This is a genomic window from Methanobacterium petrolearium (genome assembly GCF_017873625.1).
In the GTDB taxonomy this organism is placed as follows: domain Archaea; phylum Methanobacteriota; class Methanobacteria; order Methanobacteriales; family Methanobacteriaceae; genus Methanobacterium; species Methanobacterium petrolearium.
On the sequence record NZ_JAGGKL010000003.1, the window covers coordinates 173,015 to 230,685 of the forward strand.

General features: G+C 39.8%; 65 protein-coding genes, 2 tRNA genes and 1 pseudogene (2 of these 68 running past the window's edge). 9 read left to right on the plus strand and 59 right to left on the minus strand.

Going from position 1 to position 57,671, the window contains the following annotated elements; genetic code table 11:
• From J2743_RS03990 to J2743_RS04010, 5 genes and pseudogenes are all read right to left on the minus strand, one after another.
• A protein-coding gene (locus J2743_RS03990; protein WP_209625275.1) for a hypothetical protein crosses the window boundary here: on the minus strand, positions 1-258 show its beginning. The gene continues 789 nt to the left of window position 1, outside the view; the window shows 258 of its 1,047 coding nt (coding positions 1-258); its start codon is at positions 256-258; its stop codon lies beyond the left edge, outside the window.
• Between the two features lie 2 nt (positions 259-260).
• On the minus strand, positions 261-1,271 hold the full coding sequence (pssD, locus tag J2743_RS03995) for a PssD/Cps14F family polysaccharide biosynthesis glycosyltransferase (protein ID WP_209625276.1): 1,011 nt from the start codon (positions 1,269-1,271) through the stop codon (positions 261-263).
• Positions 1,268-2,404: a glycosyltransferase gene (locus J2743_RS04000; RefSeq protein ID WP_209625277.1), complete on the minus strand. Its 1,137-nt coding sequence runs from the start codon at positions 2,402-2,404 to the stop codon at positions 1,268-1,270. Before J2743_RS04000 ends, pssD begins: the two co-directional genes overlap by 4 nt.
• A 32-nt stretch (positions 2,405-2,436) precedes the next feature.
• Positions 2,437-3,143 (minus strand): annotated as a pseudogene (locus tag J2743_RS04005) (glycosyltransferase family 2 protein).
• A 109-nt stretch (positions 3,144-3,252) separates the two neighbouring features.
• Positions 3,253-4,410: a nucleotidyltransferase domain-containing protein gene (locus tag J2743_RS04010; protein ID WP_209625278.1), complete on the minus strand. Its 1,158-nt coding sequence runs from the start codon at positions 4,408-4,410 to the stop codon at positions 3,253-3,255.
• A gap of 101 nt (positions 4,411-4,511) precedes the next feature.
• On the opposite strand from J2743_RS04010, the gene J2743_RS04015 reads away from it, so the two are divergent.
• On the plus strand, positions 4,512-4,934 hold the full coding sequence (locus J2743_RS04015; protein WP_209625279.1) for a hypothetical protein: 423 nt from the start codon (positions 4,512-4,514) through the stop codon (positions 4,932-4,934).
• Between the two features lie 9 nt (positions 4,935-4,943).
• Here J2743_RS04015 and J2743_RS04020 read toward each other — a convergent pair whose 3' ends face one another.
• Together J2743_RS04020 and J2743_RS04025 are read right to left on the minus strand one after the other, a co-directional pair.
• Positions 4,944-6,737, minus strand: a complete 1,794-nt coding sequence (locus tag J2743_RS04020; RefSeq protein ID WP_209625280.1) for an ABC transporter ATP-binding protein — start codon at positions 6,735-6,737, stop codon at positions 4,944-4,946.
• On the minus strand, positions 6,734-7,159 hold the full coding sequence (locus J2743_RS04025; protein ID WP_209625281.1) for a lasso peptide biosynthesis B2 protein: 426 nt from the start codon (positions 7,157-7,159) through the stop codon (positions 6,734-6,736). The genes J2743_RS04020 and J2743_RS04025 overlap by 4 nt, the downstream gene beginning before the upstream one ends.
• 503 nt (positions 7,160-7,662) lie before the next feature.
• On the opposite strand from J2743_RS04025, the gene J2743_RS04030 reads away from it, so the two are divergent.
• The 3 genes from J2743_RS04030 to J2743_RS04035 all read left to right on the plus strand — a co-directional run bounded on the left by J2743_RS04030 (position 7,663) and on the right by J2743_RS04035 (position 12,897).
• Positions 7,663-11,655: an Ig-like domain-containing protein gene (locus J2743_RS04030; protein WP_209625282.1), complete on the plus strand. Its 3,993-nt coding sequence runs from the start codon at positions 7,663-7,665 to the stop codon at positions 11,653-11,655.
• A gap of 107 nt (positions 11,656-11,762) precedes the next feature.
• Entirely contained in the window at positions 11,763-11,888 is a 126-nt protein-coding gene (locus J2743_RS12140; RefSeq protein ID WP_280904296.1) for a hypothetical protein, read from the plus strand.
• An 82-nt stretch (positions 11,889-11,970) separates the two neighbouring features.
• On the plus strand, positions 11,971-12,897 hold the full coding sequence (locus tag J2743_RS04035) for a phosphoenolpyruvate carboxykinase (ATP) (protein WP_209625283.1): 927 nt from the start codon (positions 11,971-11,973) through the stop codon (positions 12,895-12,897).
• Between the two features lie 49 nt (positions 12,898-12,946).
• Here the strand turns inward: J2743_RS04035 and asnB are convergent, their stop codons facing one another.
• The 4 genes from asnB to J2743_RS04055 form a co-directional block, all read right to left on the minus strand.
• The gene (gene asnB, locus J2743_RS04040; RefSeq protein WP_209625284.1) at positions 12,947-14,824 is read right to left on the minus strand and encodes an asparagine synthase (glutamine-hydrolyzing); all 1,878 of its coding nucleotides are present in this window, start codon (positions 14,822-14,824) and stop codon (positions 12,947-12,949) included.
• Between the two features lie 95 nt (positions 14,825-14,919).
• Positions 14,920-15,207: a PqqD family peptide modification chaperone gene (locus tag J2743_RS04045; protein ID WP_209625285.1), complete on the minus strand. Its 288-nt coding sequence runs from the start codon at positions 15,205-15,207 to the stop codon at positions 14,920-14,922.
• Positions 15,208-15,521: 314 nt separating this feature from the next.
• The gene (locus J2743_RS04050; RefSeq protein ID WP_209625286.1) at positions 15,522-16,286 is read right to left on the minus strand and encodes a right-handed parallel beta-helix repeat-containing protein; all 765 of its coding nucleotides are present in this window, start codon (positions 16,284-16,286) and stop codon (positions 15,522-15,524) included.
• 370 nt (positions 16,287-16,656) lie between these two features.
• Positions 16,657-17,553 (minus strand): phosphoenolpyruvate carboxykinase (ATP), encoded by an 897-nt coding sequence (locus tag J2743_RS04055; protein ID WP_209625287.1) that lies wholly within the window; start codon positions 17,551-17,553, stop codon positions 16,657-16,659.
• 150 nt (positions 17,554-17,703) lie between these two features.
• Between J2743_RS04055 and J2743_RS04060 the strand changes: the two genes are divergently transcribed.
• The 4 genes from J2743_RS04060 (at position 17,704) to J2743_RS04075 (ending at position 21,957) form a co-directional block, all read left to right on the plus strand.
• Entirely contained in the window at positions 17,704-20,013 is a 2,310-nt protein-coding gene (locus J2743_RS04060; protein WP_209625288.1) for a DUF1616 domain-containing protein, read from the plus strand.
• Positions 20,014-20,274: 261 nt separating this feature from the next.
• On the plus strand, positions 20,275-20,568 hold the full coding sequence (locus J2743_RS04065; RefSeq protein ID WP_209625289.1) for a hypothetical protein: 294 nt from the start codon (positions 20,275-20,277) through the stop codon (positions 20,566-20,568).
• A gap of 11 nt (positions 20,569-20,579) precedes the next feature.
• A complete protein-coding gene (locus J2743_RS04070; RefSeq protein ID WP_209625290.1) occupies positions 20,580-21,251 on the plus strand; it encodes a hypothetical protein in 672 nt (223 codons plus the stop codon).
• Positions 21,252-21,342: 91 nt separating this feature from the next.
• A complete protein-coding gene (locus J2743_RS04075; protein ID WP_209625291.1) occupies positions 21,343-21,957 on the plus strand; it encodes a hypothetical protein in 615 nt (204 codons plus the stop codon).
• Between the two features lie 185 nt (positions 21,958-22,142).
• Here the strand turns inward: J2743_RS04075 and J2743_RS12225 are convergent, their stop codons facing one another.
• Positions 22,143-22,964: a CPBP family intramembrane glutamic endopeptidase gene (locus J2743_RS12225; protein ID WP_209625292.1), complete on the minus strand. Its 822-nt coding sequence runs from the start codon at positions 22,962-22,964 to the stop codon at positions 22,143-22,145.
• Positions 22,965-23,184: 220 nt separating this feature from the next.
• On the opposite strand from J2743_RS12225, the gene J2743_RS04085 reads away from it, so the two are divergent.
• Positions 23,185-24,060: a glycosyltransferase family 2 protein gene (locus J2743_RS04085; protein ID WP_209625293.1), complete on the plus strand. Its 876-nt coding sequence runs from the start codon at positions 23,185-23,187 to the stop codon at positions 24,058-24,060.
• Positions 24,061-24,211: 151 nt separating this feature from the next.
• Here J2743_RS04085 and cobM read toward each other — a convergent pair whose 3' ends face one another.
• The 47 genes from cobM to J2743_RS04320 all read right to left on the minus strand — a co-directional run.
• A complete protein-coding gene (cobM, locus tag J2743_RS04090) occupies positions 24,212-24,979 on the minus strand; it encodes a precorrin-4 C(11)-methyltransferase (protein ID WP_209625294.1) in 768 nt (255 codons plus the stop codon).
• A gap of 51 nt (positions 24,980-25,030) precedes the next feature.
• A complete protein-coding gene (locus tag J2743_RS04095; protein WP_209625295.1) occupies positions 25,031-25,921 on the minus strand; it encodes a DUF166 domain-containing protein in 891 nt (296 codons plus the stop codon).
• 264 nt (positions 25,922-26,185) lie between these two features.
• A complete protein-coding gene (locus J2743_RS04100; RefSeq protein WP_209625296.1) occupies positions 26,186-26,365 on the minus strand; it encodes a MarR family transcriptional regulator in 180 nt (59 codons plus the stop codon).
• 137 nt (positions 26,366-26,502) lie between these two features.
• A complete protein-coding gene (locus tag J2743_RS04105) occupies positions 26,503-26,679 on the minus strand; it encodes a hypothetical protein (protein WP_209625297.1) in 177 nt (58 codons plus the stop codon).
• The gene (locus J2743_RS04110; RefSeq protein ID WP_209625298.1) at positions 26,676-26,855 is read right to left on the minus strand and encodes a hypothetical protein; all 180 of its coding nucleotides are present in this window, start codon (positions 26,853-26,855) and stop codon (positions 26,676-26,678) included. The genes J2743_RS04105 and J2743_RS04110 overlap by 4 nt, the downstream gene beginning before the upstream one ends.
• Positions 26,856-27,204: 349 nt before the next feature.
• A complete protein-coding gene (locus tag J2743_RS04115; protein ID WP_209625299.1) occupies positions 27,205-28,095 on the minus strand; it encodes a DUF166 domain-containing protein in 891 nt (296 codons plus the stop codon).
• A 236-nt stretch (positions 28,096-28,331) separates the two neighbouring features.
• Positions 28,332-28,628: a TIGR04076 family protein gene (locus tag J2743_RS04120; protein WP_209625300.1), complete on the minus strand. Its 297-nt coding sequence runs from the start codon at positions 28,626-28,628 to the stop codon at positions 28,332-28,334.
• A gap of 57 nt (positions 28,629-28,685) precedes the next feature.
• Entirely contained in the window at positions 28,686-29,708 is a 1,023-nt protein-coding gene (locus J2743_RS04125) for an adenylosuccinate synthetase (RefSeq protein WP_209625301.1), read from the minus strand.
• A 303-nt stretch (positions 29,709-30,011) separates the two neighbouring features.
• The gene (locus tag J2743_RS04130) at positions 30,012-31,352 is read right to left on the minus strand and encodes an ATP-binding protein (RefSeq protein WP_209625302.1); all 1,341 of its coding nucleotides are present in this window, start codon (positions 31,350-31,352) and stop codon (positions 30,012-30,014) included.
• Positions 31,353-31,735: 383 nt separating this feature from the next.
• Positions 31,736-33,415, minus strand: a complete 1,680-nt coding sequence (locus J2743_RS04135; RefSeq protein ID WP_209625303.1) for a glutamate--tRNA ligase — start codon at positions 33,413-33,415, stop codon at positions 31,736-31,738.
• Between the two features lie 139 nt (positions 33,416-33,554).
• Complete coding sequence (gene idsA, locus J2743_RS04140) at positions 33,555-34,553, minus strand: short chain isoprenyl diphosphate synthase IdsA (RefSeq protein ID WP_209625304.1); 999 nt, start codon at positions 34,551-34,553, stop codon at positions 33,555-33,557.
• Positions 34,553-35,902, minus strand: coding sequence for an RNase J family beta-CASP ribonuclease (locus tag J2743_RS04145; protein ID WP_209625305.1), 1,350 nt, complete (start codon positions 35,900-35,902; stop codon positions 34,553-34,555). The genes idsA and J2743_RS04145 overlap by 1 nt, the downstream gene beginning before the upstream one ends.
• A complete protein-coding gene (fni, locus tag J2743_RS04150; RefSeq protein ID WP_209625306.1) occupies positions 35,899-36,954 on the minus strand; it encodes a type 2 isopentenyl-diphosphate Delta-isomerase in 1,056 nt (351 codons plus the stop codon). Before fni ends, J2743_RS04145 begins: the two co-directional genes overlap by 4 nt.
• A 370-nt stretch (positions 36,955-37,324) precedes the next feature.
• Positions 37,325-38,122 carry an isopentenyl phosphate kinase gene (locus J2743_RS04155; protein WP_209625352.1) on the minus strand — a complete coding sequence of 266 codons (798 nt, stop codon included), beginning with the start codon at positions 38,120-38,122 and terminating at the stop codon, positions 37,325-37,327.
• 28 nt (positions 38,123-38,150) lie between these two features.
• Positions 38,151-39,242, minus strand: a complete 1,092-nt coding sequence (mvk, locus tag J2743_RS04160; RefSeq protein WP_209625307.1) for a mevalonate kinase — start codon at positions 39,240-39,242, stop codon at positions 38,151-38,153.
• 396 nt (positions 39,243-39,638) lie between these two features.
• Complete coding sequence (gene amrB, locus J2743_RS04165; protein ID WP_209625308.1) at positions 39,639-40,478, minus strand: AmmeMemoRadiSam system protein B; 840 nt, start codon at positions 40,476-40,478, stop codon at positions 39,639-39,641.
• Between the two features lie 291 nt (positions 40,479-40,769).
• Positions 40,770-41,366, minus strand: coding sequence for a 30S ribosomal protein S2 (rpsB, locus tag J2743_RS04170; protein WP_209625309.1), 597 nt, complete (start codon positions 41,364-41,366; stop codon positions 40,770-40,772).
• Positions 41,367-41,502: 136 nt separating this feature from the next.
• The gene (locus J2743_RS04175) at positions 41,503-41,694 is read right to left on the minus strand and encodes a 4Fe-4S dicluster domain-containing protein (RefSeq protein WP_209625310.1); all 192 of its coding nucleotides are present in this window, start codon (positions 41,692-41,694) and stop codon (positions 41,503-41,505) included.
• 132 nt (positions 41,695-41,826) lie between these two features.
• On the minus strand, positions 41,827-43,077 hold the full coding sequence (gene eno / locus J2743_RS04180) for a phosphopyruvate hydratase (protein WP_209625311.1): 1,251 nt from the start codon (positions 43,075-43,077) through the stop codon (positions 41,827-41,829).
• A gap of 184 nt (positions 43,078-43,261) precedes the next feature.
• Positions 43,262-43,459 carry a DNA-directed RNA polymerase subunit K gene (locus J2743_RS04185; protein ID WP_209625312.1) on the minus strand — a complete coding sequence of 66 codons (198 nt, stop codon included), beginning with the start codon at positions 43,457-43,459 and terminating at the stop codon, positions 43,262-43,264.
• Positions 43,460-43,549: 90 nt separating this feature from the next.
• Positions 43,550-43,721, minus strand: a tRNA-Gln gene (locus J2743_RS04190).
• Positions 43,721-43,888, minus strand: a complete 168-nt coding sequence (locus J2743_RS04195) for a DNA-directed RNA polymerase subunit N (RefSeq protein ID WP_209625313.1) — start codon at positions 43,886-43,888, stop codon at positions 43,721-43,723. The genes J2743_RS04190 and J2743_RS04195 overlap by 1 nt, the downstream gene beginning before the upstream one ends.
• A 65-nt stretch (positions 43,889-43,953) precedes the next feature.
• On the minus strand, positions 43,954-44,355 hold the full coding sequence (locus J2743_RS04200) for a 30S ribosomal protein S9 (RefSeq protein WP_209625314.1): 402 nt from the start codon (positions 44,353-44,355) through the stop codon (positions 43,954-43,956).
• A gap of 13 nt (positions 44,356-44,368) precedes the next feature.
• The gene (locus tag J2743_RS04205) at positions 44,369-44,794 is read right to left on the minus strand and encodes a 50S ribosomal protein L13 (RefSeq protein ID WP_209625315.1); all 426 of its coding nucleotides are present in this window, start codon (positions 44,792-44,794) and stop codon (positions 44,369-44,371) included.
• Positions 44,795-44,805: 11 nt separating this feature from the next.
• On the minus strand, positions 44,806-45,156 hold the full coding sequence (locus J2743_RS04210; protein WP_209625316.1) for a 50S ribosomal protein L18e: 351 nt from the start codon (positions 45,154-45,156) through the stop codon (positions 44,806-44,808).
• 2 nt (positions 45,157-45,158) lie between these two features.
• Positions 45,159-45,956, minus strand: coding sequence for a DNA-directed RNA polymerase subunit D (locus J2743_RS04215; protein ID WP_209625317.1), 798 nt, complete (start codon positions 45,954-45,956; stop codon positions 45,159-45,161).
• Positions 45,957-45,974: 18 nt separating this feature from the next.
• Positions 45,975-46,373: a 30S ribosomal protein S11 gene (locus J2743_RS04220; RefSeq protein WP_008514835.1), complete on the minus strand. Its 399-nt coding sequence runs from the start codon at positions 46,371-46,373 to the stop codon at positions 45,975-45,977.
• Between the two features lie 9 nt (positions 46,374-46,382).
• Complete coding sequence (locus tag J2743_RS04225; RefSeq protein WP_209625318.1) at positions 46,383-46,964, minus strand: 30S ribosomal protein S4; 582 nt, start codon at positions 46,962-46,964, stop codon at positions 46,383-46,385.
• A gap of 18 nt (positions 46,965-46,982) precedes the next feature.
• Positions 46,983-47,435, minus strand: a complete 453-nt coding sequence (locus J2743_RS04230) for a 30S ribosomal protein S13 (protein WP_209625319.1) — start codon at positions 47,433-47,435, stop codon at positions 46,983-46,985.
• 272 nt (positions 47,436-47,707) lie between these two features.
• Positions 47,708-47,792: transfer RNA gene (locus J2743_RS04235), tRNA-Ser, on the minus strand.
• Positions 47,793-47,994: 202 nt separating this feature from the next.
• Positions 47,995-48,957 (minus strand): RNA-guided pseudouridylation complex pseudouridine synthase subunit Cbf5, encoded by a 963-nt coding sequence (locus J2743_RS04240; protein ID WP_209625320.1) that lies wholly within the window; start codon positions 48,955-48,957, stop codon positions 47,995-47,997.
• Between the two features lie 66 nt (positions 48,958-49,023).
• The gene (locus J2743_RS04245) at positions 49,024-49,254 is read right to left on the minus strand and encodes a 50S ribosomal protein L14e (RefSeq protein ID WP_209625321.1); all 231 of its coding nucleotides are present in this window, start codon (positions 49,252-49,254) and stop codon (positions 49,024-49,026) included.
• Positions 49,242-49,772 carry a (d)CMP kinase gene (gene cmk / locus J2743_RS04250; protein ID WP_209625322.1) on the minus strand — a complete coding sequence of 177 codons (531 nt, stop codon included), beginning with the start codon at positions 49,770-49,772 and terminating at the stop codon, positions 49,242-49,244. Before cmk ends, J2743_RS04245 begins: the two co-directional genes overlap by 13 nt.
• On the minus strand, positions 49,773-50,051 hold the full coding sequence (locus J2743_RS04255) for a 50S ribosomal protein L34e (protein WP_209625323.1): 279 nt from the start codon (positions 50,049-50,051) through the stop codon (positions 49,773-49,775).
• 136 nt (positions 50,052-50,187) lie between these two features.
• Positions 50,188-50,757, minus strand: coding sequence for an EMC3/TMCO1 family protein (locus J2743_RS04260; RefSeq protein ID WP_209625324.1), 570 nt, complete (start codon positions 50,755-50,757; stop codon positions 50,188-50,190).
• Between the two features lie 83 nt (positions 50,758-50,840).
• Positions 50,841-51,398 (minus strand): adenylate kinase, encoded by a 558-nt coding sequence (locus J2743_RS04265; protein WP_209625325.1) that lies wholly within the window; start codon positions 51,396-51,398, stop codon positions 50,841-50,843.
• Position 51,399: 1 nt separating this feature from the next.
• Positions 51,400-52,746, minus strand: a complete 1,347-nt coding sequence (secY, locus tag J2743_RS04270) for a preprotein translocase subunit SecY (protein WP_209625326.1) — start codon at positions 52,744-52,746, stop codon at positions 51,400-51,402.
• 41 nt (positions 52,747-52,787) lie between these two features.
• Complete coding sequence (locus J2743_RS04275) at positions 52,788-53,228, minus strand: uL15 family ribosomal protein (RefSeq protein WP_209625327.1); 441 nt, start codon at positions 53,226-53,228, stop codon at positions 52,788-52,790.
• 95 nt (positions 53,229-53,323) lie between these two features.
• Complete coding sequence (gene rpmD, locus J2743_RS04280; RefSeq protein ID WP_209625328.1) at positions 53,324-53,782, minus strand: 50S ribosomal protein L30; 459 nt, start codon at positions 53,780-53,782, stop codon at positions 53,324-53,326.
• A gap of 10 nt (positions 53,783-53,792) precedes the next feature.
• Positions 53,793-54,440: a 30S ribosomal protein S5 gene (gene rpsE / locus J2743_RS04285; RefSeq protein ID WP_209625329.1), complete on the minus strand. Its 648-nt coding sequence runs from the start codon at positions 54,438-54,440 to the stop codon at positions 53,793-53,795.
• Positions 54,440-55,021, minus strand: a complete 582-nt coding sequence (locus J2743_RS04290; RefSeq protein ID WP_209625330.1) for a 50S ribosomal protein L18 — start codon at positions 55,019-55,021, stop codon at positions 54,440-54,442. The genes rpsE and J2743_RS04290 overlap by 1 nt, the downstream gene beginning before the upstream one ends.
• A gap of 13 nt (positions 55,022-55,034) precedes the next feature.
• Positions 55,035-55,481 (minus strand): 50S ribosomal protein L19e, encoded by a 447-nt coding sequence (locus J2743_RS04295; protein WP_209625331.1) that lies wholly within the window; start codon positions 55,479-55,481, stop codon positions 55,035-55,037.
• 279 nt (positions 55,482-55,760) lie between these two features.
• Positions 55,761-56,090 carry a 50S ribosomal protein L32e gene (locus J2743_RS04300; RefSeq protein WP_209625332.1) on the minus strand — a complete coding sequence of 110 codons (330 nt, stop codon included), beginning with the start codon at positions 56,088-56,090 and terminating at the stop codon, positions 55,761-55,763.
• A gap of 6 nt (positions 56,091-56,096) precedes the next feature.
• Positions 56,097-56,630, minus strand: coding sequence for a 50S ribosomal protein L6 (locus J2743_RS04305; RefSeq protein WP_209625333.1), 534 nt, complete (start codon positions 56,628-56,630; stop codon positions 56,097-56,099).
• Positions 56,631-56,641: 11 nt separating this feature from the next.
• Complete coding sequence (locus tag J2743_RS04310) at positions 56,642-57,034, minus strand: 30S ribosomal protein S8 (RefSeq protein WP_209625334.1); 393 nt, start codon at positions 57,032-57,034, stop codon at positions 56,642-56,644.
• A gap of 10 nt (positions 57,035-57,044) precedes the next feature.
• Positions 57,045-57,188: a 30S ribosomal protein S14 gene (locus J2743_RS04315; protein ID WP_081580328.1), complete on the minus strand. Its 144-nt coding sequence runs from the start codon at positions 57,186-57,188 to the stop codon at positions 57,045-57,047.
• An 8-nt stretch (positions 57,189-57,196) separates the two neighbouring features.
• Positions 57,197-57,671 carry the 3' portion of a 50S ribosomal protein L5 gene (locus J2743_RS04320; protein WP_209625335.1) on the minus strand. The gene runs 50 nt beyond the window's last position, so the window shows 475 of its 525 coding nt (coding positions 51-525); its start codon lies off the right edge, out of view — the gene reads right to left on this strand; its stop codon occupies positions 57,197-57,199.

A 57,671-nucleotide genomic window follows, 5' to 3' on the forward strand; every position in this document is an offset into this window, starting at 1 on the left:
TGCACCCTTATACGACTCTTTTTTTACATGAAAATAATCAGACCCAATATAATATTTACTATAACCTACAACATACTTGTCTTCAGTTTTAGGGGTGAAATTACCTAATTTTATGACAAGATCAACTTTTTCAGGCATTTCAACTACTTCAAAATTTTGATAATGTTTATAGAAAGTATCAAATAACTTTAAATTAGTATTATCTATAACTATAAAATTCAAAACGCCTTGTGCTGAAAAATATCTCTGGTTTCCCAAAATTACACCTGCAAATTTGATTTCAATGCTTCCTTAAGATAATTTAAAAAATTTGATTGATTACTATCTTTAAAAGTTGTTCTTTGACTAAGTTTGTCAATATTTATTATAAAATTATATATATCCTTTTCACTACAAGCTACATGTGCGATAGATGATTTGTTCAGAACTTTTGCAAATTCGAGTTGATGATCATCAATAAGTTCATTGTATTTTTCAAGTCTTGGAAAAACAATTAAATTATCATTATTTTCCAAAATGTTTATAACGTTTCCTACTCCTGCATGAGAAACAACAATCTTTGCTTGCTGATTCATCATATTAAATTCATCTAAATCCGAGGTGAAATCCAAATAATCGGCATTTTTTGGCGTGTAATCTGTTCTCCCCAATTGTATTATAACTTTTTCAGGAATAACCTTTGCCAAATCATCCATAATCTTAACTAAGCGCGGAAAAGATGCAGTTCCCACCGTTACGAATATGAAGTTGTTCTTAGATTTATTTTCATCAATTTCTATCGTTTCAAGGATGTTTCCCTTAAATATTGCGTCTTTATATTTTTTAGCCAAAAATTCCCATTGTACTATGAACAAGTTGGCAATATGAAGTAATATTTTCCCAGTTCCAGACAGTTCGGTTACCCTTGTTAAAGTTTCAACAAAGATAGTTCTTATCCTTAATATTTTAGCGATTAAAAAAGCAGGAATCGCTATTTCAGATCCTGTAGATAAAATAAGGTCTGGTCTTTCCTTTATAAGTATTATGAACTCATTGAATGATAAATAAATCATTGCATAAATTATAAACAGAAATTTGAGTGGTTTGCTTTGATCTACCCTTTTTATTAGAAAGTTCTTAACATAATATATTTTTTTAATCCTAGGGATATCTAAAGTGAAAGCTTCATCGTGAGTTATTAAAATTATGTCATCATGAACTTCAGATGCAGAAATTAGCTTCAAACCCTCAATTAAATGTCCACCTGGTGAACATACTAAACATATTTTCATAACAATCGTTCTAAAATATTTTCTAGTCTTTTTGTTTGCATTTCCCAATTGTAATTCAATTTAACGATCCTTCTTCCATTTTTTCCCAATTTTCTTGCTAAATTATGATTTTCATAGAGTAATTTAATCATATTTGCATAATCATTTTCATCAGAAACATATAAAATATCTTCTAAGAATTGGTTTGTCAATGAATCAAGTTTTGTGGATATCACAGGTTTTTCACATGCCATATACTCAAATAACTTAATAGGTAGTGCGTTATGAGCAATACCATCTAAATGAAAAGGTATAATTCCTACATCCATTGCCGATATATATTTAGGAACTTGTGAATAAGGAATCATCCCAGCAAATATCACCCGATCAGACACCCCACATTTAACGGCTAGTTCCTTTGTTTCTTTAAACCTACCTTCTCTTCCCACAATTAATAATTTGATTTCTGGATCCAAAAATTTAATCGCTTTAAAAACAGGTTTAAAATCTACCCATTCTCTTAACACCCCAACATATCCTATTATAAACCCATCTAACCCTAATTCTTTTTTAAAATTTTTGTAATATGAAAATTCTTGGGTGTCAACCCCATTTGGTATTATATTAACCTTTTGTTTTTGTATGTGATTGTTATTCCTGAGCTCTGGTGTTGTCAAAGTCACAGCTTCAGAAATTCTAATGCATTTTTTTAGGTAATAATCACCCATAAGTCCACCAATTGGCCTTAAAAATCTAGGTATCTGTGGTGATTTTCGTATCATCCCCGGTAAATCATCAGCAAGATCAAATACTGTTTTGAAATATTTTGACATTCTATATCCTGTAATTAAACTATTATAATTGAAGTGAACATCAAAATCTTCTTTTGAAAGTTCTTTTATCTTCTTTGTAAACAAGAGTTCTTGTAAGAAAGGCATGACCTTTCTATCAGTCAAATAGTGATAATCAATTTTATAAAATATATCATCAAAACCAGATGAATAAAGTTCCAGATCACCTTGTTCTCCCTTCCACCAATCATTTACACTAAGAACAGAGACATCGTGATTTTTGGATAAATACTTCACAAATTGATGGGGCCTGTTATGTTGAGATTTCTTCAAATCAACTACTGATGTTATAATAATTTTCATTACCGTAACCTTACTGATTTCTGATTGTTATTTTATTGGGATATGGTACTGTTTAATAAATACCCTTTTTCCACGTAATATCTTTTTACGGGGAGCATTTCAAATTCATAATCATGATAAACAACTGATTCTGGGACATACAATATCTTCAGACCTTTAGCATTAATCCTCCAGGAAAGTTCAGAATCCTCCATGTAGAGGAAAATGTTTTCATCAAAACATCCCAATTCCAGGAAATTCTTCCGCGAAATAGCAAAACATGCCCCTGATAATCCATTAACAAACATTGAATCGTTCCAAGCATCTGGTTTTTCTCCCACACCCCTAGTGAAAGCCATTCCAGTGAAGTGCTGTTTATTGCCACAGGTATTAATCTTTTCTCCATTATAAACCAGGATCTTGGGAATTGTTATAATATTTGGATTTTCAGCAAGAGGTTTAAGGAGATTATCAATAGAATCATGTTTTAACTTAGTGTCTGGATTTAATATAACCAAAAAATCATGGGTGGAATATTCAACCCCTAAATTAATCGCAGATCCATATCCTGTATTCTCAGGATTTTTTATTAATTTGACATCCGAAAATGCTCTTCTATGAACCCTGGAGTGCTATCTGTTGATACATTATCAACCACAATTATTTCTAGGGATTTGTCATTGTAGATCGTTTTTAGGCATTCTTCTATGTGATGCCTGTGATTATGGTTTACTATGATCACTGATACTGAGGTGCTCATTAAAAATATCCTTCCTTGAAATCAATCTTGCCTTACTATCAAATTGGTATTAGTTCTTAATTATATATCTTTTGTGGAGTTATTTAAGAATAATTTTTTCAATAACCTATTAAAATAATTTATATCTTTTCAGAAGGTTTAATGGGCGATAAATGTAATATATGAAAAAAAGGGATGGTGGTAGGTCTAGATTGTTCAATTCATAGAAAGATGGATTAAAAATCCCACTAAAAACATCTTTTATCCCATCAATTTTTTTCTCCCTTAACCTATAACTTATTTGCATATCCTCTATTAAACTATTTTCCAATTTATCCGAAAATAATCTGTTAACGAACCTATCTGATACCTTTATCACTTCAGTATCATAAAACTTTGATATGATAGGTCCCAGTTTTAAATTAAGAAGTAACTGACATAGATATAGATTGATAAATAAAATTTTTTGAATAGAGAGTTGTTGGGATATTTTTAAAACTTGCGACCAATCGATCTTCTGGTTATTTATTAGAGTTGAAATATCCGCCAGCCATGCTAATCGACTCCACTGATGGCTCGCATTGTGTATTGAAAGTATCAAAATAAGATTTTCCGGAGAGATTTTTGGAATCGGGACCCCTCCAATATCCAATGAAGCAAGATTGTCTAAAAAGATTTCCTCAGCATTTGAAGGTAAATTTAGAAAAACTCCGGAAAATTTCCAGTGTACTTCAAGGGAAATTCCTTTACTTTCATGGAGGAACTTTAATTCACGTTGAGAATTCAGATAATTTCGTTCCTGAGCTGCATCCAGATCAAATTCAGGCCTATAACCCTTAGAAATCAATATTTCCTTAACATGAGGAACATCATCTTTTTTCACCAAAAGATCAAGATCACCGAACTGGCGCATTGAAATGTTATCATAAGCTTGTAGGGCTAAGATAGGGCCTTTATATGGGACTGATTCAATATTGTGATTATTTAAAGTTTTTATAACTTCAATGAGTTCTTGCATGAAAAATAAATTCTTTTTAGCGTTGTTGTTTAAAAATCCTTTTAAAATACCCATAAATTCAGATGGAATTTCATCTGGACAGATACGATTGAGTTGCCAGTAGAGTAATGACTGTAAACCATGCATCAAAGCAATATTAAGAAGATAATCCCAATTTAAACTACATTGAACTAAGTTTTTTATTCTCTGTTCAGTAACATCGTCAATAACTGTGTGAGCACAACAAAGCAGTAATTCTTCTTCTGCCTTGAATTTAATAGTTGAATCCATTGAATCGCCAAATGTGATCAGTTTTCCTTAAAACATTTTTCATATATCTATTAATATAATAAATTACAAGTTAATGATTGTAATGGTTCAGGGAGAATAACATGCAAAAATCGTCAATTGTTCTAACTATTCTTTTATTAGGATTTTTCGTTGGAATAGTAAGTTCCTCGGGTTGTATTGATACTAATAAGACAGGTAATGTATGGGGTGAGAAAAAAATCTCAATAGATGCTATTAAAATATCAAATAACACCACAGGCAACTACAGTGAACAAAACGAGTCAAGATATTATGTCTATGGATATTTGGAAAATGACAATCCATATGAAGCTTTGAATGTTAAAATAAGAGTCACAGTATTTGGTTACAACGGAACTGAAATTGCTGTTAATGAGACCCCATATATAGATCCCAAAAGTATACCTGCTCAGGGAGAATCCTTCTTCTATGCCCGTTTTTCAGATCCTGACAAGAAGATTACCAAATATGAAGTTAAAATTATAAGTGCAAAGGCAGAATACTGAAACTCCCTATTAATTAACACCTTGAGCCCCACAAATATCCGAAAACCATCCTTTTTCCTTTTTCAATTCATCCCATGTTCCTGACTCCAAGATCGTCCCATTATCAACCAGATAAATGTAATCCGCGTTTTTAATGGTGGAAAGTCTGTGGGCGATCATCAAGATAGTTATATCACCATGAAGGTCGTCAATGGCCTTTATAATCTTTTTCTCATTATCTGAATCCAGATTACTGGTTGCTTCATCCATTATCAAAAGAGAAGGGTTCCTTAAAAGAGCCCGTGCCAGTGCCAGGCGTTGCCTCTCCCCACCAGATAAACGAACACCCCTATCACCAATAATAGTATCCAGACCTTCAGGTAGTCTGTAAACAAAGTCATATGCTGCGGCCAGTTTCAAAGCATGATTCAACTCCTCCTCATCAGCATCAGGACATGCCAGAAATAAATTAAAACGAATACTCTCATTGAAAAGAAAAGTTTCCTGGGCAACATAACCAATTTTACTCCTCCAGGAAGCAATGGATTTTTTTAAAACCGGTACTCCATCAAGAGATACTTCCCCTTCCTCTGGTCTGATAAGTCCCATAACCAGATCAGCCACTGTACTTTTACCTGCCCCCGATGGTCCGGCAATGGCTGTGGTTTTCCCTGCAGGTATCCTTAGATCCATATCTTTTATGGTGAAGTGGTCTTCACCCCTATATGAAAACTTAACCTTTTGAAAGCGGATTTCCTGTTTCAATTCTATTTTTTCATCTCCAGATCCTGCATCCTCACTATTTTCCAGACACTCATTCTCCAAATTCATCACATTCTCAAATGCAGGTAACATGTTGGTGAAGTACTGGTAGGCCCGTTGTATGGTGGAAAACTGGGGAATCATCCTTACAAATAGGTAAATCAGTAAAAAAAGACTGGCTGTGGGTAATTTCACCACTTCAATAAGGATAAACACCATAACTGCAAGAACCATCACGGTCCCCACATCAAATAACAGTTTCACATCCACATAACTCTTAATCGCATCCAAATAATTAAAGGCAACTTGGTCTGCCTGTACTCCGAATAATTTAATGTTTTCATTCTGCATTCCAAAACTTTTAATGGTTTTCATACCATCCAGGTGCTGCATAATAGAGTAGTAGAGATCCCGGGTGGTGGTGGTTATTTGCTCACCAACAAAACGTGATCTACTTGCTTTTCTCCTCAAAATAAGAAGAATTACAACTCCCACTGCAAATATCACCCCTGTGATGACACCTGCCAATTCAAGGGCAAAAACAATGTAAACCATTAAAATCATTATCCCTGATATGAAAGTTAAAAACTGACCAGTGCCTGTACTTATTCTGTCTATTTCATTGGTAAGAGCATGGGCAAAGTTAGATGATTTCATTCTAGAGAAAAATAACCAGTTAGAACTGGTGATGGCATTGTAAAGACGTTTTCTAAGGTGGGCTGCAAATTGATACTGTATTTCTGAGGTTTTAATGGACTGATATCTGGTTAAAACTGCGCCTATGCTTATCAACATCACATAAATTACCAGTACCATTACCAAGGTTGGTTGCAATCCAAAATATGTAAAAAAAGCAGATACTAATCCTGCGATCTGGCCCAGTGATCCCTGTCCCACATCCAGACCCACCAGTCCTAAAAGAGGCACTAACATTAAAAGACCCAGTGCTTCTGTGAAACTTAAAAAAACCATTAAAATTAAGGCTATTGTAACCTTTCTGGGCATTAACTGTGTTAAGTTTCGAGAGTACTGGCCAAGTAGGCTGTTTTTTAGATATTTCATGATCCACCATCAATATCCAGTATAGTTTTATAATCTTTCTCAGATTCCCCTAAAACCACATTTTCACCATATTCCAGCCAGGCATGGGCTTCAAAGACTCCGTCTTCATTTGAAACTCCTATTTTTATGAGAGTATGGTAACCATATTTGGAGAATAATATATATCCTGCCAGTGCCTGCACCAGGCAGGTTGCCCGGGGAACATACCTGGAAGCCATATGTATCATAAACCTGATTCTATTCATTGGAACTTTCATATCACTTCGAGAAAAGTAACTGGCAATTTTCTGGACTCTTTTTTGAACAAAAGAAAAAGGGAAAAGCCAGAGCATGAAACGAACTTCCATAACCCAGAATAGAGATTCAATAGCCACCATTTTATCCTGGGAAGATAATTTTATGAAACTTGAAATTATGGACATGTTTATCCTTCTAAAATAATGATCCTTAATTTTGTTATTGTAACTTATAATATATCAGAAGGCGATCCTAGAAGTAGATCATAGTCATCACCAGTACCTCTTTCTGTGCCGATATTCACAAACTTCTTTTGATAGCTACCTCCACCTTAGATAATACACATATTTGTCCAGTCTTTTGTGACTTTTTTCACATAGTTATATATTAAAAAGCAAATTTTATAAGTAATAATCACAAATTTTTAATAGTCAGAATATTTACCTTCAAAACTTATATTGATAGACGACTTTTTCCGTGTTTTTGTGAATATTGTCACGAGCTATAATGAAGTTTGTGACGTTATTCACACATTTATAGGTGGTTATAGGAATCTTTATATACATATATTCACATAAGAAAAAACAACGAATATTATGATCACGAGATTATATTGCTCACGACCACCAACGGGTGCAATATATGCTAAAAATATTATTTGAATTTGATGGGGGAATAAGAAATTAGGATGAAAAAACAATCATTAATGTTTATCATGGCTATCTTATTAGTCCTTACTCTTTGTGGTACTGTAGCCGCCGCAAATGACAAAGAGAAAAAAAAGGACGTGACTGAAGAAAACATCACAGAAAACGTAACCACAACTGGTGGTTGCGATCCTATAATCAATGGTACAGTAACCATTGAAGAATATGGTCGTACAAGAGCACTACCCAACGCCACAGTCACTGTAAGTTCAACCAGTGACCGGATTCTGGGCATGGCCACTACCGATGAAAACGGATATTATTCTATCAGCTTTTTCAGCGCTGATACTATTTTTAAAGTAACAGCCAGCTATATTGGGTGCGATTCTGTCACCAACAGTAGTGTATTTGTGACCTTAAACCTGACGGACAATACCGCATATGGCACTGCTGATTTCCTACTAACCCCTATCGAAGCAGAATATATTGGTTTGGGACGTTATAGTTCAGTTTATATGAAATATTATAATGATTATGGAGCTGCAGGAGTTATGAGAGTAAGAATTCCTGCAGATGGTGGTACAACCTATAATGCGTTTTGTATTGATATATACACCCCTATTTCCTCCGGTAACACTCTCTTAGTTAACGGTCCTCTGCCTGGAACTGCAGGAGATCTACCTGAAGGGGTGGATTGGGGTAAAGTAAACTACATACTCACCCACTATGTAAATAACTACCTTTCCAATAATGAAGCTGCAGCCATCCAGTGTGCCATCTGGTACTACACCTCAGCACCATACGGAGTTTACCCCGGAAACAACTCAGAACACCCTGGATATTACCAGTTCATGACTTACAGCCCCAGATACATCTCTGGTTTAAGAGCCCCCTATGATGGAGTTATGGAAGGCTGGTGGAATTATGATTATACTGTTTATAACAGGGCATGGCAGATCATAGATGATGCTGAATCCATCAACTATCCCTCTCAAATATCAATAGATCCTGAAACAGTCAGAGTACCCAACGGTGGAAGCACCACCCTAACCACCACTGTAACCGATCAGGAGGGTAACCCTATGAGTGGGGTTACTGTGAACTTCTCCACTACCAGTGGTTCATTCTCATCCAGTTCAAGTGTTACCACCACCACAGCCACAACCAACAGCAATGGACAGGCAACTGTAACCATATACGGCAGGTACAGTTACAACACCAGTGCCACCGTACTTACCTGGGTACAGCTACAGAAATACGGAACTTTACTATATGACGATTACTTAAACCCTAAACAGAACTTAGTTGTAGCTGACATGGTTCCCTACACCCTGCAGGCTATCAGTATTGTGAACTTTGATGTGACAGCCAATGTGGCCCTATCACAGAATTCCACCACACCGGTGAATGTGGGTGATACAGTAACCTATGTGGTAACTGCCACCAACAACGGACCCAACACTGCCACAGGAATACTCATAAGTGACATTGTTCCTGCAGAATTAAGCAATATTACCATCACCCCCTCCAATGGTGCTCAATACTATAACTCCAACACTGGAGTTTGGACCATAGCCTCACTGGCCAATGGAGCCAGCGCCACCTTAACCATAACCGGAACTGCCACCGCAGCCATGGCCGGATTAAACACCACCAACACTGCCACCAGAATTGCTCAAGACCAGTACAACAGTTTATCTAACACTACCAGTGCAGTGGTTTACACTAAACTATCAGATCCCATCATTACCCAGACTGTAAACAGTCAGGACACTGGGTCAGTAACTGTGAATGTGGGCGATAACGTTACTATCATTGTTAACGCTTACTGCAGCGGACCGGATGATGCAACTAACATCCAAATTGAAGATATAATCCCTGTAGGGCTTGAAAATGTTACTGTAATCCCCTCTGTGGGAATTTACGATTATAACACTGGTATCTGGACCATTGACTTCCTGGAAAAATTCACCAATGCCACTTTAACCATAGCTGGTCAGGCAGGAGCAGCCATGGCTGGAATCAACATAACCAACCATGCTGAAGAAATTTATCAGACTGAATACAACCCTACCCCTGGTAACAGTACCAGTATTCCAGTTTACACTAAACTGGCTGATGTTACACTCACCCAAACTGGAAGTTACCTGAGTGACGTGGTGACTTTCATAGTTACTGCAACAAACAACGGCCCAGACACAGCCACCAACATCAATATTGAGGATATTATTTCTGCAGGATTGACCGGAGTTACAGTTACACCTTCCGCTGGAACCAGTTATGCTGATGGTGTGTGGACTATTCCAAGTTTAGCTTATCTTGCAAGTGCAACACTGAATATAACTGGAACTGCTACACCACAAACTACTGTAACGAACACCGCAAACAAGACTACTCAGAGTGAATATGATCCTAATACGCCTGATATTTCAACTGTTAATGTGTACGTACCTTGTGTTAACATGTATGTGTTGCAGTATCCATGGTATTATGATACAAAAGCAGGGACTTACCAGACAAAATCTGCCTACCATAACACCATAGTTTACACCGTTGATGTGAGAAACATAGGACCCGATGATGCATCCGGAATAATAATCAAAGAAATTATAGGAACCGGATACGAGTTCCTCAGCTTCACCACTCAAGGTGTAGGAACCGCCACATACGATGAATTAACCAGAACAATAACCTGGATCATAGACTACATGCCCAAAAACGGAATGGCATGGCTACAAATATCCCTACTGGTAAATGGAACCGGCAACAACACACCCAACCTAGCTGTCAATGCAAGCCTATACCACGTCGACCAATACGACACACCAAACAACTACAAAAACAAAAATTACTCTATATACGTAGCACCCAACGCCGACATCCAAATAAACCAAACCCAACAAACATCCACCGAAGGAAACGACCAATATGTCACATACACCATAACCGCAACCAACAACGGACCAGACACCGCAACTGGAGTCCAAATAACCGACACACTACCAACCGGTTTAATATTTGACAGTTACACCACCACCCAAGGAAGCTACAGCAACGGAATATGGACCATCGGAACAATCACCAACGGAACCACAGCCACACTCACCATAAAAGCAAAAATTAACACAACCACAGGAACCATCAAAAACACCGCCACCAAAACAGGCGAAACAGAAAATGACTGGAACTACGACAACAACGCACAAACAACCATTCTTGATCTGTCAGGAAATTACACTCCAACCGTTAATATGTATGTGTTGCAGTATCCATGGTATTATGATACAAAAGCAGGGACTTACCAGACAAAATCTGCCTACCATAACACCATAGTTTACACCGTTGATGTGAGAAACATAGGACCCGATGATGCATCCGGAATAATAATCAAAGAAATTATAGGAACCGGATACGAGTTCCTCAGCTTCACCACTCAAGGTGTAGGAACCGCCACATACGATGAATTAACCAGAACAATAACCTGGATCATAGACTACATGCCCAAAAACGGAATGGCATGGCTACAAATATCCCTACTGGTAAATGGAACCGGCAACAACACACCCAACCTAGCTGTCAATGCAAGCCTATACCACGTCGACCAATACGACACACCAAACAACTACAAAAACAAAAATTACTCTATATACGTAGCACCCAACGCCGACATCCAAATAAACCAAACCCAACAAACATCCACCGAAGGAAACGACCAATATGTCACATACACCATAACCGCAACCAACAACGGACCAGACACCGCAACTGGAGTCCAAATAACCGACACACTACCAACCGGTTTAATATTTGACAGTTACACCACCACCCAAGGAAGCTACAGCAACGGAATATGGACCATCGGAACAATCACCAACGGAACCACAGCCACACTCACCATAAAAGCAAAAATTAACACAACCACAGGAACCATCAAAAACACCGCCACCAAAACAGGCGAAACAGAAAATGACTGGAACTACGACAACAACGCACAAACAACCATCTTAACGCTGAGAAATAGAAATGATATTTAAAGAGATATCCTTAATTTTTTATAAACTTTTTTATATACTCAAGTTAAATTAGAAGAATAAAGAAAATTTGTTCCAATAACTATTAAGATAAATAATGTTGTGATACAATGGGAAAAAAATCAACTTATCAAAAACCCAAACTCAAATTACATGGAACCATAGAAACACTTACTAAAGGGACCGGACCTGGCCAAGGAGAAGGAGATAATTTCGCCCCATCAATCCCACCATAAATATATTTATAAACTGTTTTACGGGATCTTGGAGATGTAGATTGAAAATTATAGCTTTCTCCTCATTTAAATTTTTATTCTGATGAAAATGGCGAAATTTTATTATCATATACATGGATTAAATGTTAAATCTTCATTATATTTCCCTGAATTAATATCTGGAAATCCAAATTCAGATGTTAATATCTACTTGGGTAGATCTGATTTTTTCAATAATTTACTACCAGATGAAAACAAAACAGGTTTTAGTAAAATAATTTTTTCATCAAAGGATATAGTATATCTATGGGATAACCAACCTATTTTTAGAGTTAAATCAGGAAAAAAAATTATCATCAATCCAGAAATAAGTACAAAAACTATGTTTAATAGGTACCTTATCTTAGGTCAGGGTATGGGAACATTGCTCATGCAAAGGGGAATGTTAGTACTACATGCTAGTGCCGTGAATATTGATGGGGGTGCTGTTGCTTTTATTGGATGTTGTGGGGATGGCAAATCAACTATCGCAACTACAATGAACAAGATAGGTTATTCATTTGTCACTGATGATATTTTGACTGTTAAATTTGATGAAATAAATAAACCATCTGTTTTCCCAAGTTTTCCAAAAGCTAAATTGGATGAGAATACAATAATATACATGAAGGATAAACCTGATTCATTTCAAAAAATACATCCTGAAACAAAAAAATACTCATACAACATAATAGACAATTTTTCGCTAAATTCTTTACCACTTAAAAATATTTATATACTTGAAAATAGCAATAAAAACGACATTATAAGCCTAAAAGCTGAAGACGCCTTAATAGAATTAATAAAGAATTCGTACGCTAATAATTTATTTAGTGATACTGAAAGGGAAAAAAACCTTTTTCAATGTGCAAATCTAGTTAAAAAAGTTCCTGTAAAACGTTTAAAAATACTCAAGTCATTGAATAAACTAGAAAATCTAATAAAAATTGTTGAAAAAGATGTTAACTCTAAAAATAAATACAAACCTTAACACAGACTATTTATTAGTATCTACAATTTTAAAATTTTAAACAAAATCATTATTTTATTATATCGTTTCCATTAAACCACCAAAAGAATAACGAAACTCCCCATATACGACGTATCGACTCATAACTTGCAATTCCCTTACTATATTCTTGATAAATACTGTTAAGGCTGTCAAGATCTATGTACTCTTTGAGTTCTTTGTTATTTAAGATTTTTTCCTCTAAAAAACTTTTTTCGAATAACATTAGATTTTTTTCTAAAACTGGACTTAAAATTGCTTTATCCGCACGCCATTGAATTTCTTTAGGTAATATACCACTCATTGCAATTCGTAATATGTACCTACTCCAACCAAATTTAAATTTCATTTCAGTGGGTATGGCATAACAAAATTCAATGAGTCTTTTATCTAAAAAAGGATATCGGGGCTCAATAGAAAAAGCTGAGATAGTTTTATCTAACATCCTTAAAGGAGAAAGATTCTCCGTGGTAAGGAGGTAATAATGATATTTTTTAGCAGTATCTGCTTCAGAAATAGGGTCTAAATAAAAATCTTCCCAAAGTTTTTTAGCATTTAACTGCCTTGCCATGTCTTTATTAAGAATAAATGTTTTTGATTTTTTTTCAGATAGAAATAGCATATTTTTGAGATTTTTTGGAATCAATGGAAAGATAACATTCCATAAGAATAGTTTATTAAACCCCAAATCAACCCGATTGGAATAACCATTAATCTCATTAATAAGTTTTTTCCACTTAAATGATGCAGCAAGATCCCGAAGATAATTAGTTCCATATGAAATTACTGCATCTCCACCAGAACCACTTAATACAATACGAATATCTTTTCGTTGCATTTTTTTATACAACTTCCATAAAATTGTCATGAATGGTGTAATGAATGGCTGTTCTTGGTACCATAAAATTGTTCTCATTTGTTCAAATGGACTAATATTATCACCAACTATAAAGTGTGGTTCAATTCCATCCATATCGGTAACCTTTTTAATATAATAACGTTCATCACATTGAGTAAACTCATCAAAAACATATGAAAATGTGTTGATGGAATCAAAACTTGTATTTTTTTTCTTGTTCATAATTTCTTTTGCCATGCATACAATTGAAGATGAGTCTAATCCACCACTCAATTGGAATCCAATAGGATATGCGCTTCTTAAACGACAGTTTATTGATGTTGAAAAAATACTACGAAAAGTTTTAATGTAATCTTCTTCTGAATCCATTACTAACTGAGCGTTCGGATTTAGTTCCCAATATTTGATTATTTCATTATGATTGTAGTCAATGGAAAAAGAATTAGCTGGACTAAAACTATAAATATCTTCATAAAATGTTAATTCATTATCATAAACATCCATCAAGTAAAACAATAATGCTTTTTGATTCAATTTGTGTGGAATTTCAGATAGGTCAAAGAATGGTTTTATTTCTGTAGAAAAGAAAAAATAAGTTTTAGATAAAAAATAATACAACGGTTTCACACCAACATGATCTAGGGCACCAAATAATTTCTCACTATTTTTATCCCATATCACAAAAGCAAAATCCCCTAAAAGCTCTTCTGGGCACTTATCACCCCACTTCTCATAGGCTTTTAGAATAAAGTAACTATCTGAAACATGCTCCTTGTCTTCTATTCCTAACGTAGGTGCAAGTTCTTTCCGGTTATCGATCCTTGCATCTGCGGTTATAACCAATCCGGATTCCTTATCTTCAAAGGGAAGTTCTTCATGGAGGGATTCTGGTGTTGTGTGGAGCATCTGGTGGCCGAAAGCCACTGGTCCCTCACACCAGGTTCGGGATCCATCCGGTCCCCTATGAGCTATCTTTTCATTCATCTTCTTGATGTCTTCGGGGTCAACATCCCGCCCATCCCGTCTGAAAATACCTGTTATTCCACTCATAAAAGCCCAACAAAATCTTTAATTAATTAAAGAAAGAATTATTTTATCTCCAACACATTTTAAACCTTAAAATTATTATTTAATTCATTTAAAAATTAACCATCATCTTCAACATCGATCAACCCTTTCTCAGCAAGTTCATGCAACAATTCAAACAAATCCTGTTCACATTCCTCTTTTTCCACATCATATTCTGCTAAAATAGCATCTCTTACTTGGTTAATGGTTTTAGGTTCCTTTATCTCTTCCCAGATAAAAGCACCCACAGGGTTCAAACCATAATAAATCCCATCTTCCATTCCCAAGAGAACCATTTCATCATCCACTTTACAGTAAACATAATCTTTATTCACAGTTACCCTGGTAGAACCTAATAATTCCATTTTATATCTCCCACATTTAACTCCATAAAAATATTATATAAACCCCCGAAAATATCTAAGCAAATATTAAATAGTTCCATGGGTAATTCCATCACATTCTAACCACCAAGTATCCTCCCCATCCTAAATATAGTTTATGGGAGGTTTTATAGATGCTGATTTTTTATCAAATAATTCCTTTTTCATCAGATGATTCTCAAAAAAGTTTTAAAAAAGTAGTCTAAAAGAGGTAAAGCTATTGTAAATAGAAAAAACGTTTAAAAAAAACATAAAATATTAAAAATAAAAAAATGATGGGAGGTAAAAAACCAATTTTATTCCCTTTTAGATATCACTGTTCCACCCATTAACATCAGCATTCCTGAGGCAAGAGAGGCTAATGGTACACTTGGGTCCTCTGTTGTGTCTGTGTTTCCGGTTGGAGTGTTAGTTTCAGTGCCTGATGTTTCAGTGGTTTCAGTTGTGGTTTCAGTTGTTCCTGCACTACCAGTTTCCGTCACTGTATCTCCTTCTAGAGTGGATGTTGATTCTGTTAAAAATTCTTCTTCTGGACTTCCACTGGCCATGGCTTCAGGTGAACTATCAAAGGTTTCCACAGTTCCAGAAACATCATATTCATAGTAAACCCCATTTAACATACAGTTAATCAGGGTTAACTGACCATTGTTGTTAATGGTGAATGCATTTTCATCCCGGGTCCAGATAGCCATGTTCTCCAGAACCACACTCACACCAGAAGGAACAATGATAACTCCGTCGATGGTGTCATAGCCAATATTGGTGTCTGTGGGGTAACTGGTCACACCAGAAATAGTTAAATCTTTAGTTACATAAATCTGTTCAAGGTAGTTCACGGGTTGAAGCTGAATATGGTGACCACTTAAAGTGTCCTCATCATCAATGGCATCCTGTATTGCTGTGGTACTATTAAATGTCTCACCAGTTTCTACCACTAATGGAGTTGTGTTTACATCATCCACCACTGCCCTGGCAGAAACTGCTCCGCTGAAGGCAAACACAAGTAGGAAAGCGAACATGCAAAAGGCAAGTTTCAACTGCACGTTTTTACTCATTTTCATTCTTTCCACCTTCTATAAATTACACATATTCTCTATTACTTACCCTGTCTTCACAAGTGGTTATAATTTAATGACAATTTAGTGACAATAGTCACAAAACTGTGTGAGAATCCGCACAAAAAAATGAATTTTCGCACCATAAAAAGCTAAATCATTTACTATCCTTTTAAAAAAATTTAGAAAATAAAATAAAGGCAAATTAGGAAATATACAAAAAATTTAAACTTTTTAATCAGGATTTACCATGGATTTTTCCTGAAAAATGTTCACATTGTGGAACAAAAAATGTTGTAAGAAAGCCATATTGTTATTAAAAAAAAGGGTTTTTTTGAAGGAAAATTATTAATAATTTATCGGTTGCTAAAAATCCCTAATCCCCACGTTCCAAATCATCTTCAATCATCTTCACCAGTTCCTGTATTTTCCCAAAGGAATGGGTTATTTCCAGCTGTTTCACAGTTACATTGTTCACCAGCTGGGCACAATGGATTAAATTCTCCTTTTGAGTGGTGTGCTGGAAAATCCTGTTGGCCACTGAATGCCTGATAAGATCCATCAAATTCTCCTGTGACTTTAAAGTAGATATCCCCATTGTATCACCCTTTTCAATAACATATATTCTCTCACATATCAATGGCTCCGGGGAAAAACCATGGGATGCATCACAGAATATCTTCCCTACGATGGTCCTTATGGGGGTTAAAATATCCGTGTTATCCTTAACCAGGTTATAAGAATCTTCATTTAAACGTACATGAGGGTAACCCGGATAGACCACTGGCTTACCTTCTTTATTGAATTTTATGGCCAGTATATCATCAGTCACCAGTGGGTAACCATCCTTATACAGATTAATAGCTGTGGTGGATTTGCCATTACCCCGGTAACCTAAAAAGGCAACTGCAACACCATTGACATTGACTGAACTACCATGCAAGACCAGGAATCCACGCTGATGCAGTAAGAGTGCCATCACAGGGCCCAGGAGAAAAGGTATTATGTTAACTTCATCTGAACCATCCAGATCAGCAATTGGTTCCACACATACCAGTTCACCTTTACTGATCTTAACTTTTCCAATATCCTCCCACCAGAGGTAAACCTCTCCATCAGTTACCCTGTAGTTGGGGCCTTCCACTTCTCCAGTTAATGGAAGGTTTACTGTTCCTAGAATGATCTTTACATCAGGATTACCTAAACCCGCCATCATGCCGGGAAGTTCTATTTCTGATAGAATTTCAAGTCCAAATGCTTTATAATAATACATCAAATTTACTCCGTAAGATTACTATATATGGATATTTAGTTGTTTTTTCATAAGTATTTTCCATTATCTGGTCTTAAACCTTATTCATCCCTGAAGATAATCTATTAAATCATTATTAAGTATTTATACATCCTCATCCCAATACAGTCTATGAAACTTTCATATCAGAAAGACCTTTTACTGGTTATTATTATCAGTCTAACAGTACTTACCATGAGCTGGCTTAGATTAATAACTAGTGATCTTTTAACTTTCATACAGTACGTTTCAATCTTATTGTTACCAGGTTATGCCCTCATGACTGCCATCTGGCCCACTGATGAGAAAATTGGCTGGTCAATGCGTGCAGGAGTGGGTTTTGTCCTGGGACTGTTTTTCGTTTTATTTTTACCATTGATCTTCAACTCTTTTAACATTGGATACCTCAGTGGAAACCTCACCAACATATTCCTATGTATGAGTGTGCTCCTATCTTTAATAGCTATGGCCCGCCGAACAGAACCATTTGAGGATGAACCTCCTGCAGAGGGAGTCCAACTCACTTTGGAAGAATCTATTCAAAGAGCAGCAGATATGAGGCATAGAGTTGTAGAAGAACATGAAGACGAGTATGATGAGGAATATTCTGAAGAAGAATATCCTGGAGAGTCTGAATACTACGACGAAGATTATGAAGATGAAGATTATGAAGATGAAGATTATGAAGATGAAGATTATGAAGATGAAGAAGTCTCTGACGAGCCAATAGAAAGATATGACGAAACCCCTTATGATGAAGAATCGTCTGAAGATGAAGAAGAAATTGAAGAATCTGAAGAAGAATATGAAGATTTAAAGGGAGAAAAACCCCTCCAATATAAACGGATGCAGGAAAGGGGTTACCTTGACGAAGACCCCCATGAGGATGAAAGACATGAAAGTGTGCCTTTCCGGGTGGAGGAACCCATTAAAACAGAGCTATCCCCAACAGAATATGAAGAAGAAATAGACAGACCATTTTGGATGGAAGAAAACGTCCAAAAAAAGCCTGGTTTTAAAAATTGGGACCAACTCATTATCATCTTTTCATGTGGCATATCTTTATTCTTCCTCTATTTCAATCCCCTCAATAACACCATCAGTACCACTATTTTCTTCATTATTCTCCTATTCACACTTGGTTATGAAGGGTTAACCATCATCTTCCCTGATAAATCCAGGGTCACTTCAAATAAAATCATTCCAGCCAGTGTAATTACTGCCATCATTCTTTTTACCATCTCATTCCTGGCATGGAGCAGTGGTTTCCTTCCAGATGTACCTAAATACTTGACACAAATATTGTTTGTTGCAACCATCATCATACTAGCCGGGGCATTTATACGTAAATTACGCAAGAGGGATGCAATTGAAGAATATGAAGAAGAAATTTCAGCTGAACCCATTCCATCTGAAGAAATCCAAACAGAAGAACCAGGAAAAGAAGAAGTTCATGATGCTGCTGAAAGGCCTCCTTTAAAATCTGATGAAAAAACTGATGAAAAATCAGCAGAAAAATCAGCCCCTGCAAAAAAAACTGTGGAAATTGTTGATGATAAAAAAGTGCATAAAGAACCCCCTACTTATAAACCCCGTAACTATTACACAGATATTATCCTAATAGTGGCTTTAACCCTGTTTACTGCTGCTTTTGTACTCATACCCCCACTTAACAAGACCTTCATCAGGACTATCCTTGGAATTTTACTGGTACTGTTCATCCCTGGTTATTCACTTATTGCTGCCCTCTTCCCTAAATGGGGAGACCTGGATGGTATTGAAAGAACAGCACTAAGTTTTGGTTTAAGCATTGCAGTAACCCCTCTAATTGGTTTAGGACTTAACTACACACCCTGGGGCATCCGACTGGATCCCATACTCATCAGCCTCACTATATTCACCATTGCCATGTGCATAATCGCCTATCTGCGAAGGAGCAGATTACATGAACAGGAGCGTTTCTTTGTACCAATTGCAGGATTTATCCGCAAAGCCAAAGGATCCTTCAAGAGTGAATCAAAAACTGAGAAAATACTTTCAGTTATTCTCATCCTCAGCATAGTTCTGGCTATTTCCACCACAGCATACATTATTGTTAAACCCAAAGAGGGTGAAAAATTCACTGAATTCTACATCCTGGGACCCAATGGTACAGCCAGTGATTACCCCACTAACCTCACCGCTGGACAGAATGGTAGTGTGATTATTGGGGTGGTGAACCATGAATACGCCACCAAGGATTATCAAGTAGTGGTTACAGTTAATAACAGGACGCTAAAAAATGAAACAATAACCCTGAATAACAGTCAGAAGGTGGAAATACCCTTTAATTTCACTACTGGAACAGCAGGCGAAAAGAAAATGGAGTTCTCACTCTATAAATTACCTGATCAGGACACTGTGTATAGATCCTTGCACTTGTGGCTGAATATAACCGGATGATTTAGCATAATTCAACGAATAGTTTAAATTAACCACAATCTTAATGAACAAAGATATAATTTAGATGATTTAACTAAAAACGCCATTATTTACTCAAGATCATTATTTCAGAAAAGTTTATTTATTAGTAAAAAAATAAATTTTATATTAATGTTAGTATTTGTTCTCATGTTGAAAGATAGACAGAATAATTGTTAGACAGAACAAATATTGCTAAAAAAAGGAAAATATTATATATTATGAAAAAAAGAAGGTATATCCATGATATCAACTGTAACCACGACCACAACTACAACCACTACCACTGCAGCCACATCCGCAACTTCGGCTACAGCTGCTGCCACTACAGCAGTAACTTCGGCGGATATTTTAGGCTACAGTTTAATTGCTGTGGTTGCTCTCATAGCTTTTCTGGCATTGAAGGAAATCTTAAGTTCTGAAGCCAGCAAAAATAGTAAAATTAACACCTTTATCAACAGCTCTAATGTAGCTATATTACCATTACTGTTTGTTTTTGGCGCAGTAGTTGCCTATAAAGTTGTTACTGTGATCTAGGGGTGGTTTAAATGAGAAAAGATTTAGGATTATTGGCTGTCCTGGCAGTAGTCATAGTGGTTGTGGCTGTATCAGGATGCTCTGACAATGGTACAAACGATTCTAACACTAATGTTAATGCTATAAACGAAAAAAGCACTAAAGTTGCCATCTATAACAATGGTACCACCTGGGCCCATGCAGAACTGGTGGCCAATGCCACTCATAAAAATGGAACTAACATGACTATCTGGGCAGATACCTTTATAGAGCCCAATGGAAACCTGACTATTGATTTATCAGAAATACTGGGATACGGTAACGAACCTTTACCTGCAGGAACCACCATACGTGTGCAATCCTGGAAAGGTCTTTTCAACGAGACTAATGGTGTTGGTGATGAAGGAACCCTTAACATAAGCTTCCAGGGTTGGTCCAATAACCGATACCCCAATGCTACTGACCAGTTTACCCCAGTAACTTTCAACCCATTAACCATCAACACACTACCCGCTAATGTCACTGAAAGCATCGCATATATAGCAACAACACCAGAAGAACTAGCTAACATACACTCAATTGACACATCCGATGAGGAACCCCTCTATGAGGAAGAATTAATTGTTGTAAATGCTGATGGAAGCGTTACCATCACCATTACTCAAGTTCCTGAACTGTGTCAGGCAATTTCAAGTATTGTATAAAAACAATACAAAACCCTCTTTTTTTATTTTATTTTGAACTATTTTTGAACCTCTAAAAAGATTTATCTATCCTTGAAATAATCTGATTAACATGAATAAGAAAATCCTGATCCTAGTGATAGTTTTAGTTGCAATTGCAGGTTTAGCCGTACTGGAAGTCACCACCGGCTTTTTTAGTGCAATGGCCTTTGATCAGATCACCTACAACTACTCATCTAAAGTATGGATACCACCCACAAATCCTGAAGATCCCAATTCTGCATCAATGGGGGGATACTATAAGATCAATGGAAAAGGACGAGACTTTAACCTCTTCTTAAAACTCAGTGGTGCTGAAAAATCTGAAAGTCCTCTGGATTACACCGAAGATGGACTCAGAGGTACTGGAAGAATTGATGAGATTAAAGTAACCCCCGGAACCATCTATGCCCTCCTCACCAAAGATATTAAGGGGGCTATGTTCAACACAACTTTCAAGGGAAATATGAACCTATCCTGCGCTGCATGGACTGGTAAAACCAACTTCCAGAATGATGGGAAGACTTTTGGAGGCAATTTCACCATTGACGGAGTTATGACTGATTGGGAAGGTACTTACACATTAAAACATGAGGGTTTCCGTATTTTAGGAACAAGTGATTTCATATATTACCCGAACAACCAGACATCCCAATCAAAAAGAGTTCATAAAACATATTATCTTTAATAACTTACTTTTTTTTTAAATCCAATATGATTTAAATTCTCAGATATTCAACCATGATAAAAAATAAATTTTACATTAAATCAATTCAATTTTCATAAATAAAGGTTAAAATTCATTTTTAGAATGAAAAAATAAATTATTGAATACCATTAATCAAATACTTTATAATTTATATTGATACTACTTTAATGAAGGCCGAAATAGGCCAGATTAATAAATGGCATCACTAAAAACAGCATACTGTTTGATAATCCGTGGGCCAGGGTGATTCCCATAATGGATTTGGTTTTAATTAAGCAGTACCCATAGAACATTGCCACACAGAATACAAATACCAGGTCAGCAAAGTATATCCAACCAATGTGCATGGTGGTAAACACTAAAGAAGTGTATAGAAGTCCCCATGCCGGACCTATCAGTTTCATGGTATTGTTTTGTAGGATTCCACGGAATAACAATTCTTCAGCCAGTCCTGTGGATAGTAAGAGTATTATAAAACCTCCAATAAGCAGGGCTGGAGTAAACTGGGCGATTAAAGGGTCCGGTCTTAGGATGAAAAATTCAATGATCCCGGTGAAAAACCCGGTTAATGTAATGAGAAGCTGGATCTTATAATCCCCAAAAACCAGTCCCACATCCTTCAGTGATAGGTTCTGACTACGCATAAGGGCTATAGACGCTGCGAAAAGGGGAATGGCAACTATGGGGAACCAGTATAATGGTTTTATTTGCATCATAGGAATGGAAAGTCCTACAATGCGTATAATTGGGATGGGCATCATACTGCGAAGCAGGTTAGAGAAATCCTTTGACTCCACCATGGCTGCGTTAACTAAGAGAATAAACAAGATGATGGTATGGGCAGACAGTCCCCATATCTTGTTAACATAGGTGGTTAAAAGTTCTGCAACAATCAGGGCCAGAAGGTAGAAAATCAGGGTTAAAATATGTTCTCGAGTTAATCCAATTTCAAAACGTTTGCCATCTGCCTTCTCAACATCCTTCACGTTGTTTACTCCTCATCACTAGTTGGTCATTGCATTTTCAATGTAACATCGTATTCCGGAATAACTTAAATCTAGTAATAACCTTAACAAGACATAGGAAAGTTAATAAAAAGATTTTAGTGCTATTAACATATAACTGTAACTATTAATTTCATTGCCTAAATCATATTTAAATATTTTAACATGTAATAAAACATTGCTACTTGAAGGAGAAACATTAATGATAACCGCCATCATACCCGCCTACAACGAGGAGAAAACCATTGGAAGTGTAGTTCTCGGAACTTTTCAGCATACATCAAGGGTTATTGTTGTAGATGACGGCAGCAACGATCAAACTGGTGAAATCGCCAAGTTAGCGGGAGCTGAATTAATAGTTCATCCCACCAACCAAGGAAAGGGAGCAGCCTTAAAAACTGGATTCCAAGCAGCCCAGGATGCAGAGATCATTGTCACTCTGGATTCTGATGGCCAGCATGAAACCAGCCAGATACCCAAACTGGTAGAACCCATACTCAATGATGAGGCTGATGTGGTGAATGGAAGCCGTTACTTGAACCGTGACGATGATGAAACTCCTGCCTACCGGAGGGTGGGACAAAGTGTACTGGATGCTGCCACCAACATCAGTGGAGATCTGAAAATAACCGATAGTCAGAGTGGTTTCCGGGCATTTGCAGGTCATACCATACCAGTATTTGGTTTTCATAGCAGTGATTATACCATAGAAAGTGAAATGCTTATAGATGCAGCTAAAGCAGGTTTAAGGATTAAAGAAGTTGAAATAAATGCAGTTTATGGTGAGGAGAGTCATCATAAAGCCAATCCACTAAAACATGGTATTAGTGTTCTGGTGAGGATTATCAGGGATATGGAATATAACCGGCCATTATATTATTTTGGTATACCCGGACTAATCATGGTGTTAATCGGGATCGTGCTTAGCATAAGATTCTTCACAGAATACTTAAGTGGCTCTTCCATTACCCTCATACCCACAGCTTTGGCAGCTTTGTTAACCATTTTCGGTTCTTTCATGGCCTTCACAGGACTCATTCTCCATAGTATCTCTAGGATGATTGAAAGAACAAGATAGGAAAAATTTTATTTTATATTTTAAAATCTCAAAATAAATTAATCTCTATTTTTAAAATCTCAAAATAAATTAGTTTCTATTTTAAAATCTCAAAAACCTTTAATCTATTAAAAGATAACTCCCATTATTTTACATGTAAGAACTAATCACACTATTCTCCATCACCCTTCCTGTATTCATGTGAGAAGTGGGAATCATATAGTTTAGATGGGGTCACATGAGATGTACCAAGCACATCTCCCACAACAATAATGGCGGTCTTTTTGATACCTGCTTCTGCAACCTTATCTACGATATCATTCAAGGTTCCCCTAACTATTTTTTCATCTGCCCAGCTGGCCTTCTGCACCACTGCCACAGGTGTGTCTGGATCGTAGAAGGTTAAAAGTTCAGTTACCACCTTACCAATCATATGCACTCCCAGGAATATGCACATAGTGGCCTGGTGCTCTGCCAGACGATAAATCGCTTCACGATCAGGTTTAGGAGTTCTGCCAGATGGACGAGTTATGATAACTGTCTGAGAGACCTCTGGCAAAGTCAACTCGGATTCAAGAGCGGCTGCAGTTGCAAACAAAGAACTCACACCAGGGATAACTTTGTATGGGATGTTTTTCTCCCGCAAACGCTGCATTTGCTCGGCTATAGCCCCATAAATGGCAGGATCACCAGTATGTACCCTGGCAACCAGTTTCCCTTCCTGCACAGATTTCTCCATCACAGCCAGGATCTCATCCAGATTCATCTGGGCACTGTTATAGATCAAAGCATCTGATTTGGCATAACCAAGAACCTCAGGGTTCACCAGCGACCCTGCGTAGATAATCACATCTGCGCCTTCAATCACTCGAAATGCCTTTATAGTTAATAGTTCCGGGTCTCCAGGTCCTGCTCCAATGAAAACTACTTTACCTCTCATGGGTTATCACACCAGTTATTATAAAACTTCTTGTAGTAATAGGTTGTCTTGTTATAATGGGAATTTCTTCTCTTCCATCTCTATGGAACCATAGGGACATTCATTGATACATATCTCACAGTAGCCACAGCTGGCAGGGTCAATAACTGCCTGCTGGTTCTCATTTAGGGTCACAGTATTCAATCCTATCTGCACCTGGGGGCAGTGTTTGATGCATTCGTGTTGACATTCATCTGCCTCACAGGTCTCATGATCCACCACTGCAGATCGCGTTGCAAAACCCAGAGCCCTTTTAACTGCCTCCTTGGTCTGGTATCCTGCCAGGTGGAGTATGGTGTCTCCCACCACTGGATCCGTGGTCATGCTGGCATTGCAGGGATAGTTATGTAACTTGTTACCTGCCTCCAGTTCGGCTTCTTCTGCAGGAAAACCCTCAATATTCTCTGCTATGTAACGGGTACTGCCACAGGGAGCCGTCCTTATAACTTTAACCTTCTTTACCAGGCCATCAGACTCTATTTCCAGTAATGGTTTCCCGAACTGGCTGGCAAATTGGTCTATGAACTGGTCACCCACTGGTTCCAGTGAACAGAATGGTTTGGGAAATACTATCTTAACATCAGGGGCAGATTCTTCAATTTCCATCTGCAAACCTGGTGGAACCTGTTTAGGGTCATGGATTGGTATTATAACAGATTTAGCACCGCTTTTTTGGGCGATTAAAGGTACCACCATGTTAATATCACCGTATAGGCCCACTGCCAGTATCAAGTCTGCCGGGGGTATGTGTTTAGGCAGGTGGCTGGAAAAGTCATCAATGAACTCTGGCAGGTCTTCAGGGAGTTCTTCTAAACCCACCATGCTACTGGCCAGTCCCATTTCTGCCAGACTGTTGACAATACGACTCCCATACTTCCCTGAACTTATTATGTAAAGTTTCATAGTACTCATCCCATCATAGTTTGTAACATAATTCAGTTAGAAAAATATTATAATACACCAATAATTAGTCCTTAATTTAAAGTCCTTAATAAATTCGTTGATATTGTCCTGATAGATAACTGTTTATAAACAGTCCCATAATGTTGGTCAGAAAGTGTACAATGTTGGTTAAAAAAAGAAATGTTGGTTAAAAAACAGCCCGACACATCAGTTTTTAAAAAAAATGAATTTTTAGTGGGGTTCTACTAACGTTTTACCCCTATTTTACTTTTTCAAGGCCCAGTAGCACCTTTTTGGTGAAATGATGGTTTCGTCTTTTTTAAGTTCTTTCATGATCTTGTCAACTTCTTTTTTATCCACACCAGATATCTGGCTGACTTTAGTGGCGTTTAAAGGTTCTTCAGAGTCTTGGAAAGCCTTAATTACTTTTTCTTTGTCATCCATTGGGATCACCTGTTTCTATTATTCTTCTATAATATTTTATTGTAGTAACTATTCTGTTAATTTGGAGTATGTGCTCCAAATTAGTGTGTTAGATTGGGTTTATAATGAAAATAGTAATGGGTACTCAATTTTATTGATCATTTAATGAATCTATATTTTCTAGCTATGCGACACATTACATTATCCTTTAGAACAATTCTTTGTGATTTATGCCTGCCAGTTTTGGCTATTGTTATTGGATCCGTGATCTTCCTTGCTTCACCTACTATTTTAGCACCTTTTATAATGGTTCCTTCCTCAGTATATGTACTCATTCAACCAATCCCAAACTTCCTTCTTGTTCTAATTCATTAAGAACTTGGCAAACAAATTCATAATCTAATTCAAGATCATCTGCAACTTCATAATCATAGCTTTCAGAATAATTTTTATAATAACCTAAAATTTCTTTTTTAGCGGTGTCGTAATCGATTTTGCGAATTTTGATCACCTTTATCGCCTTGAGTTTATCCCTGATAGCTTCTCTTATAAAATCAGAGAAATTGAGGTATATTCCAGCATCAATTAAATTTTGTATCTCTTCGTTTTCTCTTGGTGTGAGTTTAGTGCCTACTGCTTTTGGATTTTTTTAATTGATGATGGTGAAGTCAGGTTTTGGTCATATATAGTTAACAATATATAAACATTGACATTTATCTGACAGGATTAATTTTGATTTTGAATGGTAACTTTTCAACATTTCTAATCCTGACTTTGAATGGTAACTTTTCAACATTTCTAATCCTTCTTTAACATTCACATTACATCCCTCTTGAGTTAACTACAATCCCAGAAATTCACTACAACTCGAACCTTCCATTTTCAATATTGATGGCATTTAAGGGACATTCTTTGATGCATATTTCGCAGTATCCACAGGTTGCAGGGTCAATCACTACCTGACCATCCTCATCAAGAGTTATGGTATCCAGCCCGATCAGTACCTGGGGGCAGTTTTTGACACATTCCTCCTGGCACTTATTCAGGTTGCAGATTTCCGGATCCACCACTGCTGATTTTGTAGCAAAACCCAATGCCCTTTTAACTGCTTCTTTTATCTGGTAGCTAGCCAGGTGCATGCTGGTGTCACCCACTGATGGGTCGGTGTCGGTGCTGGCATTACATGGATAGTTGTGTAGTTTCTGGGTTGCCTGGATTTCTGCTTCTTCTTCTGGCATGCTCCACAGGCCCCTGGCAATGTAATTGGTGGAGCCACAGGGAGCACCTCTTAAAACTTCAACCTTTTTTATGAACTTATCTGATTTGATGTACAGGACTGGTTTGCCAAAATGGCTGGCAAATTCATCTATAGGTGCATCGCCCACCGCTTCCAGTGAACAGAAGGGTTTGGGGAATACTATTCTTATATCGGGAGCTGATTCCGTGATTTCCTGTTGCAGGCCTGGTGGCATCTGTTCAGGCCCATAGATGGGTATTATTGCAGATTTAGCACCAGTCCTACGAGTTACTTCCGGGACTATCATGTTTATGTCCCCGGAAAGACCCACTGCCAGAATCAGATCAGCTGGTGGTAAACTTTGGGGGATGTATTCCTGAAATTCATCAATAAAAAGAGGTAGATCTTGGGGGAATTCTTCCATTCCCACAATGTTACTGGCCATGCCATGTTCTGCAAGGTTATTTGTCACCCTGCTACCATATTTACCGGAGCTTAAAATGTAGATCCTCATTTTCTCCGCCCCCATCCAGATAATGGTACTTTTATGTAATTGCGGTTTATTTGGTTGCAGAAGATTTATTCAATCATGAAAGAGTCACTCTACAGAAGATTTATTCAATCATGAAAGAGTCACTCTACAATATATTTATTCAATCATGAAAGAGTCACTCTACGATATTTATTCAATTTTGAAGGAATCACTCCTGATAGAACCGCTTACTTTTAAATAAATATCTGTTTTACCCATTACTTATCTGTTTTCCTGCAACGGAAAATAACTGTTCCTCCATCTGTGTAGGGTTCTCCGGGGTCCACACATTGTAGGTAGGCATGATCTTCATCACCTTCCCTGGTTAATCCCAATGTTAATGGGATCCAGTTATGTTCCAGGATGGTGGTGTAATGTAGGATGGTGGATAGGGCATGAGTACACACAGCATCGGTTTTATCCAGAACTATCTTTGGATCATCGAAGACCATGCAGTCACCCTCGTTATATACGGGGCAGTGCCCTCTTATTTCATGGACAGTTATCTCCAGCATCTTTCATTCTCCACTTTAAACAAATTTTTAAAAAAAAGATAAACTAAAAAAAATAGTTTAGATGAGTTCTTCCCTGAGGTCAATGGTGTCCTTCAGGTCAGGTCCTGTGCTTATAATGGTCACTGGTACCTTGGTTGCATCTTCAATTTCTTCCACAAAGCGTTTAATTTCCCCGGAAAGATCTGAGTATTCAGTTACCCTCTCACAGGAGGGGTATAATCTGTCTACACAGGTTAGTGCTATCTGGGTGGCACCGTTTATCATACATGACTCCTTGGCCATTTCCATGTCGAAGAGTCCTATTCGTCTTTTTCTACCAGTAACGGTTCCGAATTCTTCAAGTCCCATTTTTTCAGCTTCTTCAGGTTGCATCTCAGATGGGAATGGTCCTTCACCTACACGGGTTATGTATGATTTGAAAACAACAATAACATCATCAATACGGGTGGGTCCCACACCCACATCAGCTGACATGCTGCTGGCAGTGGTGTCCTTACTGGTGACAAAGGGGTAAGTCCCATAGTAGAGTGATAATCCGAATCCCTGTGATCCTTCAATGAACACGTCTTTTCCCTCATCCAGGGCGGTGTTCACTTCCAGTGGTACGTCGGTGGTGAATCCTTCCATGGATTCCATGTCCTGAGCCTGTTTAACGGTTCGAAGGGCCCGGTCACGGTTAGCTGGTCCGCATCCGGTTCCGGTGCTCCCAATTTTTTTGTACAGATGGTCAGAGGCTTTGTCCTGTTGTTTGTGTTCTTCTTCGATTATGGCACAGCGGTAGTCAGCAAAGGTTCTTTGTTTAACATTGTATTTATTCAGGTAGTCCAGTTCGTAGTGGAAGACCTCGGGGTCCACCAGGACACCTGCACCTATGAGTAGTCTTGCTCCGGTGTGAACGAAACCTGATGGTATCATTCTCAGCCCGTACTTTTCTCCGTTGAACTCCACTGAGTGACCTGCGTTGGGTCCAACTCCTGCCCTGGCAATGATTTCCGGCTCATCGTGGTAGCACAGGTAAGTAATACACTTACCCTTACCTTCATCGCCCCAGCCTCCACCTACAAGTATGTTGCATGTCATGTGATCATTCCTCTTTGTGATTTTAACCTCTCTTATATTGGAGGTTGCTTGTTAAAAAGATTTTCCCAAACCTGTAAGAATAGATTATAATCCTCCAATCTAATTTTAACTGGATTTCCAACCGTTAATAATGATATTGCCCCCTTTTCGCTATTTGTTGTTAGATGGGATTTTGGTGTAAATTCTGCAAAAAGAGTGTTACAAACCAATTAGTATCAGGGATTACTCTACTGATATTAAAGGGATTACTCTACTGATATTAAAAATTACCTTACTTCTAGGAATTACTTTGGTGATGAGACTTTAATGATGAGGATTACTCCCCTGGTTTATGATCCTGTCAAATAGTTCTGGGGTGTATTCACGCTGCATGGATACTAAGATGTGCTGGTCCAGTGCCTCTTCTAATATTTCCACTGTCATCTTTTCTTCACCCCTACGGATGCGGATGGCCTGTGCTATCTGAGCTATGTCACGGGCATGGGCAAAGGTTGGTTTTAAACTTTCCCCACCATCCAGTTGTGGAATGTACACTCTTCGGAAACGTTCCAGGACTTCATTACCATAATCTTCTTTTAACACATCTAAATTACGTTTGAATACTTCAACGATCTCGTCAGAACTGGGAACTTCCAGGAACACATGTAAAGGTGCCCGGCGAAGGTGGGCCTCATCTATAATGGTGATTTCCAGGTTGGTGGATAATGCCGGGATGAAATGAGTGTGCACTATTACCGGTGCTCCCTTAACATAGATGACATCCTTCTTATTCTCCAGTGGAACGATCATCCTGTTTAAAATAACATTAGGATCTTCTTTTTGCCTTCCCAGATCATCCAGTAACAGCACTCCTCCGTTGGCTTTTATAATTGGTGATGTTTCAAAAACTCCCTTATTGGGGTTGTACAATGTTTCCATTTTCTCAGTGCTGAGTTCTGATCCAGTGAAGACAAATGGTGCAAATATCTTAACCCATCTAACATCTCCGGGTTGTTCTGGTCGTAACTTGTGGAAATCCGGGTCGAACATCTGTATTATGTTCCCACTGAATTCAACGTAGCGGGGCATGATTATTGGTGGTAGTAATTCCGACATTTTACTGGTGAGGAATGTTTTGCCTGTACCAGGTGGTCCGTAAATGAAGAAACCTTTACCCCCAATTGCAGCTTCAGTTAGAACCTTCTTAGGGTATTCCATACCTACCACGTCATGAAATGCTTTTTTGGTTATCTCCAGAGGTATTTTCATAGGGTATCTACCCTTCAACTGGACTTCCATGATTTTGAAGTATTCATCATAGGTTACTGGGGCGGTTCCTATGTATGGGTTTTCTTCGGTTAATTTAACTGCCTTCTGGTGGCCGTGTTTTTTAATGGTGTAATCCACACTGGCAAACAGGAATCCACCACCAGTTTGGGCTATCAAATCATCTTTTTCCATTGGTTTCAGGCATTGTTCAAGGAGATCCACATGCAAACCTGTTATTTCATGCATTTGCTGAACTGCAATGTTTCCATAAGTGTTTATGATCTTCAAAAGGAGATTCTGGATAAATGAACTGGACAGATCTATTTCATCCAATGTTTTGGGCTCTTCCAGGACCTGGAAAAGTTTTTGCATTTTATCGTCATGATAATATTCCATTTATACTTCCTCTGGAGGAGTTAATATTAAATTGACATTCCATATGTTATTATGTGAGTAGGGAATTTTTGGCAGTTATAACTTGACGTCACAGAAACAAAAGGATTTACTCCTACTTTGGTGACAATTTTCACAATAATGATTTTTTTTAAACCAACCCTAGGATATAATTACATTAACCATTCAAGTAAGGAAGTAAAAGTTACAAAGTCCAAAATAGAGGAAAATCAAGTGGTGAAAATCTCAATAGCTAATAAAATAGAAGAATTAAAAATCCAGATAAACTAGGAAAAAATTAGTATTTAAATTAATAAGAAGGAAATGATTTAAAAGAGAACTTTGGTTAAAAAAAAGGAATTGTGTGGGATTTAACCATTACATCCCTATTTATGGGCGTAATAAAAACGTGGTATGTGGCCATTTATCTGGTCTAACCTGGCAAATCCTACTCTTTCCAGTTGGACCACATCTTCAACTTTGACTTGTGAAATAGAGTGCTCGGCATATCCAGTGACCACTGTGGCATCTGGCATTACCACCTCAATCACTACAACTCCATTTAAGGGTACCCATTGCACGATCTTGGCTTTGGCTTTGCGGGCTTCATCTATTCCTTCACTGTGGTAATGTGCCTCTCCATCCTGGAATGTGATATTAACTGCATCCATAAGTCGCAACACTTTATTTGAACTGGAAGGTATGTCTTCCCGGTCAAGGTAAACTTGGCTATCAAATTCCAGTTCACGCATCCCCCTATCTGGATGGTCGGGGTGTAATGGTCGCTTAACAATTCCCAGTAAAGATCCAGGAACGTTTTTAACCTGCACCAGCCAAGGATTGGCTACCATGAAGTAACGGTTGGCCTTATCTTCCAGGAATCCGCGGTTAAGTCCGTAAATCTTCTTCCAACTTACTGTGGAGTCGGCTATTTTCACTCCGATCTCCATCATCAGCTTCCTGATGGCTTCGGCCTGTATACCTCTCTTGGCAATGGCACGTATGGTGCCCAGTCGGGGATCATCCCATCCACTGTATGTACCATCTTCTATACCCTGCTTTGCCTTGGATGTGGAAAGTAGAATATCCTCCATTTTCAATCGTCCGTAGTGTATGAATTGAGGTACTCCCCAGTCCATGTGGTTGTAGAGGTATTCCTGTTTTTCACTGTTGGCCAGGTGATCCTTACCCCTGAGTACGTGGGTCACACCACACAGGTGGTCATCCACTGCCACTGAGAAGTTCATCATGGGATAAACACGATACTTGGAACCTACACGTGGGTGTGTGTCTTCCACCACCCGCATAGCCACCCAGTCACGAATGGCAGGATTTTTATGCTGGATATCGGTTTTTACCCTGAGAACCATTTCTCCCTCACCAGTCTCAGGCATTTCTTCCCAGAGTTTTAAATTCTCCTCCACTGTTGCATCCCTGTGGGGGCATGATTTAGATGCGTCTTTCAGTTCCTTAAACACATCTCCTGGGCAGGTGCACATGTAAGCCCCTCCCCTGCGGATGAGTTCCTCGGCATGTTGATAGTAGATATCCATTCTGTCAGATTGGATGATCTCCTCATCCCATTCAACCTGCATCCACTTCAGGTCTTCGGGTATCATCTGGTAGGCTTCAGGATCCACCCGGCGTGGGTCTGTGTCTTCAACCCTTAAGATTAGCTTACCACCGTATCGTTTCCTGTATTCCTGATTTAAAATTGCTGCCCGTGCATGTCCTATATGGAGGGGACCTGATGGATTTGGTGCAAAACGCAGCACCACCTCACCATCTGCATCTGGCAGATCAGCGAGTCTGTTAACTTTTTCAGTTTTCTTCTTCTCCACATACCCACCCAGTTTATCAAGTTCCTGTTTCTGGACTTCTGGAGACATGTTGTTAATTTCTCCGACAATTTGGGAGGCTAATTTGGATACTTCTCCTGCCTGTTTCCGGTATTCAGGATGGTTGCCCATGATCATTCCCATCACTGCCCCTGGCTGAGCCTGACCTCCGTGGTTGGTTGCATTAATCAATGCCTGTTTTTTGATGAGTTTTTTGAGTTTATCCATGATAATCCCTTAACAAAAACACTCCATAAATGAATCAAAGATCTAAACAATATTTGACATCTAATTTATAATTTTCATCCCAGTATTATAACATCGGATTCTAATCCAATTTTCAATATCCAATCCTTAATATCCAATTCTAATTGATGCGCTCCAGTACAAAGTCTGCAAGTAACAAGAGAGCATCTTTAGCTGGACTGTCATCAAGGATGTCAAGGACTTTTTTGGCCTGGTTCACATCTTCCTGGGCCACATTCCATGCGTATTGTATGGAACCATATTTTTCCAGTATATCCACTGCTTCAGAAACGTTCTGGTCACCTTCTTCTTTCAGAATGGTTATGAGTCTTTCCTTGTCTGTTTCTTCTGCCTGGGAGAGTGCATGCACCACCAGGAGGGTCATCTTTCCCTCGACTATGTCACTGCCCACTGGTTTGCCCAGATCTTCTTCACTGCTGGCCACATCCAGGTAGTCATCCTGTATCTGGAATGCCATTCCAATAAGTCGCCCGTATTCTGCCAGAGCTTCAACCTGTTCTGGTGTTCCTCCACCTAATATGGCACCTGATTTGGTGGCAGCAGCAATGAGTGCAGCAGTTTTTTTGAAGATCATCATTAAATATTCACTTTCACTAACATCCAGGCGTTCTGCAAATCCCATGTCCAGTGCCTGACCTTCACATATCTCCACACAACTGTCCACTACAGTTTGCAAGGCAGGTAATATTTTTTCCGCAGCTACATCATCTTCTTCACTCTTCATCACTGTTTCAAAGGCCTTGGAGAAGAGTGTGTCTCCTGCTAATATTGCCATTGGCTCACCCCATAAAACATGGACTGATGGTTTTCCCCTTCTTTTATCATCCTGATCCATTATATCATCATGAATCAGGCTGAAGGTGTGGATTAATTCCACGGCAGCTCCAGTTTTAAGGGCACATTGAACATTACCCCCAACTGCTTCTGCACTTAAAACTGCCAGTGCTGGTCTGAGTTTCTTACCGCCTGCCTTAACCAAATGTTCAGATGCCTGGAGCAAGGCTTCTGGGTCCACTGTTTCCAGAGCCGTGGTTATTTCCTGGTCAATATCTGCAGAGTATCTTTTGAGGATCTCGGTTACTTCCAGTTTTGTTTCCATTAAATTCCTCCATTGAAAACCTGTGCCTGTCCATTTCTAAGTACATGAATGTCATTACCCATTTTATATCCCTCTTCCTCAGCTAATTCGGTGTATGCTGCCAGCATTTCCAGGTCACCGTGGGCAGGTATGATGTGTTGTGGTTGGAGCATGCGTATGAAATCACGATGGTCTTCCCGACCAGCATGGCCAGATACATGGGCATTGGTGAATATACGTGCGCCACTATCCTTCAACCGACGTTCCATAACATTCCTGTTGGCAACGTTGGTGGGGTTTGGTATTATAGGTGCACTGATAACTATGTTGTCCCCCTGGGCCACGTTGAACTGGGTTCTGCCACTGGCAATTCTGGGCAGAAGTGCATCGGGTTCTCCCTGGTGTCCGGTGGTTACCAGCAGGTAGTCGGAACGATTTTCTTCAGCCCGTGCCAGTGCCCGGTTAACTGATTTGGGGCTTCCATAGATACTGGCTCCTTTGGGAAGATCCAGTATGCCAATTTTTTCTGCCATACTCCCAAAACGTTCCATTGATCTTCCCAGTAACATGATCTTCCTGTCACTTTCCTGGGCAATGTTACAGATGGCCTGTATACGTTCAATATGGCTGCTGAAGGTGGTGACCAGTAATCCTTCCTTGGCAGGTAGAATGTCCCGCATGATATCTTCCAGAACTATCCTGGCCACCTTCTCAGAATGGGTTTTCTCCTGCTGTTTCTCGGTCATTCTGGTGGTTTCCACAATGAGTGCCAGCACTCCCTGTTTTCCCAACTCTCTGAGGCGCTGGTAATCTGGTGGTGGGCTGATCATCTGATGGTTGTCGAATTTGAAGTCAAGAGCATATACTATGATACCTTCTGGTGTGTGCAGTACTGCATTAACTGCCTGGGGTATACTGTGAGTGGTGTGCACGAATTCCAGGGTTATATCCGGGGAAATCTGCATTTTCTCTCCTGCGTTTAACACTTGGAGGGGGTTGGATACTTCGAATTTCCTTTCCTGTTTTATGCTGTTTTCCACCAGTGCCAGGGTGTATGGTGTCCCTATAAGCGGTGCTTCATATCTGTGGGCCAGTTTAGCCACTGCACCAATATGGTCCAGATGTCCATGGGTGAATACTATGGCCCTTACCTTTCCATCTACTTCCTTCATCAGGGTGTCATCTGGTATGACTCCTCGTTTTATGAGGTCCAAGCTGTGCATTCGGGCTATGTCAGTGTCTTCGTGAATATTAACCCGATCCAGGTTGATTCCCATGTCAAAGATCACCACATCCTCTCCGACTTTGACTGCGGACATGTTTTTGCCCACTTCTTCGTATCCTCCTATGGCGATGACTTCCACACTCATAATGCAGACCTCCTGGCGTAAATTTTCGTTTCATATCCCCTTTCTGTGAGCCATTCCCGGGTTTTTCCAGTGATGACCAAATCGGCTTTGGTTAAATCTTCCAGGTTGTTTGCCCCCACCAGGAACATGGCCACCTTCATCTCTGCCAGGAATTTTTCAAAGAATTTTAGGAGAGCTTTTTTGCCTAAATATGATGCTTTGAGAACTGGTAATGCCATTCCTATTGCATCAGCCCCGAGGGCTAATGATTTAACAGCATCTAATCCGTTTCTTATTCCCCCAGAGGCTATTATTGGTATGTTTACAGATTGTGAGACTTCTACAGTGCTGGCGGCGGTGGGTATGCCCCAGTCCCAGTACACATCCCCCATGTCTTTATCTGGTGAGCGGTATTTTTCCACTGCTGCCCAGCTGGTTCCCCCGGCTCCGGCAACATCTATTGCAGCAACTCCACTTTTTTCCAGTATCTGGGCGTCGTTGCCACTGATTCCTGCCCCGGTTTCCTTCACCATAACCGGTAAATCTATACTCTTCACTGCTTTCTGGAGTTTTTTAATATAACCTATGGTGTTTAAGTCTCCTTCTGGTTGGATGGCTTCCTGTAATGTATTCAAATGCACTGCCATGGCATCCAATTCCATCATCTCCGCAGCCTGTGGGGCTTGTTCCATTTGAGGAGCTCCGATGTTCCCTATTAAAAGAGCATCAGGTGCTTCTTTGCGTGCTACAGTATAGGTGGATTCCAGTTGGGGATTTTCTACTGCTGCCCTCTGGCTTCCCAACCCCATCCCTATGTTGAGTTTCTGTGCTGAACGAGCCAATTTACGGTTAACATCCGTGGAAGCAGGGTGTCCTCCTGTAATAGCAGTTATTATAATGGGTGCATCCATTTTTTTACCAAATAAGGATGTTGATAAATCTATTTCTTCCTGATTCACTTCAGGAATTGCTTTGTGGACTAATTCCACATCATTAAATCCTGTTTTTTTGTGGTACTCCACATCGCTATGGGTACATAAGAGCAAATGCTCTAATTTTCTATCTGAAATCATGATCTCTTCCTTTTCATCTAAATTTCATGTTTAACTATTTTTTAATGATTTCCATTTTTATGCGTATGAATGGTTATATATCCAAATCATTTTATGCGTGTAAATCGATTATGATATCCAAATCCTCTAATACATATGAATTGATTATGATATCCAAATCCTCTAATACATATGAATTGATTATGATATCCAAATCATCTTATGAGTGTAAATCGATTGTAATATTCAAATTCTTTTTTATTCCTACTAGTTGGTTATAATTTCTGAATTTTTTATTTGATTTTTTATTTGATTAATCTTGAATTTGTGACGATAATTTTTGATTATAATTTTTGATTGGTTTTAATGTAGTTATTCTATTGTTTTTAAGTTATTGTGGGGTGATAATGGTTCCTTTGACTTTTTCACCTTTAAGAGCATTTTCCACAACTTTTGGGCAACTTGCATTGATTATTTCTGATTCAATTCCCATTTCTGCCAGGTGTATAAGTTCCTTTAGTTTCCCTGCCATTCCACCGGTAACGTCCACGGTACGGGCTCCTTCCAGAAATTCCAGATCTTCCAGGGATTTCACCACAGGGAGGAGCTGAGCATCACCGTGACCCTTAGGATCACAGTTGTATATACCATCCACATCTGAACCCAGGATGATCCGTTCAGGTTTTAATTTCTCTGCCAGGTAGGTGATTATCTGGTCCCCAGATACCACTGCCATCCTGATTTTTTGATTATCATCAGGTATCACATCACCGTGTAAAACTGGTACCATTCCCATTTCCAGGTATCTTTTCACCATTGTCAGGTTAGCGGTTTTTATCCGTTTATTTTCACTTATCATGAAAGATGAAGGTGGTACTGCTATGGCTGGAATTCCGTGTTTCAGTAAGAAGTTACACACGTAGTGGTTTAAGTTTCCAACCGCATTTTGGGTTAGGGTGAATCCTCTTTTTTTACGGAAAAATTCCGTTCTACCATTGATTTCGGAGCCTATCTCAAATTTACTGGCATAGGGGTGGCCGAAACTGCCAGCTCCATGGACTATGATCAGCTGCTTCACATTGGCATTGGCTATTTCCTGGGCTATGCGGTCCAGGTTCACTGGGTCCAGGGTGGGTTTGTTCTTATCTTTTCGAGTGATTACACTCCCACCCAGTTTGAGGATTATTATTTTACCACATCCCTGATTATTAGTATGATCATTGAAATGTCACTCCTTCTGAGGATATGTCCACCTGGAAAGCTTTATCAAATGATTTGAGTTCTTTTAAGACTTCATCTGTTTTTCCAGGGCAGTATGCTATTATGCTGCCACCTCCACCAGCTCCGGTTATCTTGGAACCTGTGGCCCCGGCATTGCGTGCGTGGTATATGAGATTGGATAATTCCAGTGTGTTAACACCCAGGGCATCAAGGAATCCCTGGTTAATGTTCATGAGTTCGCCTATTTGTTTTTCTTCTCCCTGGAGGATGGCTTGTTTGGCCTGGTTGGTTAAGTTTTCCATGGTATCCAGTATTGGTTTTACAATCTGAGGGTGTTTATCATGGAGTTTGCGGACTCCTGCCACCAGCAAACCAGTGTTACCTGGGTTTTTAGTGTAACCCACTACCAGGGGCATTTTCATGGCTGGTTTCATCTTCTCTGCTCCCCTATTATGGGTGAAGTAGATAAATCCTCCGTAGGTTGATACCGTAGTGTCCAGTGGACTGGCAGCCCCCTGAACTTCCAGTTCTGCCTGGTGAGCCATTTTGGCCAGTGTTTCTCGGGTGATTTCCTGGTGGTTGTAGCGTGCTGCTGCTGCCAGGGTGGCAACAGTTACAGCTGCTGATGATCCCAATCCACCCCCTATGGGTATTTCCAGATCAACATGCACATCCAGACCATGGTCCGGTGCAAAGTTGAAGAGAGCTTTCTGGATGTATTTCAGGATTCCTGCATCATATGAGGATGGTTTAAGTGGATTATTTGATGGATCAGAAGTATTGTCATGATTTTTTGATAGATCTAAATTATCTTGGAGATCTTTTGATAAATCTACATTATTTTGGAGATCTTTTGATAGATCAAAAACACCATCCTGATTTAAATGGCTTATTTGCTGGTTATCAATATCAATAGCACCGTAAACATCCAGTTCAGGAATTTTAACCGTTATATTATTATCTGTTCCTTCCTGAATGGTTACTTTGGCTCTTCTGTCAACGGCGACTGCAATGGCTGGTTTTCCATAGACCACTGCATGTTCTCCGAAAAGAATGGTCTTACCTGGTGCAGATGCACTGACTTTCATTAAATTGGACTCCTGACCTGGTTAAATCCTTTATCCTGATCTAATTAGATTAACAGATTAAACCAGTTGTTTAAATTAAATCCGGTTATGTTAATACTGGATTTTTTTATTTCAATACAGTTATACGGTCCCAGATAAACCTTTAACATTTCAATTCATGGTTAAAAGTTCTATGATTATGATTATGTACTTACATCTATCTTTATGAGTGTTTTGTGTGCTTATCCAGATTTTTATGAACGTTTATGTCCTTAATTCTCTTTTTAAGAACATTTAATTTGTTCACCTAATTTTTAAGAATGTTTAGTTTTAAGAATGTTTAGTCCGTTTATCCACTTTTTTTAACGGTTTTCAATGAGTTTTTAAGGGTTTTCATGAGATGACCGGATGTTTTTATCAGAATACTGCAGATCCGTATCCAACCACAGAGGTGTAGTCTCCACTGGCATCTCCGCTGGTGGCGTATTTAAGGATATGGGCATTGTTGGCACCCATGGCCTTTGAGGCGACCATAGTTGTTGCCACTGGCCCGTATCCACACATGGTCACATTATATTCAATTATCCTATTTATCATCTTTTCTTCATCAAGTGAGGCTATGGCATCAAGGACTTTCGCATCCTGTGCTTTGGCAACTTCCTGGGGCATTTGATGGGTGAAATCTGTGCTAGCTATTATCACCATGTCACGTTCTAACTTGGCAGCTGTTTCAGCTATCACCAAGCCCAGTTCCCTGGAGGTTTCAAGATCCTGCATCATCATACAGATGGGAACCAACTTGAAATTTGCACCCAGTTCCTGTAGGAAAGGCAGTTGCACTTCACAGCTGTGTTCTCTGGCATGGGCTGACGGATCATCATCCAATAATGGATAATTCTCTACCAATTGCCTGGCCAGTTGGCTATCTATTTCCACTTCTCCCAGGGGAGTTAACCAGGATCCTTCAGTCATGGTGGAGAGTCCTGATCCCATGCCAGTGTGGTTGGGGCACAGGATTACTACTGTCTCAGGCATGCCATCTTCAGCAAGTTCCAGATAGGAATGTGCAGCCACTGGCCCTGAGTACTGGTAGCCGGCATGGGGTGCGATTAATCCCTTAATACTCCTTTTGTTTCCAATGTCGCCTGGAATTCTACCAGGGCCAACTTTATGAGTATAACACCATTTGATTCTATTTTTCAGTGCATCTTCATCGGATTCATAAAAGTATCCAGCAACTGCAGGTTTTCTGATCATTACAAATTCCCCCTTTTTTCTGACAATGGACGCGTCCATTATCTCATTTTTTAAAATATAAGATCAAGAAAATGGTTTTTGGATTTGATGATAACTGAAAATCCCTCAATTGAACATTCTAAGGTTTCTAAATGTTTTTAAGAAATTCGAACTTAACAGGTTTACAAAAATCCCTTTCATGCTTAAATCATTTACTGACTTAAGAATTTTTGACTTACTTTTTTGACTGTCTAATATGGGGTTATCCCCCATATGACCTTTTTTTTAGAATGTGTTCTGAGGTTTAGTTTTTTATATTTTGAGTTCAAAGTCTGCTGGAAGAATGTCCAGATCATCTTCAGGTCCAATGACTTCTCTTTGTCTGAGTATCTGTCGGGCCATTAACCAGTAAACTAATGCTATTGCTTTTCTTCCCTTGTTGTTAACAGGTATCACAATATCCACGTTGCCCAGGAGGTTTTCAGTATCACAAAGTGCAACTACTGGAATTCCAATCTGTTTGGCTTCGATTATTGCCTGTGAATCGCTTCTGGGGTCGGTTACCATTAACACTTCTGGTTCCATGAATTTTGCATAGTTTGGATTGGTTAGGGTTCCTGGTATGAATCTTCCAGGGATTGTACGTGCCCCAGTTATTTCTCCAAACCTGCGTACAGGTGTTTGACCGTATTGTCGGGTTGACACTGCTAATATGTCTTCTGGTTCGAATTTGGCCAGGAATTTTGCCGAAGATATGATTCGGTCGTTTGTCTTCCTAACATCCAATACGTATAGTCCGTCTGCTCGTACCCGGTAGATGTACCGTTCCATGTCTTTGGTTTTCTGTTGTGTGCCTATGTGTAAACCTGCTGCTAAGTATTTGTCCAATGGGATTAGTAATTCTGACAAAGTTATCACCTTCTAATTTAGTTTATAAAATATTTTTGATATGGTTTAGGGGATTTTTAATTTTTAAATGGGAATTCTTCTTATATCTTCTGTGAAAATTCTTATTTTATCTTCCCCAAGTTAATAAGAATCTTTCTTAGTCTTCTTCAACCTTCACTGCTTCGTTGGGACAGACATCCATACAGACTTCGCATAAGCTGCAGTCTTCCTTATTTTGGATGACGATTTTGTCTCCATCCAAGATCAATACTTCCATAGGGCATACATCCACACATTCTGCGCAGTCTGCTCCTTCACATGCATCGTGGTCGATAGTTATTTTAACCATTTAATATTCTCCTTTTAAATTCGAATTTGTAATCCTATAATTTCGTTTAACAATTGTATTCTAATTTAAACATCACTTTAGAGTTGATGAGCATTTATTACTTAAAAAATACTGTTTTTTATTTACAAATCCCTACCATTTGAGATCTGCCATTTTCGGATTGCTCATCTCTTCTTCTATGCGTATGAGTTCGTTGAGTTTGGCTATTCTTTCCCCACCCAGGGCCCCGGTTTTTATGATGGGGCTCATCCATGCCACTGCCAGGTGGGCTATGGTCTCATCAGTGGTTTCACCTGAACGATGGGATACCACTGGAACGTATTTGTTGGTCCTTGCCAGGTTAACTGTGGCGTAAGTATCACTTAAGGTTCCGATCTGGTTGGGTTTGATAATTATGGCATTACCTGCACCTTTTTTGATTCCTTCATCCAGTATACTTGCGTTGGTAACGAAAATATCATCCCCACATATCAGGCATTTTTGACCTGATTTTTGGGTTATATCGGCAAATCCCTGGAAGTCTCCTTCTCGGATAGGGTCTTCCACGAAAAACATACCATAAGTGTCAATTATTTCATTAACATAATCTACTTGTTCACCAGTGTCTCTCTGGACTCCTTCTTTGCTATAGACATATTTTTCCTGTTCTGTGTCCCAGAATTCGCTGGCTGCCATGTCCAGGCAGGGTTTGACCAGTACTCCAGTTTCATTGCTGATTTCTTCACAGGATGATGTTTGGATTTCCAGTGCTTCCTGGTTGGTGAGGTTGGGTGCCCATCCTCCTTCATCTCCTTTTCCACCGGTGAAGAGTGAGTCTTTTTCTGCTATTTTTTCCCTTATCCTACGGTGCACTGCAGTGTTGGTGAACACGGCTTCAGTGATGTTGGTGGCGCCTACAGGCAGAACCAGAAATTCTTGTATATCTGGTGCGTTTTTACCTGCGTGTGCTCCTCCGTTTATCATGTTTCCCAGTGGGAATGGTAGTTGACAGGGCATGTTACCCCCCAGGAATCTGTACAGGGGGAGGTTGTATGATGATGCTGCGGCTTTGGCCACTGCCATGGATACAGCCACGGTGGTGTTCCCACCAATGGCGGACAGATTTTCAGTGCCATCTATTTCCTTCAGTACCATATCGATCTCTTGAAGATCTTCAGCATCCATTCCAATGAGTTCTGCAGATATTATGTCCTCTACTTCTTCAATGATGCTATCCACCCCTCCTGTGGGGAATGCTACCACTTCACGGGATCCAGTGCTGGCTCCGCTGGGTGCGGCTGCTCTTCCAAATCCGTTCCAGGTGATTACATCCACTTCCAGTGTGGGGTTTCCTCTGCTATCTAAAATTTTTCTAACCCGGATGTCTTCAATAACGCTATCCATTAAAAAACACCTCACGAAATAAAAAATAGTGGTTTTTTAGGTTTTTTTATCATAGTATGATCTTATATTCTGGTAAAAATTGGGGGTTGTTTTGATCATTTAACCCTTTTTGATTATTTTCCCATTTTATTATGGCTTTTCACATGAACCTCATTTTATTATGGATTTTCACGTGATACCCATTTTATATTGCCTTTTCATGTGTTTCCAGGGGTCGTACATCCAATGGGAGTACATTTTTTTTAAGTTCCATGGTGGCGATGTCTATGGGGTCCAAATCAGGGGTTACATCCACCATTGGTTTTGCTCCCATGGAAAGTTGTAATGCTCGGGCTCCTATTATTCTGGCCCTTTCAAAACGGGTAAATTTTTTACTTGCCATGGCTTTTTTCTCCTCTTTTTTTATGTATGAGTGAAATAATCCTTAATTTAAATGGAATTTCATCATGTTTTGTAATTAGGTGATAAGTAGTGGGGCCGCCGAGATTTGAACTCGGGTTGCCAGCATTCCGGTGTTTGACCATCCCCGTTCCAGTTGTAAGAAATTATCCTGTGTTAACAATTCTTCTTAATTTGAGAAGATCATTATATCTGGAAACTTCTTTCAATGGCTGGGAGGATGGACCATGCTACCCTACGGCCCCTACCATACTTCTACGTGGGCTATGAACATTCTCCGGCAACAGTATTTGGTGATTCCCAGATCATCCAGGACCGCTTTAGGATCCTCTCCATTTTCAACTCTTTTCTGGTAATCTTCAAAGTAAGCTGATACTACCTTCCCACAGCTCAAACATCTTACAGGAATCATGTTCTCCTCTTTTTACTGTATATTTTCATTTTATAAATTAAATATAAAAATATGGGGTAATTAATTTATCGGTAACTTTTCTGTTTGCGGGCTCGGGCTCCGGGACCACCATATTTTTTGGGTTCTGATCGGCGGGGGTCTCCTACCAACATGGTACGGTCGTATTGGTTGAACTTTTCTTTAAGTTCCAGGTCACCAGTCCACTGTACCAGTCCTTTGGCTATGACCATACGGGCGGCTTCTGCCTGTCCCATTACTCCGCCACCAATGACTTTGACATCAATGTCTACTTTGTTTATTAATTCTCCGGCCAGGGTGATTGGTTCTTTGATCTTGAGTTGAGCCAGTTCTGGGTCGTACAGTTCTACTGGTTGTTTGTTTATACGTATCCTGCCTTCGCCTTCCCTGAATCTACCCCTAGCTATGGCTGTTTTTCTTTTTCCACTGGTATGAATAACTTTTTTCATAGTTACACTTCCTTTATTCGAACTTTGCTCCCAGTAGTTTGGATATTTTTCCTAGTTCCACTGATTTGGAGATGTTCTTAGGCTGGGCTTCTTTTATTTCATTAATTTCTTCTTTTTCAAATTCTTGGGGGATTCCTACATGAACACGGAGGCCTTTTAGGGCTTCTCTTCCTTTGTGTTGTTTGTGGGGTAGCATTCCCCTTACTGTTCTTCGGAATATGTCATCTGGTCGGCGTGGATATTTTGGCCCCATTCGGCGGGGGTTAGATATACTGGCCCTGTCTACTCTTTGTTTGTATTTTGCGTAGGCCCAGTCCCTGTTACCAGATATTATAATCTTTTCTGCATTCAAAACTGTCACCCGTTCCCCTGCTAAGAGTTTTTTACTGACTGTGCTGGCCAGTCTTCCTAGAACGAGTCCTTCTCCGTCTACGATCATCTGTAACACCTTTATTCAATAATTTTTATTTTGCTTCCCTGTGGATTTTCTTCCACTAAGTGGGTGATGTCCAGGCATTTTCCACCTGCACTTAAAATTTTCTCCACAGCTGTTTGGGAGAAGTCCAGTGCTGCTACTTGAACCTTGTGGTCCAGTGCTCCGCTTCCCAGGACTTTTCCTGGCACCAGCACTGTTTCATCATCACTGGTGTGTCGGTTTATTCTGGAAATATTGACCTCAGCCTGTCTGCGGGTGGGTCTTTCCAGCCTGCGTGCCAGGTCCTTCCAGAGAGGTACCTGTTCCTGGTAGGCTTTTTCTTTGAGGATATTTATGAGTTGGTTAATTTGGGGGTTAGTTTTCATTGTTAACTTCCTCCTTCTTTGAAGGTAATGATTTTATCAGCTTTCCCTGCTAATATGTCGGATGCGCGTGATAGTACTTCTGTTGGAGATAGTGAACCGTCTGTTTCAATATGGAATATGAATTTCCCTTCAGTCACATCTACGGTGATGGCGTCGTTCTGGCAGTCTTTCATGCATGTGCGGCATAGTGAACAGTTTTCCAGGTCAACTACTTTTATGGTTTTCTTCTTTTCATCGTATTCTAAGACTGATCTGGGGCATTCTTCCACACAGTTAAGGCATGCTTCACATTTATCAGCGTCAATGGTGATCTGTGGATAGTATTTGTAAGCGCAACTGGTGGTGGGCTGCCATTTAGCGTGTTCTGCTCCCACCCCTAACTGGGCTATTGCTTCTGCTTCCACTTCTTCTCCTTCTTTGAGTTTGACGAGTGGAATGGTGTCTAATACTGGTTTAAGATTGGGATCTTCTGATTTAAGGTCCCCTGAGTATAATGTTTTTGGTCCTTTGCCCTTCAGTACCAGGGATACGCTACAGCGGGGGCAGTGATCATCACAGTCACAATCGGCTGGAAGTACCAGTGATTCTGCGTCGGTGGTGAGTGGTACCAGTCCCAGTCTGTGGGCTAATGCTTCGTCGAATATTCTTGCATCGTTTTTTAAGATCTCCACGGTTTCAATGGCCATGGTGGGCACTTCCACCATGGAAATCCTGCGCAGGGCATTAACCAGACTAATGTCTGCTCCTTCAATGATGAAGGTTAGCTGGTTATCATCCCTGTTTTTAATTTCTATCTCCATACAAGACACATCACGTTTTTAAACCCTTCTACCCCTTTTACCACCTGGTCTTCCTGTACCATCGTGGGGGATGGGTGTTACATCTTCAATTTTTCCGATTTTGATTCCTGCACGGGCCAGTGCTCGGATGGTTGCCTGTGCTCCAGGTCCAGGTGAGCGTGGTCCGTTTCCTCCAGGGGCTCGTACTTTGATGTGTAGTCCTACAATTCCTTTTTCTTTAACATCATCTGCTGCTCGACTTGCTGCTTCCATTGCTGCGAATGGTGACGATTCCTGTCTGTCGGCTCGGACTACCTTCCCACCAGACCATTGGCTGATGGTTTCTGCTCCGGTAACATCGGTAATGGTGATGATGGTGTTGTTGAAGGATGAGTATACATTGGCTACTCCCCATTTTTCTTTCGCTTTTTCTGCCATGTTATCACCTTATCTTCTTTTTCTCCTTCCTCTTCCTCGGTATGAGTCCCTTTTTGGTCTTTCCTTTTTAGGTTTTTCTTTTTTAGGATTTTCAGGGATTTTAAGTTTTATGACTGCTGAACCAGGGTAGTATCCAACCTGTTCTTCTTCTCCTTTTCTTACCAAGTAACTGGGTGAATTGACCTTTTTGTTGTTCATGGCTATGTGACCATGGACCACGAATACTCTGGCTTCCTTGGCAGTGTATGCTAATCCTTTCTTGTGAACTACGGTCTGTAGTCTTCGGCGTAGAACATCTTCCACTGTGAGATCTAAAACATCTTCCAGTTTGGCTGTTTCAGGTAATATTCCGTATCGGATGAGGCGACCCAGGAGTTGCTGTCTTTCCTGTGCATTGTCCTCACTACTCATACCTAATAATTCCCTGGCATCTCTCCTGTACCTTTTAACCATAGTTTCGGCTTTCCATATTTCTTTCTTGTTTTTCAAGCCGTATTTCTGGGTTAATTTGTTTTCCTGTTTTATGCGGTCTGCATTCCAGGGGTGTGAAGGTGTATCATATTTTTTTCTTGCCTTTCGTGGATGTCCCATGTTATCTTCTCCTCAGGTTTATCCTCTTCTTCTCCTTCTAACTCCAACTGAACCGCCTTTTCTGAAGGTGGATTTGGTTCTCTGACCCCTTACAGGCAGTCCCACTTCGTGTCTTCTGCCTTTGTAGCTTCGGGTTTTCTTCATCCTGTTGAGATCATCCCTTAAGCGCATTAACAGGTCTGATTCTATGAGGTGAGTGGTTTCTCCAGTTTCATAGTCATTTCTACGGTTGAGCATCCACTGGGGGATGTTACATTTCTGGGGATTACGAACAGCTTCTTCTAATCGTAGAACATCTTCATCATGTAAGTATCCTATTTTTTGGTTGGGATCTAAGTCCAAAATAGTGCACAGTGCACCAGATAATGCCTTGCCCACTCCTCTTATATCGGTTATGGCGTTGACAATGGTCTTGTTCCCGTCTACGTCTTTACGGGCGATCCGAACCATGTGTTTGAAATCTTCTTCCATCGAGGTTTCCTCCATTTATATCCATGTTTATTTTTGTTTGAGAGTTTTTTGCGCGGATCATCAGTCCCCATCTGTTAGGATGGTCTGAAACTTTTGCTCAACTCACTCTTTTTTAATTGATTTCTTAATTGATTTTACGATTTTTAAAATCATTAATTTGATTTTTTCTACAAATCATTCAATTATGATTCAATTAGTTTGATTTTCATTTATTATCCGCTATTATTATTTACACATCCCCCTAAATGGTTTTATTTAAGGGGTTTGGTGAACGCCGGGACTGGGATTTGAACCCAGGCGGAGCAAAGCTCCACAAGATTTCCAGTCTTGCGCCTTACCAGGCTAGACTATCCCGGCATAAGATTAACTATTCGGTTTGATTAAATACTCAATTATGTCTAATTATGTTATTTGATTAAATACTCAATTATGTCTAATTATCTATTATGTTATTTGGTTAAATATTCAGTTATGAATGGCTAAATCTTCTCATGTTATTTAACAGTGAATATTTTGCAGACCAGTTGGTGGGAGTTTCAGGTAAATAGTAGATTTTTTTTTACTTCCACATCATGGGATATGTTCCAGGTTCCATAAAAACCTTTTTTATATCTACCATAATACCTTTCTCTGCCCGTTCAATTTCATGGCTGGTGGCAATTGATTTGCCTGCTGCTACCAGTTCACCTTTGAGAGTCATTACTGCTAGTGTTTCATTTTTTTTAATATCTTCAGAGTACTGGAGAATCCCCCCTGCTGCCAGGTCTGCACCATGGCAAAGGGCGTCTACTGCCGAATCGCGCACCACAATCTTTTTGAGGTGGCTGGCAGCTTTCTCCATTGGTTGGACACATTCACGTAGGTGTGTCGGGTCATCATCTTCCTTCCAGTAATGGTAGGCATCATTGACGTCCTGAAGGGTTTTTAGAGTTTCATCCTCATTAAAATCTCCCACACGGGTTCTACGAAGCTCTGCCATATGAGCTCCACAACCTAATGCTTCACCTATATCATGACAGTATTTACGTATGTATGTACCGGCTTCGCAGCCTATCCTGAAGAGTGCGTCCTGGCCATCTATTTCCAGGATGTTAACATAATATATGTTACGTACCCGGAGTTCTCTTTTAACAGCCGAACGCATTGGTGGTGTTTGGAATATTTTACCAGTGAATTCCTCCAGGATATTCTGCACCTGTGTATCTCCCACATCTTCATGGAGGTGCATGAGACACACGTATTCTTTGGGTGCTTCCAGGAGTAGTTGAATGGCCCTGGTTGCAGTGTCTATTCCAACTGGGAGGATGCCAGTGACCCTGGGATCCAGAGTTCCCCCATGACCAGTTTTGTCAGATTTTAAAATCCTTTTAACCCATGAATCGATTTCATGGGATGTTGGTCCTGAGGGTTTGTCCAGGTTGATTATTCCCTTAGACAGATGCTCCTCCATGGATCGTGCATCCGGTGGACAGCCATAATGGGGGTCTGTTTCCCCCTGGGCTTTTTGGAGTAGTTCTGTCATGTTGATGGGAACCTTCAACTGGTCCTTGAATTTTAATGTATTGGTTTTTGGTTAAACTCGGCAGGTTTAACTGATGGCAGCTTCCAGGTCCTTTTTAATGGCTTCTGGATCTTCGTTCTGTATTTCCATTACCTGTTGGGTTGGTTCCAGGTGTTTTATGTTACATCTGCGATTTTTAACTGCGCTTCCTACTATTTCTACGAATTTATCATCTATGATCTCGACTATTACACATTTTTCACCGGCTTCTCTTCCGGAGATTTTCATACAAATTCTTCCAACTTCTATTGCTGGCATTTGATCACCTCAGTTACTTTTAATATGATTTGTGCGACGCTATCAGCCTTAAAGGCGTGAGTGTTAATTATAATGTCATAGACATCCATGTTTTTAATGTCTATCTGGTGTATTTCCTGGTACCGCTGGGTTTCACTAGCTTCACGGGTTAAGATCTCTTCTCTGGCCTGTAGGGTGGGTTTTTTTTCCCGCTGACTGATCCGCTCTGTGCGGACATCCAGGGGGGCAGTGCACCATACCTTCAAATCAGCATCCACAAAATATGCTGAAAGGCGGCCTTCCACTATGAGATCATCAGCCTCGTGCGCTAATTTAGCCTGTCTTTGGTCGATTTCCTGGTCGATCTGGTTGTTTCCCTCGGCGAATTTGCTGAATTCCAGTATTTCCATACCTCTTTCTTGAGCCATCCGTCGGAAGATGTCCCCTGCTGAGATGAGGGGTATTCCTGTTTTTTCAGATAGGATGTGTGAGGTTGTGCTGGTTCCACTTCCAGCCAATCCACCGATGGTTATGATCATTTAGGATCTGGCCTCAGATCTGGCCTGTTCTTTGAAGAACCGGCGGGTGCATTCAGGGCATAGGTTACCTCCAAATGGCCTGTTAGGTCTTTTTTGGGATTTGGAAAGTTTTCCTATCTCGTAAGGTCTTCCCCTGGGAACTCCGTGTAAAAGTTTACCACACTCAGCACAATGGTGCTTTTTAGGTTTCTTCTTCTTGTAGTGGAGGACTGTTTTGCCTCCAGGAGTCCTGCGGAAGGTTCTTTTATAGGTTCGTGATCTGTATCTTAATGCTGGCATTTTTCTTATTCTCCTCTTTGAGTTTAAATTAATTTGTATCTCGTGAATATCAGATTAATTTCGTGTAGTAAATGTTTCATGTGAATTAACGTATTCCTGATTGAAATAATCTATCTGAGCTATTCAGGTCATCAGTCTAGATTCCTCCACTTTTAAGTCCCATGAACTTTCTGAACACCATGGACATGGCAAAGGAACATAGGAAGTACCATCCTAACCATTCAATAGCCATGTAGGGGACTCCGGGTGACTGGTGATAGAATGTGTGGAATACTGGCACCAGAAGTACGTAGAATATGAAGGAAGGTAATTCTACCACTAATTTGCTGATGAATGTTTCCTGTCCCATCCACCAGAAAACAAGTATGATGGGTACAAAAGTAACGATCATTGGTTTGAAAGAGTTCATCATCATTTGCTGCTGCATTTTCATGAACTCTGCCTGGTTTTCTTGTACTTTGGCCATTGCCTTGGGATCACCAGATTTCTGGGCTGCCATCATTTCCTGCTGGAAGGATTTCATTTTTTTCTGTGAATCTTGCAGTTTGTCCTGGTCAACCAGTAGTTTGTTGGCCAGGGTTATGAAGAACGCCACAATGGTGGATATCACAAACACACCAATCATGGGGCCAAATGTATTGATCAGTGGCATGAACACGAAGTCCAGTGCCGCAAATACTGGTTGGGTTATGAATTCAAATGCCATATTAATTTCCTCTCATACCCCATCAATGAAGGTTTTTATATTTCATTTCTCCATTTCATCAGGGTTTTTTATATTCCATTTCCCTATTTCAAGGTTCCTTTCATTTCATTAACCGATTCATCTAACCGGTCGTTATGATTTTCTATAATCTTGACTGTGGCCCCGGTGTATACGGCGTATGCCATGGCTGTGGCTCGGTTCATTTCCTGGTGTAGTTTGATATCGTTGAGGCGTTCTGAGTCTCTGGTTCTGGTGGTGTCAGTGATACGGCGCATGAGTATTTCATCACCATCAGCTTCAATGAGTATGAACATGTCTGGTTGTAGTTTCTCTAAAACCCATTGTGGCAGTCCTGGTAGGAAGCCGGAAGGTGTTCTTATGGTGCAATGGGTGTCTACAATGATATTAGATTCAGCCGATCTTTCTTTTATTGCCTTGGCAGCTTTTTTCTGAATTTTTTTCTGGGTTTCTGGGGGGAGTTTACGCAGTGAGTCCCTTTCCTCAACTAATTCCATTCCCAGGGCTATTTCAAGCATCACATCCCCATAATTCACATGAATATAATTCGCTTCTTTTAAGGCGTGTTTGAGCACTGTGGTGCTCCCTGATCCCGGTATCCCTGCAACTACAACAACTTTCATCTTATTCACCTAAGAAATTTCTGAGCATGGGGTGTACATCCATGAGTTGTTCTTTTGCAATTTCTTCATAAAGCTGGTACACGATACCAACAGTAAGAAGAACACCTGTTCCTCCTCCCAGTGCACCGGTAAGGTCAGCTCCTAAGGCCAAAAGACCTACTGCAGCACCCCCCATTACGGTTATGGCAGGGATGTATTTTTTAAGTATTCTTTCAAACTGAGTACGGCTACTCCTGAATCCAGGTATCTGCATACCCATACCATGTAACTGTTTAGCCACATCTTTGGGTCCAATGTTACTTAATTCCACCCATAACCATGCAAATAGTATACACGATCCTATGAACACCAAACCATAAAATAACACTCCTAACGGGTTAGTGAAAATATTTGAAATACCGGTAGGTGTGGTTAAATAGTAGGCTATTCCACTGACTGCCTGTCCATTGGATATGGTTCCCAGTATAGGGAATCCTAATTTCTGGAATAATGCTGCGAATAATTGTACGTTCAGGAGTAATGCACTGGTCAGGATAACTGGCATGTTACTGGCATAGATAAATTTCAGAGGATATTTACCACGGGCCCCCTTCACTCCTCCAAAGGATAAGGGTATTTCAACTCGCATACTCTGTGCATATACTACTACTAAAAACACCACGATAAGTGAGAATACTGGTATTAATATGCTGAAGTCGGGTTGGCTGGTGGTTAACAGGTATATGAATTGGGGTATTGCACCGGAAGGCACTCCTGGTGATACAGAAGTTGCCAATGGATTGAATGCTCCAATTATGATCTGTGCTGAAACACCGGCTGCAATGAAAAGTCCCACTCCACTTCCAAATCCCCATTTGGATACCACTTCATCCAGAAATATGATCAATATTCCACCAATGGCAACCTGTAAAATCATGAGCCATTCTAGTCCTGGGGATGATGCTTGAAGTGAACCAGTAAGTATCAAGACCCCTCCCTCAAAGAGAGTGAAAATCATTGCCAGGAGTTTCTGAGTTCCCTGGAAGAAAGCCTTGTCTTCAGGCTGTGAAAGATCTAGGTCAAGGACCTTCCCCCCAACCAGAAGTTGGAGTATGATTGATGCGGTTACTATGGGCCCTATACCTAGGGTTACGATAGAACCAAAACTACCCGCCATTACCGCCCTCAACTGGGCGAACTGATCTACTGAAGTTGCACTTAAACCAAATAATGGTATCTGAGTCAGTACAAAGTAGAGTATCAAAATTACCCCGGTCCACTTTAATTTTTCTTTAAAGGGAACCCGGTAGGTAGGTGACCTTACCTGAGGTAAAAATGAGAACATCTGCAGAAGAGCTTCCTTCAACAATTATATTCACTCCTTATGGGAACAGGGACTTTCAATAAAAATTATTGGAGAGTTACTGCTTCCCCACCGTTTTCTTCAATCTTACGCATGGCACTCTGTGAGAAATGTTTCGCCTTAAGGGTGAGTGCCCTGGTAACTTTTCCTTTACCCAGAACTTTGTCATAGCCTAACTGGCTAACATCAATGATTATGTTCTTACCTTCTTTCTGGGCTAATTCTTTTTGAACCAGTTTCTCTGCGTTGTCATCCAGATAATCCAGATTAACTGTTTTGAACTTGTTTATGGTCTTTGGAGGTCTTTTAAAACCGCTTTTACCAAAGCGGTCTGGGTCGAATTTAACTACCCATGTCCACATATGTTTATGACCTCCGGCTTTTCCTCTTCCACCACGGTGCCCTGCTCCTCTCCTTTTCTTGGAACAGCCTCCGCCGATGGTACGTGAGCCTCGCATTTTATTTATTTTGCGGGTTTTCCTTATCATATTGTACACCTTGAATTGTGATTGGATAAAATTTTTGGTTGATGTTTCAATTTTTAGAGTTTTTTAGGTTGTAATGGGTTGATGTGTGATAATATTTACACCATCTTCTTTATAAGTTCGGAAATTTCTTCTCCCCGGTAACCCAGTGTTCCTCCTTCATTGAAACTTTTTCTGATGTGATCATATCCTTTCCTTGGGGGATGTAGTCGGAATACTGGTTTTAGACCAACATCTTCCAGGGTGGTTTCCTCATTTAGGAGGGCTTCTGATAGTTCTTCTGCTGATTTATAATCTCCCAGTTCAGCTAGAGCTTCAGGTGTGAATCGTTCTCTTCCAGGGAATCTTCCTCTTTTTTCAATTAACTGGGTTAATGTTTCCTGGTTGATTTCTCCCCAGGTTATGTAGTCTTTACTTTTCTGGAGCATTCCTTGATAGCTGGGAGTGTCTGGCATGAGAACTGCGTGATTGATTCTTGTTAGTCTGAGCATGTCCAGGGTGTCAGCTATGTCATGGTTGATCCCGGTGCGTCCTCTGACTCTTAATGCTATAATCATGTTTATCACCTTACTCCACACAGACGCCTAGTTTTTTAAGGTCTTTGGTAGGTGCTTTAACCATGCTTAACTTTTTAAGAGCGTCAAATACTGCTCCTGCAAAGTTGATTGTGGTTTGGGTTTGTCCTCTTGTTTGAGACCATATATCGTCGATTCCTGCTAGTCCCAGGATGGTTTTGCCCACGTTTCCTATGGCCAGGCCCACTCCTCCCGGGGCGGGTATGAGGGTTACTCGGACACTGCCACTTTTACCTTCCACTTTAAATGGTACGGTGTGTTCTCGTCCGCAGACACATCCCCAGTCTCCGCAACCTCTTCGGACTTTGATGATGTTGTATTTAGCATCATCTACTGCTTTTCTGATGGCTGGACCTACTTCTTTGGCTTTTCCCTGGCCCAGTCCCACGTATCCGTTTTTGTTTCCCACAGCTACAATAACCCGGAAGTTAACTTTACGCCCTGATTTGTGCATTCTCTGCACCAGGTTCACGTCCATTACCTCTTCTTCCAGATCTGGGAGTAGTGAATCCACTATTTCCAGTTCCATGATGGGGAGGCCACGGTCGAAGATCTCATCGATACTGGTGATTTGACCCTCCTTTACCATGTGCCCCAGGTTGGTTTTGGGCTCCCATTCCTCGTTGTTATAATCATTCATTATGATACCTCTTTTTCGATCTTTTCCTTGATACTTTGAAAGTGATCAGGTAAGTCCTGTGGGGAAAGTCCCTTTTTCAGATATTGGGAGAACTTTTTCTCCATTTCAGCTTTGTCCAATGTTTGGGCGTACTGGGCAATGTGTTCTCCGGTGATTCTGTCATCGTCAGGAAGTACAATATCATTGTAAGGTATTTCAAGACCGGCATCAATTGCTCCTTTGAGTGCTGCATACACTCTGGAACCTTTTGTTGAGCTTTTAAGTCCCATGTCCAGGACTGCTCCACCTATACCTTCTTTGATGGCTTTTTTAGCGCAAAGGTATCCTGTTAGGTATGCTGCGGATGTGTTTTTTCCACTGGCCATCCATCCTATATTTTTAAGTTCCTGGGAATGGGCTGAAATCAGTGTTTGATCTCCGGAAAGTTCCACATCAATTATTTGGGCTATGGTGTGATTACCAGTAACTCGAATTACCAGACGATGCTTGTCCAATCCTATAAGTTTTAATCTTGCACCGTAATCGGTTTTTCCTTCTTTTCTACGCTTAAATGCTACTTTATATCTTGATCCGTGTGCCATTGTCATTACCCCTTTATCTTAATAGGTCGTGGTCTCTGGCGTAGGTTTTCATGTAGGATTTACTACGGAATGCCCCACCTTTAGCCATTCTGTATAGTTTACGGTAGGTGGTGCGGTTGATTTCACGTTCATCCCTCATGTCCTTGAGGTCCTTTCGGAGTGCCCTGATAGTAGTCATCCAGGCTTTCTTTTTAGGGTTTCTTGCCCCTTTTGCTCCTTTTATACTTCCTCTGCCTTTCCTTCTTCCTTTCTTTTTCTGTTCTGCTATCTTTTTTGATCGGTAACTGCTGATTCCTTTTTTGGGTCGTGCTTTTATGTACCCGTCCTGGATGAGTTTGTTAACTCCTTCCCTGGTGATTGCCCGGGAAACTTCTTCCAGGTTATCAGGGTCTATCCATACCCTGTTCACACCCACTTTTAGCAGGTCTGCAGCTAGTCTCTTTTGAGTAGTAAGATTCATAAAGAAACCTCCAATTTCAACCTTTTTGAAAAAAAGGTTGATCAAAACTTTTTTTAAAATCCTGATGATATGTGTTCAGGATTCTTGGGGATGCTAATTTCCCTTTGCATCCATTTTCATTTTTTTCCATGTTTCCATCATCATTAGGGGATGATGGCCCTGTATATTCCTATGATATCCGTTTTTTTTTGAGTGGTGTTAATCTGATGATTATCACCATGCAAACGGTTTAGGATATTGATGATTTATGATTGATGATATTTTTGGGATTGTGAGATTCTATTCATTCAGGATCTTGATTCCCAGCTCATCTGCTTTTTCGAGCAATACTTCTCTTTTTCTGAGTCCGACAGTTGAGCTGATCCTTCCGGCCTGGGTTTCGGGTTTTAATTTTTCCAGGTCCTTAACATTGCACACCAGGACATCCTCATATCCTGAGGGATGTAATCCTTTTGTGGCATTGGGTGAACAGTATCCGATGGTTGGCATGGCAGGTTTACGACCTTCATACCTTCGGGTTTTACTAGTTTTACCCCGGGTTTTCCTCCATTTTTCGCCCAATTTTTTGTACCGGTGCCATTCCTGTCTTCTGAATTTTGGTTTCCTCATTGGGGATCACTCCTTAGCCACCAGGTATATTCCATCCTGGAATACCCTTGGGTCTCTGCCCTTGATTTTAGTAGCTTGTTCAAGGTTGGCCATGGTTTGGCCCACATCTTCTTTATTCACACCGGTGATGATTACTTCATCTCCCTGAACTTTTACCTGAGCTGTGCCCACAACTTTGGCTGTGCGGGGGTAGCGTTCTCCCAGGAAGTTTTCGATGGTTACTTTTTCCTTGGCTGCCTTGACAGTCATTGGGAAGTGAGCGTAAACAATTTTCATCCGGTAGGTGAATCCTTCGGTTAATCCTTGGATCATGTTACTGATATGGGATTTTATGGTTCCCAACATTGCTTTATCCTTCTTTTTAGGGAAGCGAGTTTCCAGCACCACCATACTATCTTCCTGTTTAATGGTGACGTTACCCTGATTGAACTTACGTTTAAGTTCTCCTTTGGGCCCGTTAACTGTCACTTCTTTGTCTATGGTGACTTCCACGCCTTCTGGGACGGGTATTTCTTCCCTTAGAACCACTGCTAAAGCCATTTTTAATCACCTTAATAAACGTATACCAATAACCTACCACCTATACCGTGTTCTTTGGCTTCTTGGTGGGTCATTATACCTTCAGAGGTAGTGACTATCATTATTCCAAAGTTCTTTGATGGTAAGTATCGTTTTTCAAATTTTTCAAACTCGTCATTTTTCACGGCATGTCTGGGCTTTATCACACCGCACTTGTTTATGTTACCCTCTAGTTCCACGGTGAATTGTCCTGCCTTTTCATCATCAACATATTCAAATTCACCAATGTAACCTTCTTTTTGCATTGTCCTCAGGACCTGCCCAATCATTTTAGATGCTGGAGTTATGTTACATTTGTTGTTTCCCTGCATCTCATTGTTACGCATATTTGTAAGGGCGTTGGCCAGAGGATCCATAAGTGTCATCTTGTCACCTCTAATTAAACTTTTTAAATCCTATTTTAGGGGCAAGTTCTCGGAAACATTGTCGACAGAGCATGAGACCATATCTTCTCACCAGAGCAGAGTGATCTCCGCATCTTCTACATTTCCTGGATGCCTTTCCGTATTTTCTGGGCAATTTATCACCTATTCATCATCTTTATCAGATTTTATTTTAATCTGGAAATGTTCCTTCATGTACTCCAGTGTCTCGTCTTGCGTGACCTGGTGTTTGTGAGGAATGTGCTTTCGCTGAATTTTCCTTCTTTTAATCCCGTATCCTGGTTTTTCGAATGTTACGTTAACGTTCATCCCGAATATTCCAATATCAGGTTCATAGCGCATTCCAGGAATATCAATATGTTCCTCGATTCCAAAGGATAAGTTACCTTGACGATCAAACTGTCGAGATCTGATTTTGTTATCAATTCCAGAAAGAATGAGCTTAACAGCATCGTGTGCCTTTTCACCACGGAGAGTTACCTTGCAAGCTACAGGTTGACCTTTTCTGATTCCAAATTCAGGATTGGTTACTTTAGATGTTGTACGCACTGGTTTCTGGTTGGTGATATTCTTGAGCAGTTTTTCTGCTCTGGCCAGTTTTTCACCACCTTCTCCAACT

Excerpts from the sequence above, each read along its gene's own strand:
- pssD (WP_209625276.1), bottom strand. The coding sequence starts at position 1,271 with ATGAAAATATGTTTAGTATGTTCACCAGGTGGACATTTAATTGAGGGT.
- J2743_RS04000 (WP_209625277.1), bottom strand. The coding sequence starts at position 2,404 with ATGAAAATTATTATAACATCAGTAGTTGATTTGAAGAAATCTCAACAT.
- J2743_RS04010 (WP_209625278.1), bottom strand. The coding sequence starts at position 4,410 with ATGGATTCAACTATTAAATTCAAGGCAGAAGAAGAATTACTGCTTTGT.
- J2743_RS04015 (WP_209625279.1), top strand. The coding sequence starts at position 4,512 with ATGCAAAAATCGTCAATTGTTCTAACTATTCTTTTATTAGGATTTTTC.
- J2743_RS04020 (WP_209625280.1), bottom strand. The coding sequence starts at position 6,737 with ATGAAATATCTAAAAAACAGCCTACTTGGCCAGTACTCTCGAAACTTA.
- J2743_RS04025 (WP_209625281.1), bottom strand. The coding sequence starts at position 7,159 with ATGTCCATAATTTCAAGTTTCATAAAATTATCTTCCCAGGATAAAATG.
- J2743_RS04030 (WP_209625282.1), top strand. The coding sequence starts at position 7,663 with ATGAAAAAACAATCATTAATGTTTATCATGGCTATCTTATTAGTCCTT.
- J2743_RS12140 (WP_280904296.1), top strand. The coding sequence starts at position 11,763 with ATGGGAAAAAAATCAACTTATCAAAAACCCAAACTCAAATTACATGGA.
- J2743_RS04035 (WP_209625283.1), top strand. The coding sequence starts at position 11,971 with ATGAAAATGGCGAAATTTTATTATCATATACATGGATTAAATGTTAAA.
- asnB (WP_209625284.1), bottom strand. The coding sequence starts at position 14,824 with ATGAGTGGAATAACAGGTATTTTCAGACGGGATGGGCGGGATGTTGAC.
- J2743_RS04045 (WP_209625285.1), bottom strand. The coding sequence starts at position 15,207 with ATGGAATTATTAGGTTCTACCAGGGTAACTGTGAATAAAGATTATGTT.
- J2743_RS04050 (WP_209625286.1), bottom strand. The coding sequence starts at position 16,286 with ATGAAAATGAGTAAAAACGTGCAGTTGAAACTTGCCTTTTGCATGTTC.
- J2743_RS04055 (WP_209625287.1), bottom strand. The coding sequence starts at position 17,553 with ATGTATTATTATAAAGCATTTGGACTTGAAATTCTATCAGAAATAGAA.
- J2743_RS04060 (WP_209625288.1), top strand. The coding sequence starts at position 17,704 with ATGAAACTTTCATATCAGAAAGACCTTTTACTGGTTATTATTATCAGT.
- J2743_RS04065 (WP_209625289.1), top strand. The coding sequence starts at position 20,275 with ATGATATCAACTGTAACCACGACCACAACTACAACCACTACCACTGCA.
- J2743_RS04070 (WP_209625290.1), top strand. The coding sequence starts at position 20,580 with ATGAGAAAAGATTTAGGATTATTGGCTGTCCTGGCAGTAGTCATAGTG.
- J2743_RS04075 (WP_209625291.1), top strand. The coding sequence starts at position 21,343 with ATGAATAAGAAAATCCTGATCCTAGTGATAGTTTTAGTTGCAATTGCA.
- J2743_RS04085 (WP_209625293.1), top strand. The coding sequence starts at position 23,185 with ATGATAACCGCCATCATACCCGCCTACAACGAGGAGAAAACCATTGGA.
- cobM (WP_209625294.1), bottom strand. The coding sequence starts at position 24,979 with ATGAGAGGTAAAGTAGTTTTCATTGGAGCAGGACCTGGAGACCCGGAA.
- J2743_RS04095 (WP_209625295.1), bottom strand. The coding sequence starts at position 25,921 with ATGAAACTTTACATAATAAGTTCAGGGAAGTATGGGAGTCGTATTGTC.
- J2743_RS04100 (WP_209625296.1), bottom strand. The coding sequence starts at position 26,365 with ATGGATGACAAAGAAAAAGTAATTAAGGCTTTCCAAGACTCTGAAGAA.
- J2743_RS04105 (WP_209625297.1), bottom strand. The coding sequence starts at position 26,679 with ATGAGTACATATACTGAGGAAGGAACCATTATAAAAGGTGCTAAAATA.
- J2743_RS04115 (WP_209625299.1), bottom strand. The coding sequence starts at position 28,095 with ATGAGGATCTACATTTTAAGCTCCGGTAAATATGGTAGCAGGGTGACA.
- J2743_RS04120 (WP_209625300.1), bottom strand. The coding sequence starts at position 28,628 with ATGCTGGAGATAACTGTCCATGAAATAAGAGGGCACTGCCCCGTATAT.
- J2743_RS04125 (WP_209625301.1), bottom strand. The coding sequence starts at position 29,708 with ATGACATGCAACATACTTGTAGGTGGAGGCTGGGGCGATGAAGGTAAG.
- J2743_RS04130 (WP_209625302.1), bottom strand. The coding sequence starts at position 31,352 with ATGGAATATTATCATGACGATAAAATGCAAAAACTTTTCCAGGTCCTG.
- J2743_RS04135 (WP_209625303.1), bottom strand. The coding sequence starts at position 33,415 with ATGGATAAACTCAAAAAACTCATCAAAAAACAGGCATTGATTAATGCA.
- idsA (WP_209625304.1), bottom strand. The coding sequence starts at position 34,553 with ATGGAAACAAAACTGGAAGTAACCGAGATCCTCAAAAGATACTCTGCA.
- J2743_RS04145 (WP_209625305.1), bottom strand. The coding sequence starts at position 35,902 with ATGAGTGTGGAAGTCATCGCCATAGGAGGATACGAAGAAGTGGGCAAA.
- fni (WP_209625306.1), bottom strand. The coding sequence starts at position 36,954 with ATGATTTCAGATAGAAAATTAGAGCATTTGCTCTTATGTACCCATAGC.
- mvk (WP_209625307.1), bottom strand. The coding sequence starts at position 39,242 with ATGAAAGTCAGTGCATCTGCACCAGGTAAGACCATTCTTTTCGGAGAA.
- amrB (WP_209625308.1), bottom strand. The coding sequence starts at position 40,478 with ATGATCAGAAAACCTGCAGTTGCTGGATACTTTTATGAATCCGATGAA.
- J2743_RS04175 (WP_209625310.1), bottom strand. The coding sequence starts at position 41,694 with ATGGTTAAAATAACTATCGACCACGATGCATGTGAAGGAGCAGACTGC.
- eno (WP_209625311.1), bottom strand. The coding sequence starts at position 43,077 with ATGGATAGCGTTATTGAAGACATCCGGGTTAGAAAAATTTTAGATAGC.
- J2743_RS04185 (WP_209625312.1), bottom strand. The coding sequence starts at position 43,459 with ATGGCAAGTAAAAAATTTACCCGTTTTGAAAGGGCCAGAATAATAGGA.
- J2743_RS04195 (WP_209625313.1), bottom strand. The coding sequence starts at position 43,888 with ATGATTCCTGTAAGATGTTTGAGCTGTGGGAAGGTAGTATCAGCTTAC.
- J2743_RS04200 (WP_209625314.1), bottom strand. The coding sequence starts at position 44,355 with ATGAAAAAAGTTATTCATACCAGTGGAAAAAGAAAAACAGCCATAGCT.
- J2743_RS04205 (WP_209625315.1), bottom strand. The coding sequence starts at position 44,794 with ATGATCGTAGACGGAGAAGGACTCGTTCTAGGAAGACTGGCCAGCACA.
- J2743_RS04210 (WP_209625316.1), bottom strand. The coding sequence starts at position 45,156 with ATGAAAACTAACCCCCAAATTAACCAACTCATAAATATCCTCAAAGAA.
- J2743_RS04215 (WP_209625317.1), bottom strand. The coding sequence starts at position 45,956 with ATGGAGATAGAAATTAAAAACAGGGATGATAACCAGCTAACCTTCATC.
- J2743_RS04220 (WP_008514835.1), bottom strand. The coding sequence starts at position 46,373 with ATGGCAGAAAAAGCGAAAGAAAAATGGGGAGTAGCCAATGTATACTCA.
- J2743_RS04225 (WP_209625318.1), bottom strand. The coding sequence starts at position 46,964 with ATGGGACATCCACGAAAGGCAAGAAAAAAATATGATACACCTTCACAC.
- J2743_RS04230 (WP_209625319.1), bottom strand. The coding sequence starts at position 47,435 with ATGGAAGAAGATTTCAAACACATGGTTCGGATCGCCCGTAAAGACGTA.
- J2743_RS04240 (WP_209625320.1), bottom strand. The coding sequence starts at position 48,957 with ATGACAGAACTACTCCAAAAAGCCCAGGGGGAAACAGACCCCCATTAT.
- J2743_RS04245 (WP_209625321.1), bottom strand. The coding sequence starts at position 49,254 with ATGCCAGCAATAGAAGTTGGAAGAATTTGTATGAAAATCTCCGGAAGA.
- cmk (WP_209625322.1), bottom strand. The coding sequence starts at position 49,772 with ATGATCATAACCATCGGTGGATTGGCTGGAAGTGGAACCAGCACAACC.
- J2743_RS04255 (WP_209625323.1), bottom strand. The coding sequence starts at position 50,051 with ATGCCAGCATTAAGATACAGATCACGAACCTATAAAAGAACCTTCCGC.
- J2743_RS04260 (WP_209625324.1), bottom strand. The coding sequence starts at position 50,757 with ATGGCATTTGAATTCATAACCCAACCAGTATTTGCGGCACTGGACTTC.
- J2743_RS04265 (WP_209625325.1), bottom strand. The coding sequence starts at position 51,398 with ATGAAAGTTGTTGTAGTTGCAGGGATACCGGGATCAGGGAGCACCACA.
- J2743_RS04275 (WP_209625327.1), bottom strand. The coding sequence starts at position 53,228 with ATGATAAGGAAAACCCGCAAAATAAATAAAATGCGAGGCTCACGTACC.
- rpmD (WP_209625328.1), bottom strand. The coding sequence starts at position 53,782 with ATGATTATAGCATTAAGAGTCAGAGGACGCACCGGGATCAACCATGAC.
- rpsE (WP_209625329.1), bottom strand. The coding sequence starts at position 54,440 with ATGAATGATTATAACAACGAGGAATGGGAGCCCAAAACCAACCTGGGG.
- J2743_RS04290 (WP_209625330.1), bottom strand. The coding sequence starts at position 55,021 with ATGGCACACGGATCAAGATATAAAGTAGCATTTAAGCGTAGAAAAGAA.
- J2743_RS04295 (WP_209625331.1), bottom strand. The coding sequence starts at position 55,481 with ATGAATCTTACTACTCAAAAGAGACTAGCTGCAGACCTGCTAAAAGTG.
- J2743_RS04300 (WP_209625332.1), bottom strand. The coding sequence starts at position 56,090 with ATGAGGAAACCAAAATTCAGAAGACAGGAATGGCACCGGTACAAAAAA.
- J2743_RS04305 (WP_209625333.1), bottom strand. The coding sequence starts at position 56,630 with ATGGCTTTAGCAGTGGTTCTAAGGGAAGAAATACCCGTCCCAGAAGGC.
- J2743_RS04310 (WP_209625334.1), bottom strand. The coding sequence starts at position 57,034 with ATGACACTTATGGATCCTCTGGCCAACGCCCTTACAAATATGCGTAAC.